Below are 49,020 nucleotides of genomic sequence, written 5' to 3' on the forward strand. Positions count from 1 at the left end.
AAAAAGGGGTCAGAACCCTTTTTCTGCGTAAAAGCAGGGGTCAGGTTCCCTAAAAAGGGGTCAGAACCCTTTTTCTGCGTAAAAGCAGGGGTCAGGTTCCCGGTAAAAGGGCTCTGACCCCTTTTTGGTTGATAACTGAAGGCGGCACCAGCTCATGGCACTCAGCAGCATTCCCGATATCCTCGACGACATCCGCGCGGGCAAGATGGTCATCCTCATGGACGACGAGGACCGCGAGAACGAGGGCGACCTGATCATCGCCGCCGAGGCGGTGACGCCGGAAGTGATCACCTTCTTCTCCAGCGAGGCCTGCGGCCTGATCTGCATGCCCATCACCGAGGAGCGGGCCCGGCGCCTGCAATTGCCGCTGATGGTGCGCGACAACCGTTCGCAGCACGAGACCAACTTCACCGTGTCCATCGACGCCGCCGAGCGCAAGGGCCCGGGGATCAGTTCGGTACAGCGCGCTCATACCGTGCGCCAGGCGGTGGCGCCCAACGCCGGCCCCGCGGACATTGTGCAACCGGGCCACATCTTCCCGCTGGTGGCCAAGGCCGGCGGCGTGCTGCGCCGCGCCGGCCACACCGAGGCCGGGGTAGACCTGGCGCGCATGGCCGGTTACGAGCCCGCGGCGCTGATCGTGGAAATCATGAACGAAGACGGCACCATGGCCCGCCGTCCGCAGCTGGAAGAGTTCGCGCAAAAACACAACCTGCGCATGGGCACCATCGCCGACCTGATCGAGTACCGCGCCCTGCACGAGCAATCGGTGGAGCTGTGCGACAGCAAGGCCGTGTCCACGGAGTTCGGCGAGTTCCAACTCCACACCTTCCTCGACCTGGTGGACGACACCGTGCACTACGCCATGACCCTCGGCGATATCGATGAAGGCCGGGACTGCCTGGTACGGGTCCAGACCATCAACACCCTGCGGGACACCCTCGCCACCCGCATCGATGGCGATCCCGGCTGGTCCTATCGCGGGGCAATGCAGAAGGTCGCGGAAGAAGGCGTCGGCGCGGTGATCCTGATTGGCCAGCCCAGCAGCGCCGAGCAGCAACTCGCCGAGGTACGCCAGTTCCCCGAACCGCCAAGCATCACCGGCGGCACCCACGCCGACGGCACCCAGAACTACCGGGTGATCGGCACCGGCGCCCAGATTCTCAAGCGTCTCGGCGTGGGCAAAATGCGCCTGATGTCGTCACCGGTACACTTCAACGCCCTGTCCGGTTTCAACCTGGAAGTCACTGAATTTATCCAGCCCTAGTGGACCTGGAAAAACCTCGCAAGGCTTTCCCAGGCCCTCTTTGCGGCGCATGCCCGCAAAGAGGGCCGCTAAAAATCCATCGCCACGTAACCAATGATGCAGGTTGTTGTTCAACAACCTGCTAGAACTCCTTGCGCCGCAAACCGCATCGCAGTCGCCGCCACCGACAGCCATATTGTGATGTAAAGCCCGCAATACGACAAAAATCCAAATGGTTTATTTACGCCATTTCCGCACCGTGCTAGTGTCCCATGCTCACTTAGATTGTGAGGATCCCACCTTGCGCAAGCTCCTTGTCCTTGCCGCGACTTTAGCCTCTGGATTTGCGATAGCCCAAAGCCTGCCAGTGTTCGGCCTGGCAACGTTTGGGCATGCCACATTCGGCGCGGCGGTACCCGCGACAGCGGTTCCGGCGATGCCGCTATGGGCGCTGTCCCTTATGGCCACCGCCCTCTGGGGCTGCGCCTACGCAGTGAAGCCAACAACCAAAAAAACCAACTAGCCAAGAGACATTCTCATGCGATATGTAATTCCGCTATCGATGGCGATCAGCTTTGCCGCGAGTGCCGCCTCCAATGTGCCCCACACCTTTCAGGACGGGGATGTCATATCCGCCGATAAATTCAACGACAACTTCCAGGCTCTGAAGAATGCAATAGACGCGGTACCGCAAGGCGCTACGGGTCCAGCTGGTCCAACTGGCCCAACGGGACCACAAGGGCCGGCTGGAGCAGATGGCCTGGACGGTGCGCAGGGCGCTCCGGGTCCAACGGGTGCACAGGGTCCGGCGGGCGCGCCGGGTGCACCGGGTGCGCAGGGTCCGGCGGGCGCTCAAGGCCCAGCCGGCGCACAGGGTCCAGCGGGCGCGCAAGGCCCTGCAGGCGCACAGGGACCAACAGGCCCAACGGGCCCTGCTGGTGAGTCTACCTCTTCTTTTGGGGCCGGCACCGCGGGTTCGATAGTCATTAGCAGTGACACCAACTGGAACAGCGTCGCGCCGACCAACGGAGACTACCAGTTCGAAAACCTGACCATTGATCCCGGCGTGCTTCTAACCGTACCCAGCGGAACAGTGATCCGGTGTTCCGGGACATTTACCAATAACGGCACAATCCTGGTGCTGGAAGGCATGCCGGGCGAACGATGGGCGGGTAATCCCGACCCTTTTCCGTCCCTTGCCGGTAACGCGATGACACCCGCCCAAAAAGGCGGGGGGCTGGCTTTCCCGGCTTCGCGGCTGCGCCATGTCCTCGACCCCGGGCCATTTGGTGGCGGCAATGGCGCGCAAGGAAATGGCAGCCCGAACAATGATGGAGGCGCCGGCGGCGGCTCTCTCGTCATTCGCGCCGGGGGCTCTTTCGTCAATGCCGGCACCATTTTGGCCCCGGGCGGCAATGGCTCCCCGGGGGATGGCAGCGGCAGTGACGATGGCGGCGGCGGTGGCGGTGGCGGCTTCCTCATTTTCGCATCGGAGACAGGTATCACCAATACAGGCACCATCGACGTTTCGGGTGGGGACGGCGCCGACGGCGACCCGGGCGAATGCGGCGGCGGTGGCGGCGGTGGCGGCGTCATCCACTTGCTCTCGCCCAATGCCAATGCCGTGGGCGGAACAGCCCTGCTCTCGGGAGGGGCGCCGGGAACGACCGTCTGCACCAACAGCGGCGCCCCCGCCGGCGGTGCGATGGGTGGCAACGGTGGCGCGGCGTCCGACGACTCGCTTGCAGCGAGCGCGGGCTCGAATGGCCTGGTGTTAAGAACCCAGACGTCTTCTCCCGGCAGCCTTTTTTAATCGGCAACTCACCAAGCGCGGCGCTCCCCGACTGTCCTGGCGGGGCGCGCCGCGCATCGTCTCCGTCGAAGCTCACAGCGAAACCCGCGGCACGACCTGCAGGCCCATCACCAAGGCGCGAGGCCGCCACCTGCATCTGCCGCGAATGGCGCAACAACCGTTCGCAGCATAAAACCAACTTCACCGTGTCCATTGACGTGACCAATGTTCACCAGTGCACTTCAATGCGCTGTAGGACTTCAATTTCAAGGTAACGGAGTTCGTCCGGCCCCGGCGGGACGAACTCACACTTCCCTACTCCTCGATCGACTGCCGCCGCAATTCCTGGGCGTCCCGGTCCGCCTCGCAGAAGGGCATGTCGATCCAGCCCGATTGGGAGTACAGCGCCGTGGCGTCGGCGTAGTGGTCGGAGGCCGGATCGGTGGACTGGGAGTAAGTGAGTACCGCGTAGGCGTCGGGGCAATCGCTCTCGTCCCAGGTCACCGCCTGGATATAGCTGTTGCCGGTGAAGATGTCCGAGTAGCCCTCCCCCTCGACCAGCGGCGAATAGATGGCGCTGAACATAAAGCCGCCGGAGCCGCCGTGGATGCCGTAGCGCTCGCCGTTTTTCTCGTCGTACTGCACCTCGCCCCAGGGGCGATCCAGGGGGATACCGGCATCGGCCAGGCGCGTGGTGGCCATGACCAGTGAATGCAACACGGCATCCACCACCTCCGCCTCGGCGATATTGAGCTCCCGCGGGGTATTCACCGGGTCGGCCGGGTTGAAGGGCACCGCCCACCGGTTGGGCGTGCCGCCAAAGTCACGCCAGAACTCGTAAAAGATGTGCCCGCCGACGCTATCCACCTGGTAGCGCCGGTCCCAGGCCGCGAGCACGTCACAGGCCTCCGCGGCCAGCGCAACACCCTCGCCCCCGGCCTCGCCGTAGGCCGACCAGTCCTCCACGCCCTGGCACAGGGCCACCACGTCGTCGGCGATCAACTGCGCGGTGTAGTTGGTGGCCTGGTACAGCAGCGTGCGCAGGTTGTCGATATTGAAACCCGGCTCGCCCAGGTCGTCGGTGCCCGCCAGGCGCCGCTCGGCCTGGTCGAAGGTCTGGCGGGTGCGCAGGCTCTGCTCCACTTCCTCGGTGCCGATCAGCGGCGAGAAGCCGGTCAACAGCCTGTCCGGGTTGGCCAGCCAATAGCTGTCGTTGGCGTTGGCGCCGTACTCGCGGGTCTCCAGCTTGGGCAGGCTGTCGTAGCCGAAAATACCCTCGGCGGTGTCCGGGTCGGAACCCCACTCGCAGGTGGCGTCGCTGCCGTCCAGGGTGGGGTAGCCGAAATCGGTAAGCAGGGTCTGCAGGGTGCCGCGAATGCAATTGTTGTACTGGTTGACGCTCACATGGGGCACCACCGAGATATCGCCGTAGAAAGCGTCGCCGAAGCGGTCGGCGGCGATGGTGTTCACCCAGGGAATGCCGAGTGAGCGCAGCGCCTGCTTGAACTCGCCGAGGTCGGCGGCCATGCCCATGTCCACCCACTGGCCGATGCCGCGCAGGTTGTCGAGGTTGGCGTCGCGGTAGGTCAGCAGGGTGCCGACGGCGTTGGGCCAGCCGGCCAGTACCGGCGACACGGTCCCCAGATCGATAATGGGGCCGAAGTGAGACAGATAGAAAGTGTGTTCCACGGTCTCCACGCTGCCGTCGTCGCGCGGGCGCTCGGCGGACACGGTGCGGGACTCGATCTCGCGGAACTCGCCGTCGTAGAGGTACTCCATGGCGTTGTCCGGATTCAGCTCCAGCTCATAGAACGTAAAGCGGTCGCCGGTGCTCACGGTGTGGCTCCAGGCCACGCTCCGGTTGAAGCCGATGGTGATGATGGGCAAGCCCGCCAGGGTGGCTCCCATCACGTCGTAGTCATCGCCCATGGTCTGGTGCGACATGAACCAGCGCAGGTTGCCCTGCCAGGGAAAGTGCGGGTTGCCGAGCAGCAGCCCGGAATTGCCCTGGGCCCCCTGCTCGCCCACCGCGTAGGCGTTGCTGCCCATGACCTCGGAGGTCGGCATGTTGAGGCCGCGCACCACCGTGTCCCTGTCCATCGCCGCGAGCAATTCCTCGGGGGGCGCCGGGTTCTCCAGGTTGAGCGCCATGCTCTCGGGGGCCCGCACCGCGGTCGAGAAATTCGCCAGCGGCCCGGAGCTGCCGCGCAACACGGCCTTGTGCATCAGCCGCGCCACGTCCGCGGCCTCGATGTCGCGCACCCACTCGGCGCCGCGACAGCCCTCCTCGCCCTCGGCCAGGTTGTCGACCCCGGTCTCGGCGAGGTAGCGGTTCATCCCGGCGGCGTAGCCCTGCGCGATCTCGATGGCGTAGTCCGGCGCGGTGTCGAAGAAGATCCGCTGGATGCGCTCGTCGTCGTTGTACAGCTTGTACACGAAGTCCTCGTTGAGATTGCCCTCGTCACCCAGGTAGCGCGCCGACTCGCCCGCCGCGCGCACGAACTCCTTCATCGCCACGCAATAGTTTTCCTGGGCGTAGGCATAGCCGTAGCCGTAGCCCAAACCGCCCCAGTCGTCGGCGGTGATGTGCGGAATGCCGTATTCCGTCCACACAATGTCCGCCTGGTAGCTGGGCGTCGGTTCGGGTGTCGGCGGCGGCTCTGGCGGGGTCACGCTGCCGCCCTTGTCGGAGGAGTCCGAACAGGCGAGTAACAGGGAGGAGCACAACAGCAGGCTGCAGAGGCGCGGGGCCGCGCCCGGATTGAACTGGGCCATGGTAGATCCTTATGCTTATGATTATATGCGCGCGGTATCCTGCGCGTTGACGTCGACTACAACGACAGTGCACGAAGCATGGCACGCCGCCGCGGGGGAGTCCAGCGAGGGGCTTTCAGGCTGTTTTCAGTTTCCCTTGGCAGGGCCGAAGCGCGGTTCGCGCTTCTCCAGCAGGGCGGTGACCGCCTCGATGTTATCCGCCGATCCCGCCTGGCGGTACATGGCCTCCCGCTCGACGACAAACGCGGCCTCGATGGCGGCGCGGTGGGGCAGGCGCAGGCAGCGCTTGATCTCGCGCAGGGCGCTCACCGGCCAGCGGGCAATCGCCTCGGCCCGCGCCAGCGCCCTATCCAGCAACTGTTCATCGGGCACCCGCTCCAGGGCGACCCCCAGCTCCACCGCGCGCGCGGCGTCGATCCAGTCCGCGGTGTAAAACAGTTCCGCGGCCCGCTGGGCGCCGATATTGGCCTGCAGCATGTAACTGCTCGCCCACTCGGGCGGCAGGGCCAGGGCGGCAAAGGGCAGGCGCAGGCGCAGACTGTCGCCGGCGTAGACCATGTCGGCGTGAAACAGCACGGTGGCGCCGCCGCCCACCGCGACACCGTGTGCCGCGGCCAGCAGCGGTTTGTCGAAGTCCGCCACCGCGCGGGCAGCGGACTCGAAGGGATGCTCTTCGTCGCCATGGGTATCGGTAAAACTCGACAGGTCCACCCCGGCACTGAAGTTATCCCCCGCCCCGGTCAGCAGCACACAGCGCACCCCGTCATCCTCGGCGGCCTCGCGGAAGGCCTCGCGAATAGCGACCCACAGCGGGTTGTCGATGGCGTTTTTCTTCTCGGGGCGATTGAGGGTCAGTTGCAACACGCCCCCGTGGTTTTCGCGCAACAGGCGGTCGGTCATTTCATATTCCGTCGTGAAAAGTCACCACCTCGTCCAGCACTGCGCGCGTGGTGCGACAGCGGTTGGCGGCATCGTCCGGGTCGGGGTAGCCAAAAGAGATGCCGAACAACAGCTTGTTGGCGTCGTCGATACCGAGCTGTTCGCGCACCGGCCCAGCCATAAAGCTGAGGGCGGTCTGGGGGCAGCTGCCCAGGCCATGTGCGGTCAGCGACAGCATCAGAGTCTGGGCGAACATGCCCACGTCCGCCGCTTCCCGCAGCCCAAAGGGTTCCGGCAGGAACACAAAGGCCACGTGGGGCGCGTCGAAAAAGGTAAAGTTGCGCATGAACACCTGCTGCCGCCGCGCCTTGTCTTCCCGCGCAATGTCATGGGCGTCGTACAACGCCTTGGCGGCGCCGTACTGGCGTTCCTTGTAGATACCGTCGTACTGACCGTCGTAGGGAAAGTCCATGGAAAACTCGCCGGCGGCAAACCTCGCCGGCAGGGTTTCCCGCAGGGCCGCGAGCGCGGCCCCTGAAGCGACGTGCACCACCCAGGGCTGGGTATTGCAGTTGCTGGGCGCGCGGGCGGCGTCGGTGAATACCGCGTGCAGGATTTCGCGCGGCACGGGGTCGGGCAGGAAGGCGCGCAGGGAACGGCGCTCGGCCGCCACCGCGCTGAAGGCGCGGGCCAGGTCAGTCATATCGGGCTCTCTGTAACAGGTGGCTTTGGTGTACACAGCGGCACATTATGCGCGGCGCGCCGCGGCGGTGCCAGCGAACGGCCACCGCCGCTAGCGGCCACTGAAGTGGGCGGGGCGCTTTTCCTTGAACGCGCGCATCCCCTCCCTGGCGTCCTCCGAGGCGAACACCGGGCCGGCCAGTTCATCGGAGGCGAGCATCGCCGCGTCCTCGGGCATGCACTCCTGGTGCTCGCGCAGGGAGCGGGTTACCGCCCGCACCGCCAGCGGGCCGTTGTCGCAGATGCGGCGGGCCACGTCGCGGGCGGCGGCCAGGGCCTCGCCGGGTGGCACCACCCGGTTGATCAGGCCGTAGTCGAGGGCGCGCCGGGCGCTCATGTGCTCGCCGCACAGCAGCATCTCGGCGGCGATACAGTAGGGAATCTGCCGCCGCAGGCGCACCGTCGACCCGCCCATCGGGTACAGGCCGCGGGCCACCTCGGTAACCCCGAACACCGCGTTCTCGGCGGCGATGCGGATATCGGTGCCCTGCAGGATCTCGGTGCCGCCGGCCAGGGCGAAGCCCTCCACCGCGAGCACAATCGGCTTGCAGGGGCGATCGTCGCGCAGCAGGGCCTGCCAGTGCAGGTTGGGCACCTCGGCCATCACCTGCAGGAATTCGTCGTTGGCCCGCTGCCCGTCGGGCCCCGCCTTGAGGTCCATGCCCGCACAAAAAGTATCGCCGTTGGCGCTGAGGATCGCGCAGTACAGCTCCTCGTCCTCGTCCAGCCGCCGCCAGGCGCGGTACATGCCCAGCAACATGGCCGGGGTAAAGGCGTTCTTGGCTTCCGGCCGGTTCAGGGTGACAAACAGCACGTGTCCCTCCTGCTCGACAATGCAGTTGTCAGTGCTGATATCCAGTGCCTTCATCGCGCGCTTCCTCGTCGTTGTATCCTGCAATTACTCACGAAGCCCGGTGCTCCCCGGACAGCGCCAGCTCCAGCGCTCGCGGATAGAGCGGCTTGCCGCTGGGCGCCCGCGGCACCTCGCTTACCAGGTGCAGTTCGCGGGGCACTTTGTAGCCGGCGATGTGCTCCCGCGCCACCGCTTGCAGCGAGGCCAGGTTCAGCGCGGCGCCGGAACGGGCGGCAACCACCGCGGTCACCTTGCTGCCGAGGCGCTCGTCCGGGGTGGCAACCACCAGGCAGTCAAACACCGCCGGGTGGGACTTGAGCGCCTGTTCCACCTCTTCCGGGTAGATTTTCTCGCCGCCGGAGTTGATGCAATTGGAGCCGCGGCCGTAAACAGTGATGCTGTCGTCCTCCTCCAGCCGCGCCTCGTCGCCCAGCAACAGCCAGGTTTGGCCGTCGACATCGATAAAGGTCTTCGCGGTTTTTTCCGGATCGTTGTAGTAGCCCACGGGGATATACCCGCTGCGCGAGAAGACCCCCGTCTCCCCCGGGCGCGCGTGCCGCCACTGTCCACCCTCCTCCACCAGCACCGACATAAAGTCGCTGCGCTGGACATTGCCCAGCCCCTGGCCGCGCTTGCCGCCGCCATCGAGGCCCATGCTGCCGCTCTCGGAGGAACCGAAGGAATTGGTGATGAAGGCATTGGGGAAATAGGCCTTGAAGGCATCCTGCTTGCTCTCGGAAAACACCGCCCCACCCGAGCCGATATTGAAGATCGGGCTGAGGTCCCAACGCCCCGGGTTGGCGTCCAGGGATTCGAGCAGGGGTATTGCCATGGCGTCCCCGACGATAGTCACCGAGTTGACCTTCTCCTTCTCGGCGATGTCCCAGACCTCCTCGCCGACCAGGGAGTGAGCCGGATTCAGCACCACGGTGTTGCCCGCCAGCAACTGGATACAGGCGTACCACCAGCAGGCGCCATGCATGAGAGGCGCCAGCGCCATGCCCACAATCGAGAAATCACCCACCCGGGATGCAATCTGCTCCGGCTCGGTGATGGCACCGTCGGGGTGATACCAGCCACCGCCGCCCATGGCGGCGAAAAACACCGATTTGTGCGGCCACATGACGCCCTTGGGCATGCCGGTGGTGCCGCCGGTGTAGAGGATGAACAGGTCCTCGTCGGCGCGCTCGGGAAAGTCCCGGGCCTCGCTCTGGTTCGCCAGCGCCGACTCATAGGCCTGGCTGCCGATCGTGTTCGGGTCGGCGCCGCTGTCGTCGTCAACATACACCAGGGTCTTCAGCAGCGGGGAGGCTTCGATAACCTCGGCGATGTGCGGCGCGAATTCGCGGTGGTAAATGCAGGCCACCATGTCGGCATTGTTGAAGATGTACTCCAGTTCCTCGCGCACGTAACGGTAGTTGACGTTGATCGGCACGGCGCGGAGCTTGAAACAGGCCAGCATACCCTCGAGGTACTCGTTGCAGTTGAACAGGTAGAGGCCGACGTGGTCGCCCGCCCCCACTCCCCTGGCCGCCAGGTAGTGGGCCAGTTGATTGGCGCGGCGTTCCAGCTGGATGTAGGTGGCGCGCTGGTCGCCACAGACCAGCGCGTCGCGGGTGGGAACCTTGTCCGCGACCATTTCGTACAGGTCGGCGATGTTGAAATGCCTGCTCATAGTTCGATCCTTGGCTCACTGCTACATACTGGCCGGCGGGCCCGCCCCGTCCAGACGGGCGCCGTGTCGGAAAACGACGATTCAGGGCTTGTCGGCGCCCACGATCCACATGGCGAAGAACTGCGCGCCGCCGCCATAGGCGTGGCCCATGGCGAGCTTCGCCCCCGCCACCTGGTGCGCGCCGGCATCGCCGCGCACCTGGCGCGCGGCCTCGGCGAAGCGAATCATGCCCGAGGCGCCGATGGGGTTGGAGGACAGCACGCCGCCGGAGGGATTCCAGGGAATATCGCCGCCCTCGTCGAGGGAGGTGGCGCCGTCCATGGTCAGCCGCCAGCCCTGCCCCTCCTCGGCGAAGCCCAGGTTTTCCAGCCACATGGGCTCGTACCAGCTGAAGGGCACGTAGATTTCGGCACAGTTCAGCTGGCGACGGGGGTCGCTAATCCCCGCCTGCCGGTACACGTCCGCCGCGCAGTCGCGCCCGGCCCGCGGATTGACCTCGTCCCGCCCGGCGTACAGGGTGGGCTCCGAGCGCATGGCGCCGCCGCGTATCCAGGCCGGGGGCTTGGCGCTGCTGTCCACCGCGTCCTCCGCGGCGATCACCATGGCGCAGGCGCCGTCCGAGGAGGGACAGGCCTCGAGCAGGCGGATCGGGTCCCACAACATCATCGACTCCTCCACCTCGGCCATGGTGATATCCGGCTTGTGCAGGTGGGCCAGTGGATTGCGGGCGCCGTGCAGGCGGTCCTTGACCGCCACCTTGATACCCACGTCGTAGGGCGCCTTCGAACGGCGCATGTACTCGCGGATGATCGGCGCGAAGTAACCCCCGGCCCCGGCGTTGAGGTGCACCGAGAAGGGCTGTGGCGTGGACAGGGCCCACATGGCGTTGGATTCCGACTGTTTCTCGAAGGTCACCGTGAGCACCCGGCGGAAAGTCCCGCTCTGCACGTGGGACGCCGCCACCAGGGCGGTGGAGCCCCCCACCGAGCCCGCGGTGTGCACCCGCAGCATGGGCTTGCCGTTGGCGCCCAGGGCATCGCTCAGGTAGCACTCGGGCATCACCACGCCCTCGAACATGTCCGGCGCCTTGCCGATCACCACCGCGTCGATGTCGTCGAAACCCAGCCCCGCGTCTTCCAGCGCCGCCACCGCGGCCTCGCGCAGCAGGCCGGCGATGGAAACATCGCCCCGTTTGGTTTTGTACTTGGTCTGCCCGGTACCGATTACCGCTGCCAGTTGTGCCATTACGCTGCCTCCAGAACCGCGACCAGGTTGTGTTGCAGGCAGGGCCCGCTGGTGGCGTGGGCCACCCCCCGCCCCGCCTCGCCCTCGACGATGCGCCGGAACACCTCGCCCACCCGGGACAGCCCGGAGGCCATCATCAGGTTGCCCGCCAACACGCCGCCACTGGGATTGATCGCGGTGGACTCACCCAGCGCGAGGGCGCGGCTGAGTATGATTTCCTGGTGACTGAAGGGCGCGTACAACTCGGCCACGTCCACCGCGCCATCGGCCACCCCGGCGGCCGCCGCGGCCCGGCGCGTCGACACCGAATCGCAGAGGTCGCGCAAACCCAGGTTGTGGCTCTCGATGCGGTGGTCGATGCCGGTGATCCGCGCGTAGGGCTTGCCCCACCGCTCGGCCTGCTCCACGGTGGCGATGATCATCGCCGCCGCGCCGTCGGACACCGGGCAGCAGTCGTGGCGCCGCAGCGGCGACACGTAGGTTTCCTCCGCCAGCAATTCCTCCACCGAGACCTCGCCGGCCAGCTGCGCCCGCGGGTTGCCCAGGGCGTTGCGGCGCGAGCGGGCCACCACCGCGGCCATGTCCGCCTCGGTGATCGCCCCCTTGTCCAGCATCAGGCGGGCCTGCAGCGCGGCCAGCGACACGGTGTCCACCCACAGCGGCGCCAGGTAGTAGGGGTCGAGTTGCTGGGACAGCACGATCGGCAGCTCCCCCGGGGAGGACTTGGCAAAACCGTAGATCAGCGCCGAGTCTGCGTGCCCCATGCGGATCTTGAGGATCGATTCATACAGGGCCCAGGCGGCATCCATCTCCACATGGGACTCGCGGATCGGCGGCACCGCGCCCAGGGCATCCACCCCCGCGACAAAGGCAAAGGCCGCGCCCTGGAGGTAATCGCAGCTGCCGGAACAGACGAAATCGACATCCTGGGCGTTGTGCAGGCCCACCTGGTCGAACACCTGCCGCAGCACCGGCATGATCAGCTCCACCTCATTGCTGGCGCCGGCGCTGGCCAGGCAATCCGACTGGTGGTAGGCGACGACGGCGATATCCCTCATGCGCCCGCCCCCCAGCCGCTCACCGGCAGCTTGCCGATCTGCGCCACCGGCACATCGGGCTCGTCGATCGGCTTGAAATACTGGATATTGTCCATGCTGTAATCCCACTCGCTGGCGTCTTTCCACACCGCCCGCACCCGCTGGCCGATGTGCACCTCGTCGTTCACACAGTCGCTCAACAGGTGAATGAAGGAGATATTGGCGCCGTCGGGCACCAGGTTGGCCACGATGTAGGGGGGCTCGATGGGGTTGCCCGGAATGGGGATGTAGACAATGGTGAAGGACTGCACCGTGGCCTTGTCGGACAGCACCACCTCTTCCTCGGTGGCGATACCGCAGGCCGGGCAGGCGCCGCGCGGCGGGATATAGACCTGGCTGCAGCCGGGGCAGCGCTGCCCGGTCAGCTGCCCGGCCTTCAATCGCTGCAGGAAACGCGCCGGGGCGCGCCCGGCGGTAAATTGGTACTGCAGGTAGATCGGCGCCTCGATGCCGGTAACCGCGTCGTCGCTCATGAAGCGCCTCCCTCGACCAGTTCAAAACAACGAATGTCGCTGATGTGACCCCGGGGTTCGTCGACCCAGCTCGCCCGCACCCGCGCGCCGGTGACCAGGTCCTGCTCGCTGTCGGCGGCGATGCAGTGAACCATCGGCACGTCGGCGCCGTCGAGGCGGATCATGCCCCAGGCGAAGGGGCGCTCGAAGGGATGCGCCGCGCGGGGTTCGGACACCCAGCACCAGCTCACCAACTCGCCCTCCTGGCCGACTTCGACGAAGTCCTCCAACGCCGCGGCGGTGTCGGGATCGTATTCCATGGGCGGCACGATGACCCGCCCGTCGCTGGCGCGCACGCCCTCGATGCGCCGCTCCCGCAGGCCGGTGAGAAAGCGGCCGACCACCGGGCCGGTGGAGCGCGTGTAGGTAAAGCCCAGTTCGAAGTCCTGGGTGAGTGGATCCGCTGGCGACATGGCCGCCCTCCCCTGCGCGTTGTTAAGACATTATGCAGGCAGTATCGTGCAGCGACCGCGGGCCCTCAATGACGCAAAGCGACAGGGGAGGCTGACTTTTCAGATCACCGGCATGGCCGGATGCCATCGCTCAGGGCTGCGGGGGGATGCACCAGTCCACCGGGGTCTCACCGCGGTTTTGGAGGTAATCGTTGGCGGCGCGGAAGTGGCCGCAACCGAAAAAGCCCCGGTGGGCGCTCAATGGGGATGGATGGGGCGCCTTGAGCACACAGTGCCGGGCGGTGTCGATCATCGCGCCCTTGCGCTGGGCGTAGCTGCCCCAGAGCAGAAACACCACGCCCTCGCGCTCGCGGTTCACCAATTCGACGACGCGATCGGTGAACTGCTCCCAGCCCTTGCCCTGGTGGGACGCGGCGCGGGCGCACTCCACCGACAGCACGCTGTTGAGCAACAGTACCCCCTGGTCGGCCCAGCGCGTCAGGTAGCCGTGGTCGGGGATGGGGCAGCCGAGTTCGGCGTGAATTTCCTTGTAGATGTTTTTCAGCGAGGGCGGCACCGCCACCCCCGGGCGGACCGAAAAGCACAGCCCGTGGGCCTGGCCCTCGCCGTGGTAGGGGTCCTGCCCCAGGATCACCACCTTGACCCTATCCAGCGGGGTGTGGTCGAAGGCGCTGAAGATCTCGTCCCCCGGGGGGAAAACGCGCTTGCCGGCGCGCTTTTCCCGGCGCAGGAAGTCGCCCAGTTGGCGCATGTAGGGCTGCTCGAACTCGCTCCCCAGATGCGCCAGCCAGGAGGCTTCGAGCTGCACCGCGCGTTGCGAATCCACCATCAGTTGCACGCCGCCAGCGGTATGACCTGCTCGAGAGGGGCCGGCCTACCGGGGTCCGGCCTACCGGGGGCCGGCCTACCGGAGTCCGGTGCCTCGGCTGCCAGGCTGCCGGCCTCCCCCGCCAGGCGCTTGTCGCGCTGCCACTTGCCGGCGCTCTCGTTGTCCACCGCCAACAGGTCGCCGGCGTTGCGCGCCGCCTCGCGACGCTCCGCGCTGACCTCGCCGTAGAGCGTGTTGCGCTGCCGCGGCCGGCGCCCGACGGCGCGAATGCGGGCCTCCATCACCGGCGGCGACCACTCCTGGCCGTGGCTGGAGCCCGCGGCCCGGGTAATGCTCTCGTTCATCAAGGTGCCGCCGAGATCGTTGGCCCCCGCACCCAGGCAGGCGGCGACGCCGTCGGCGCCCATCTTCACCCAGGAGGTCTGGATATTGTCGATCAAACCGTTGAACACCAGGCGGGCCACCGCGTGCATCAGCACCGCCTCGCGGAAACTGGGGCCCCGGCGCGCCTGGCCCCGCAGGTACATCGGCGCCTCCATGTGCACGAAAGGCAGCGGTACGAATTCGGTAAAGCCCCCGCCGCGCTCCTGCAGGCGGCGAATTTCCAGCAGGTGGCGGGCCCAGTGACGCGGGCGGTCGATATGGCCGTACATCACGGTGGCGGTGGTCTTGAAACCCACCCGGTGAGCGGCGGCCATGACCTCGAGCCACTGGGCCGTATCGAGCTTGTCCGGGCACAGCACCGCGCGCACCTCGTCGTGCAGGACTTCCGCCGCGGTGCCCGGCAGGGTGTGCAGGCCGGCGGCCCGCAACTGGCGCAGGAAGGCCTCCGGGGACAGCCCCAGGGTGGCGGCGCCCTGCCACACTTCCAGCGGCGAAAACGCGTGGATGTGCATGTCCGGGGTGGCCGCGCGCACCGTGTGCAGGATGTCGAGGTAGGTCTGGCCGCTGTAGTCGGGGTGAATGCCGCCCTGCATGCACACCTCGGTGGCGCCGCGCTCCCAGGCCTCGCGGCAGCGGCGGGCGATTTCCTCGCCGCTGATGTCGTAGGGGCGGCCGCGCAGGTCCTCGTGCTGCTTGCCCTTGGAAAAGGCGCAGAACTGGCACTTGAAGTAGCACACGTTGGTGTAGTTGATATTGCGGTTGACCACATAGCTCACGGTGTCGCCGCAGCGCTGTTCGCGCAGCCGGTCGGCGGCGCGCACCACCTGGCCGAACTCGTCGCCACGGGCCTCGAACAGGCGCGCGATATCCGCTTCCGCCAGGGGCTCGCCCGCGTCACAGGCGGACAGAATGCGCCCCAGGTCCGCGGACACGGGCCCCAACTCGCGCTGCCTGTCCAGCAGGCGCGCGTCCTCGGCGGGTACCGGCGCTTCCTCCCCCGGGGCCCAATTGTCGCGGCGGGCAAACCCACCGCTGTCGGACTGGCGCAGCACCGGCCCGCGCAGGGCCGGGTCCAGCCAGCGCGGCGCCTCGCAGGCGTAGGCCGGGTAGATGGTCAGGCGCTGCTCCAGGTACTTGCCCGCGGCGCGGGTCTCGGCGGCGAGGCGGTCGAGGTGCGGCCAGGGGGCCTCGGGATTGACGTAGTCCGGGGTCAGCGGCGACACCCCGCCCCAGTCATTGATACCCGCCGCCACCAGTTGCGGCAGCACCCCCGGGCTGAGGTTCGGCGGCGCCTGGATGTTCATCTGCGGCCCGAACAGCAGGCGCGCCGCGGCGATGGTCCACAGCAGGTCCTCGAGGTCGGGTTCCGGGGCGGCCGCCATCAGCGTGCCCGGCTTGGCACGGAAGTTCTGCACGATGACTTCCTGCAGGTGGCCGTGGCGCAGGTGCAGCCGTCGCAGGGCCAGCAGGGACTCGATGCGCTCGCGCCGGGTCTCGCCGATGCCGATCAGGATACCCGAGGTAAAGGGCACCGCCGCCCGGCCCGCCAGCTCCAGGGTCTCCAGGCGCCGCGCCGGCTGTTTGTCCGGCGAACCGTAGTGGGGCATGCCCTTTTCACACAGGCGTTCGGAAGCCGACTCCAGCATGATGCCCATCGAGGCGCTGACCTCGCGCAGGGCGGCAATCTCGTCGGCGTCCATGCAGCCGGCGTTGATGTGGGGCAGCAGGCTGGTTTCGCGCAGGATGGCCGCGGCCACCGCCCGCACGTACTCCAGGGTGGTGCTAAAACCCATGTCGGCCAGGGCCTCGCGCGCGGCGCTGTAGCGCAGCTCGGGTTTTTCCCCGAGGGTGAGCAGGGCTTCCTGGCAGCCCATGGCCTCGGCCCGGCGACACTGCTCCAGCACCTCGTCGATCGCCATATAGGGGCTGTCGACTTTCTTCGGGGTGCGAGCGAAGGTGCAGTAGTGGCAGACATCGCGGCACAGGTGGGTCAGGGGCAGGAACAGCTTGCGCGAGTAAGTGATGACGTTGCGGTGCCCCCGGTCCCGCAATTCGCCGGCCAGGGCCGCCATCGCCGCGGTATCGTCGCAGTCGGCCAGCGCCAGGGCGCGCTCTTCAGAGGGCGCTCGCCCCTCCCGCCAGGCCTCGCCCACGGCCACCAGCACATCGCGCCCCCCCGGGGCGGCCCCCCGCAAGCGCGCGTTAGTCATGACACTGCCCCATGATTGTTTCCAGCCCCCATGTTGTTGTCGCTCTCCAGCCCGGCGAGTGCCAGCCGCAGCCGCGGCGCCAATCCGGGTTGCCCCAACACCGCCCGGGTCGCCGCGCCCAGGGCGCCCTCGCAACCGTCGTTTGCCGGGGTCATCAACAGTTCCGCCACATCCGCGGGGGTATCCACGTCCCGGGCAATGCCCGATCGTTGCAAAACCCGCACCGCCTGGCCAGTCCGCCGCGCTGCGGCGACATGCCTGGCACAACTATCGACACCAAAGTGAAAGTCGGGCGTCCCTTCGGCCCCGAACAGCAGCAGGTTGGTGCCCCGCCCCGCCCGGTCGGTCCCCACCAGCAGCCCGCCGGCGGCAGCCTGTTGCGCCAGCGCCGCGTCCAGGTCGGCGGCGGACAGCCAGGGCAGGTCGGCGTGCAGGATCATGACCCGCTCTCCGGTGGCGGCCATTGCCGTGGCGGCCTCCCCCGGGGCGGCCACCCGCGCACAGGCCGCGGCCAGCACCGCATTGAGGCCGCGGCAGCCCAGGGAGCGCTCGGCACAGTGTTCGGCGCCGTAGCGCCGTGCCAGCAGGGTTGCGGCGGGATCGTCGGACAACAGGGTGATGTGCTGTATGCCCGGATGCTCCGCCAGCACCGCCAGCACATCCTCCGCCATGGCCTGCATCAGCGCGCGCCGCTCGGAGGGCGCCAGAATTCCCGCCAGCCGGGTTTTGGCGGCGACCAGGTCCTTCAGCGGCAGCAGGGCCCGGGTCACCATCTCAAAGCCCCGCGCGCGCCAGTACAAAGCGCGCCAGTCGGCGTTTGTCGTCCAGGCTCTCCATCAGCGTGCCGGTCACCGCCACCGCCATCCCCAGTTCAGCAATGCTGTCCGCCAATGCCGCGTCGGCGCTGTCGATCACGAACGTGTCCACCAGGCCCGGGTAGCGCGCGGCGTAGTGGCGCGCCACCGCGCCGGCGTCAACCGGCATGCCCAGCTCGGCCAGCATCTTTGCCGCCGGCCCCTTGATCGCGCGCCCGCCGACGATGGGCGATACGGCGATCACCGGCACCGACAATTGCGCTATCCGCTGCCACAGACCCGGCAATTGCAGCACCGGATCGACGCTGACAAAGGGGTTGGAGGGGCAGATGACCACCGCCGCGATCTCGCCCGCGGCGAGACGCTCGAGCAAGGCCGGGTTGGGCGCCGCGCCCTCGATACCCTCGAAACTGAATCCGCTCACCGCCGGTTCGCAGGCCCGGCGCACAAAGTAGTGCTGGAACGGCAGGTCGCCCTCGGCGGTATGCACCACGGTGCTCACCGGGTCGTCCGACATGGGCAGCACCTCGGGCTCGAGGCCCATCGCCCGGCCGAGCAGGCGGGTGACCGCGGTGAGCGAGTCGCCGGCGGCCAGGCGGCCGCTGCGCAGCAGGTGCGTGGCGAGGTCCCGGTCGCCGAGCTGGAACCAGGTCTCGGCCCCCAGGTTCTCGAGGGCTTCGCGCACCTGCCAGGTCTCGCCCTCCAGGCCCCAGCCCCGCTCGCGGCTGCTGCGGCCGGACAGGGTGTAGAGCAGGGTGTCGATATCCGGGCTGATGTGCAGCCCCAGGTGTTTGAAATCGTCCGCGGTATTGACCAGCAGTGACAGCTCCCGCGGCCCCAGTTCCCGCGCCAGCCCCAGGGCGAGCTTGGCGCCGCCCACCCCGCCGGTCAGGGCCAGTACCCGCGCGCCGCCGGCCATCAGCGGAACATGTCCATGGCGCGGTCCCGCAGCAGGGCCCGCGCCCCGCCGAGACCGGGCCGCAACCGGGCGCCGCGGGCCAGCACCACCGGGCTGGCTTCGTCGGCCTGGCCCTGCACCAGCGACGCGGCCGCGGCCAGCTCGTCGGCCACCGCCGCCTCCGTCACTTCGAGCACGTTGCCGAACAGGTCGCGCTCGCCAATTTGATTGTACAGCGGCTCCAGGCCGGCACTGCCGATGGCCATGCCCACGGTACCGTTGCGCCAGGCCCGGCCCACGCTGTCGTTGACGATCACCATCGGCGCACAACCGGGACTGTCGGTGAGCGCCTTGCGCAAGGCCTCGGCGGAGCGGTCGGCATCCTCCGGCAGCAGCAACAGGCGCGGGCTCTCCGAGTTCTGTTCGATATTGGACTTGTCGATCCCGGCGTTGGCCATGACATAGCCGTTGCGGTGTTCGACGATGATCACCCCGGGACGCACCCGCAGCACCTCACGCGCCTCGCGCAGGATACATTCCACCTGGCGCGGGTCCTTCCCGGCCTGCCCGGCCAGGGTCAAGGCCCGCTCACTGGGCTCGATGTCGCCGAGATCGACATAGCGGTTCTCGGCCTTGGAGACCACTTTCTGGGCCACCACCAGCACATCGCCCTCGATGAGTTCCAGCTGGTTATGCCGCAGGCTGTCCCGAATCAGCGCGGCCAGGTCGTCCCCCGGCTGCACCAGCGGGAAGTCCTGCAGCGCGATGAGCTGCAGGCCGCGGTTCATTCATCCCCGTCCAGGCCGGTAATGCGGATACCCGCGTGGCACTGGTACTGTTTATTGATGGTGATAAGCACGGAAGTCAGGGCCTCCGCGGCGGCGGCGTTGTTGATCATGCCGGCGTGGAAACCGCGCATACCCGCCGCCTCCACCAGCTTGATCACCTCCGCGCGGGCGTCTTTCTTGTTGCCGCAAACCAGTACGTCGCAGTTGAGCCCGTGCCCTTCCTGCAGGTGGTGGGCGGCCACGTTCTGGAAGGCGGAAACCACGGCGACCTCCTCGCCCAGCAAGTCCTGCGCGATCTGCCCGGCACTGCCCTCGGCGGGCAGCTGCACCCGCGCCACCCGCGGCGGCACCAGCGGCACCGTGACATCGACCAGGATCTTGCCCTGCAGCGCGGGCTTCACCAGCTCCAGCGTGGCGGTCTGGTGGGCGAAGGGCACGGTGAGCGTCACGATGTCCGCGGCCTCGGCCGCGGCCAGGTTCTCCATGGCTTCCACCGCCACTTCCGCCACCCCGCGCTCGGCCATCACTTCGCGCAGGTCGGCGACCGCCGCCTCGGCCTTGTCCGCGGTGCGCGAGCCGATAATGACCCGATAGCCGGCCTGGGCCCAGCGCCGCGCGAGGCCGGTACCGAGGTCGCCCGTGCCGCCGAGAATGGCCAGAACCGGTAGGTTTTCCGCTGTCATAATATGTTCCTGTAGGCTGGGGGGACTGGAAGGAAGTTCAGATTGTGCAACCGCGACAGCCTGGGTTACGGACTTCCGGCGCAGTGCCCGCGTGCACGCCTTGCCAGCGCCCTGAATTCGGTTAGGATGCGCAGTGCCAAGGCATCTTATGGAAATCACCCGCCAATCACAAGACGCCTCCAACGCTTGTTATAAGGAGTTAAACTGCGATGAAGCCAAGCCTGGATTTCAGTGGCAAGGTGGCCCTCGTCACCGGTGGTGGCAAGGGCGTGGGGCTGGGTATTACCCGTCGCTTTCTTGCCGCCGGCGCGGAGGTCATGATCTGCGGCCGCAGCGAACCGGACAGCCTGCCCGAGGTCGGCGGCCGCCGCGCCGCCTTCACCGCCTGCGACGTCCGCGATTTCGAACAGGTGGAAGCCTGTGTCGCCGCCACGGTCGACCGCTTCGGGCGGCTGGACGTACTGGTCAACAACGCCGGCGGCGCCCCCTTCGCCGAGGCCGCCACGGCCTCGCCGCGCTTTTCCGAGGCCATTGTGCGCCTGAATCTTATCGCCCCGCTCAACTTCTGCCAGGTGGCCAACCGGCAGATGCAGCAACAGGAGAGCGGCGGCAGCATCATCAATATCGCCAGCGTCAGCACCATCCGACCCTCCCCCGGCACCGCCGCCTACGGCGCGGCCAAGGCCGGGCTGGTCAACCTGGGCACCTCGCTGGCGGTGGAGTGGGCGCCCAAGGTCCGTGTCAACTCGGTGATCGCCGGCCTGGTGCGCACCGAGCAAGCGCACCTGCACTACGGCGACGAGGCCGGCATTGCGGCGGTGGGCGCAACCATCCCCCTGGGCCGGATGGCGGTACCGGAGGATATTGGCGACGCCTGCCTGTTCCTGGCCTCGCCGATGGCCTCCTATATCAGTGGCGCCAGCATCGCGGTGCACGGAGGCGGCGAAAAGCCCGCCTTCCTCGACGCCGCCAACAGCCAGGCGCCTCAGTGAAACCCGGCCGCGGGCTGACCCTGCTGCTGGCCTGCGCGCTGGCCGCGGGTTGCCGCGTCGGCATCGACGGCCCCGCGGCGAAAACCGGGGGCCAGCCGGTGGCGCAGTGGACCGCCTACGGCGGCGAGGGTGCGCGGCAGCACTCACCCCTGGCCGACATCACTCCCGCCAATGTCGACCGGCTGGAAGTCGCCTGGGTACACCGCTCCGGCGACATCGCCGACGGCAGTGGCGAGTGGGCTTTCACTTCCCTCCAGGTCACCCCGCTGATGGCCGGGGGCAAGCTCTACTATTGCACGCCCTTCGGCCGGGTCTTTGCCCTGGACGCGGAAAGCGGGGCCGAGCTGTGGCAATTCGACCCCGGCGTCGAGAACAAACGCAGCGGCATGTACCCCGCGGTGTGCCGCGGCGTGGCCTACTGGGAAAGCCCCGAAGCCGGGACGGCCTGCGCGAAGCGCATCCTCTACGGCACCCGCGACGCCGAGCTGATCGCCCTGGACGCGGACAGCGGGCGGCCCTGCGAGGATTTTGGTGCGGCCGGCCCAGGTGCGGCCGGCTCAGGTGCGGCCGGCCCAGGTGCGACCGGCCCGGGCGCGACCGGAAGAGTATCGCTGAAAGCCCAGATCGCCGGCGCCAGACCCGGGGAGTACTACCCCACCTCGCCCCCCTACATCCAGGGCAATATCGCGGTGGTGGGCGCCTCGATACCGGACAACGAGCGCCGGGACGTGCCCAGCGGCGTGGTGCGCGCCTACGATGTGCGCAGCGGCGAACTGGTCTGGGACTGGGAGCCGGTGAGCGAGGACTATCGCCAACGCCACCGGAGCGAACGCGGCGACCAGCGCTACCACCTGGGCACGCCCAACGTGTGGGCGCCGATTGCCGGCGACCCGGAACGCGGCCTGGTCTTCGTACCCACGGGCAATCCCTCGCCGGACATCTACGGCGGCGACCGCGACGGCATCGACCACTTCGGTTCGTCGATCGTCGCGCTCGACGCCGCCACCGGCGAGCTGCGCTGGCATTTCCAGACCGTGCACCACGATGTCTGGGACTACGACGTGGCGTCCCAGCCGACCCTGTTCCAGCTCCCCGGCGTGGGCGCGGGCCGGCCGGGCGTGGCCCAGGCCACCAAAATGGGCCACATATTCCTGCTGGACCGGGAATCCGGCGCGCCCCTGTACCCGGTTGAGGAGCGCCCGGTGCCACAACGCGGCGTACCTGGCGAACAGCTCTCCCCCACCCAGCCCTTCCCGACCCACCCCCGCCCCCTTCACCTGCCGGGGCGGCTGTCGGCCGCCGACATGGACGGCTTCCTGTGGTTCGACCGGCGGGCCTGCGTGGAGGCATTGGCAAAGTATCGCAACGAGGGCATGTTTACCCCACCCAGCCTGCAAGGCAGCGTGCTCTACCCCACCACCACCGGCGGCATCAACTGGGGCGGCATCAGCATCGACCCCGACCTGGGCATCCTGCTGGTCAACCAGATGCACCTGGCATCGGTGGTGCAACTGATTCCCCGCGCGGAGTACGACGCGGGCAACTTCGGCCCGGGCTACCCGCTGGAATACTACCCGATGGCGGGCTCCCCCTACGGCGTCAAGCGCTTCCCGCTGCTCTCGCCCCTCGGCACGCCCTGCAATCCGCGCCCCTGGGGCAGCCTGGCGGCGGTCGACCTGCGCAGCGGCGAGGTCCTCTGGCGCCGCCCCCTGGGCACCACTCGCGGGCAAGCGCCGTGGCCCTTTTGGTTTGCGGCGGGCAGCCCCAATACCGGCGGCCCCCTGACCACCGCCGGCGGCGTCACTTTTATCGGCGCCACCACCGACGGCTACTTTCACGCCTTCGACAGCCGCAGCGGCAAACTGTTGTGGCGCCACCACCTTCCGTTCACCGCCAACGCCACACCCCTGAGCTATCGCGCCCGCGAGGGCGGCAGGCAATTCGTGGTGGTCGCCGCCGGCGGTCACGGCTGGTCGGAACCGGGCGACGCCATCGTCGCCTTTACCCTGCCTGGGGAATAGTCGCGCGGTTGTTCGCCCCCCATATCACGCTATACTGCGCCCAGGGCTGGCCCCCCGTGTCGCGCGCGGCGCCAGGGGCCCCCGCTGGCCAGATAATCAGGTAACGCATGTCCGAAGCTACCCCCATAAAGACCGCCCACAACGCCGTGCTAGAACTGCCCAACGCCATCAGGCTCTCCGGCCGCGTACAGCCGGAGGGGCCGGGCAAACTGGTGCTGCGCGGGGTGCGCCTGGCGGGCGGCCAGGGCAATTCCAAACTGAGCCTGCAGCTCGGCACCGGCGCGCAACTGCGGTTTGAGAACCTGAGCGACGACGGCGGCCCGATCAGCGATATCGCGGTGACGATCGCCGGCATCGAGGGCAACGACCTTCGGCTCGCGCTGGCGGATGGCGACGCTGGGGACATCGCCGTCCGCTGCCAGCGCGCGCTGAATGCGGCGCCGCAATCCGCCACCGCCGCGCCACGCCCGTCACGGGTACCCGCGCAGAATCGCGCCCTGCTGCGGGAATTCGAGCGCCGCTGCATGCGGGAGCTGACCAGCCGTTTCGAGTATTTCCTCGAACACCTGGCCAACGAGCTGTTCGAACTGTCGGTCAGGAACAGTCGCCAGGGCTCGTCGCCCGGCGACCTCTACGACACCGTTAAATCGCTCAAGCTGCACCACGGCAAAATCGCCAGCGCCTTTCTCGACCTGATCGCCCAGCGCTTTCGCGACCTGACCCCGGCGCGTCAACCGGCCTACCAGTGGGAAAAACAGGACGTCGCCCCGGAGTCGCTGGACCTGGTGGATCTGGACGAATTCGAGGATTTCCTGGCGGTTGACCGCATGATCAACCTGGGCAAGAACCAGCACGAGGAAGTACTCGAATACCTCACGGTGCGGCTGGCAACGGCGATCGACGCCGACCCGCTGAAATTGCGCCTGCCCATTCATGTCACCGAGCTGTGCAACTCGCTGCAGGAATCGCTGCAGGGCCGCGGCATCAGTCACAATGCCCTGCCGCGAATCTTCGACTACTTCGTGCGCCACTTCCTGATGGAGCTGGATGCCTTCTACCAGCCGCTCAACCAGGTGCTGGTGGACGCCGGGCTCTACCCGGGACTGGAGGAGGAAATCCGCGTCAAGGGGTCCCTGCTGGAGCGGCGGGCCGCCTCGCAAACGCCCTGGCGGCCGTCCCGGCCACGCCAGGAATCCCCGCAGCCCGGCACCCCGGAAAACAGCCCGGCGCGGGGCGCATCGCAGCACGACGCCATGCAGGAGGTGGTGGACAATGTGGTCGATCGCATCAGCGCCTCGCTTAGCCCGGAGGTGCTGTACCAGTCGGTGATCGACGCCCTCAATTTCAAGCGCGAATCCGAGGGCGCGCCCGTCGCCGATGGCAGGACCGGCCCCCTGGCCGAAGCGGCGAATGTGGTCGACGCCCTGGCCGGCCTGCAGCGCGATGTCGACCTGCGCCACGAAATTGGCGAGGCCGGCTCGCTGCGGGAATACCTGTCCGCCAACGCCGAACGCATCAGTGGCTTGCAGGGAACCGCCGGACTCAGCCCCGACAGCATGAACCAGCTCGACCTGGTGGACAACCTGTTCTCCACCATCAAGTCGCAACTTGATGTCAGCCAGCAGATGCGCCCGGCGCTGGGCGAACTGCAGGTTCCGCTGGCCAAGCTGGCCCTGCTGGAGCCGCGCTTTTTCCTCGATGAGTCACACGCCGCGCGCGGCGTGGTCGACAAGCTGTCGCAGCTGGCCGCTTCCGGCAATTTCCCCAACCGCATGCTGGAGCAGCGCGTGGGGGAAATCATCGACAACATTGTCGAGAGCTACGACCGCGACAGCGGCGTTTTCGACAGCGCCCTGGAACAGATCGACAAGCTGGTGACACAACAGGCCAGCGCCCACGCCCGCAACGTGGAGCGGGTGGTCAAGACCCAGGAAGGCCAAGAGCGCCTGCGCCAGTCCAAGCAGCAGGTGGACGCCGCGATCCGCAAGCGCCTTGACTCGCCGCGGGTGCCCAGGGTTCTGCTTGAGCTGATCGACAAGGGCTGGCGCGACCTCCTGGTGCTCACCCACGTCAAGGAGGGGCCGGACAGCAGCAGTTGGCACGAACACCTGCGCACCCTCGACCTGCTGGTGGAATGGCTGGCCGAGCAGCGCGGCGAGTCCGCCGAGGACCTGACCATGCAGCGTGGGCTCGAGTCCGGGCCCTTTATCGAGATGCTGGAACAGCTGATCTCTTCGGAGCTGCCCACCAACACGGAGATGGCCGCGGTATTCGAGGAGTTGCGCGATGTGCTGGCGGGCGAGAAGCCCGTCGACACTGTCGAGCTCGACGATGGCGCCTACGCCGAGCAAGAGGGCTCGCGGCAATTCCGCCAGCGCCTGGGCAAGACCCAGCGACTACGGCGCTGGGTGGATCGGGTGGAACAACTAGAGTCCGGCACCTGGCTGACCTACCGCAACCGGCAGGGCGAGCGGCGCCGCATGCAACTGGCCTGGGTCAGCCCCGAGCGCGACCGCTATATCTTCGTCAACGACCGCGGCCAGAAAACCGCCGACATGAACTCGGTACAGCTGGCTCGGCAATTAAGCCGGGGGGCAAAACCCCCCTCCCCCGCGGAGAAGCTGTCGCTGGTCGACCAGAGCATGTACGGCACGCTGGAAGACGTGCAAAAGTCTCTCAGTTTTTCCCGCAACCACGACCAGCTCACCAAGCTGATCAACCGCGGCACCTTTATCGAGCAGGTAGGCCGGGCCCTGCGGCATGCCAACAGAAAGGCATCCCAACACGCCGTGCTGCATTTGAATATCGACAAGTTCAACCTGGTCAACGATGTCTACGACCACGTCACCGGCGACCAGGTACTGACCGAGTTCGCCAAACTGCTGTCCCAACTGCACGGCAGCAAGATTTCCTCCGCCCGGCTGGGAGAGGATGACTTCGGCATCCTGCTGGTGGACCAGCCACTGGAACGCGCGCTTGAAACCGCGGAAAAAATTCGTGCCGACATCGAGAACAGCAGCGCGGATATAGACGGCGAAATGGTGAGCTTCACGGTATCCATCGGCGTGGCGCCGATCATGGAATACAGCCCCGACGTCGACACCGTGATCGAGAATGCGGCAAAGGCCATGCACCTGGCCAAGGAAAATGGCCGCAACCGCGTGGAGCAATTCGAGGAATCCAGCGCCGCCGTCCAGCGTCACCGCGCCGAGTACACGCGTTCGCGCCAGGACCTGGAGAAAGCCCTGGCCACCGAGCGCTTCGTGCTGCGCGCCCAGCCCATTGTGCAGACCGCGGTGAATGGCTCTCAACCAACCAGCCGTCACTTCGAATTACTGCTCGGAATGCGTGAAAAAGACGGCTCCACCGGGTCGCCGGAAAAGTTCATTGCCGCCGCCGAACGCCACGGCTTCATGGTCTCCGTCGACCGCTGGGTGATCAAGGAGGCCTTCCGCTGGATCAGCCGGCTCATGGACGCGCAGAAGGTGGTGCCCAGCCTGTCGATCAACCTGTCCGGCACCAGCATTACCGACGACGGCTTCATGGATTACCTGTTCGAGCAGATTTCCGAGTTCGGCGTCGGCACCAACCGACTCTGTTTCGAGATCACCGAAACCGGGACCATCACCAACCTGGTCAAGGCGGCGGACTTCGTGCGCGCGTTCCGCAATATCGGCTGCAAGTTTTCCCTGGACGACTTCGGCACCGGACTGGCCAGTCACAACTACCTGCGGGAGCTGCCGGTGGACTACGTCAAGATTGACGGCACGTTCATCACCGGCATCGACGACAACCGCAACGATTTCACCATGGCCCGCTCCATCAACGACCTGGCGCATTTCCTCGGCCAGGAAACCATCGCCGAGTCAGTGGAGAACGACCGCATTATCGCCCGCCTGGAAGAGATCGGCGTGGATTACCTCCAGGGCTGGGGCATCGGTCACCCCCGGCCACTGGAGGAGATCACCCGGGAACTCTCGAGCATCGACAAGTAAGCCCCGGGGCCGGAGCCAGCAGATGCCGCAGCTGAACGACACCGACTACGACCGCCTGTTGGGCCTGATTTACGAGGGCCCCCTCGAGCCGCGACCCTGGCAGAGCGCCCTGCCGCGCCTGCGCGAGCTGTTCGACGCCCAGGTGGCCTCGCTGGTGCTGCGCCCGCCGGCCAAGGACGACCGCGGCGTCATCCTCAACAGCCTGCGCGACGAGGGCGATGGCGCCACCGGACTGGCGGACCCCAACGACTGGGAGGTCACGGCCTACCGCGAGCAATTTTTCGCCCTGGACCCCTTTATCAACCTGCCGCTGGGCAAGGTGGTGACGCTACAGGACATCCTCGACGACCGGGAACTCGAGGCCTCCGACTACTACCGGCACTACCTGCAGCCAGTGAACGTGTTTCGCATCCTGGGCGTGGACACCGCCGAACCCGGGGGCATGGTGGCCCGCCTGCGCTTTTCCCGCGGCCGGCAGGACGCCAGCTTCGGCCCGGGCGACCGCGCCCTGCTGCAGCGCCTCGCCCCCCACCTGCAGCGGGCCACGCAGATCTACGCTCGACTGAGCCGCACCACCTCCGAGCGGGACCTCTACGCCGGCGCCGTGGACCAGCTGACGGTGGCGACCATCATTCTCGATGAACAGGGTCGGGTGCTGAACACCAACGCCCTGGCCAAGGCCCTGCTCGAGGAGCGCAGCGGCCTCGGCCTGCGGGACCAGCACCTGCACATGGGCGGACGCGACCAGAACCGCGAGTTGCAGGACGCCCTGTCCACGATTATCCGCGCCCAGCAGCGCGGCGAGGCGACCGTGGTGAGGGCGCTGCGCATCCCGCGCCAGGGCGACCGCTCCGACCTGGGCCTGGTTATCCGGCCGATCCCCGCGGCGGAATGGGGCGAGGGCCAGGCCACCCCCTGTGCCGCCGTCTTTATCTCCGACCCCGACCTCCGGGAAACCGCCTCCCAGCAAACCCTCGGCGACCTGTTTGGCCTCACCCCGGCCGAGGCCAACCTGGCCATCCTGCTGTCGCGCGGGCTCAGCCTTTCGGAAGTGTCCGAGGCCCAGAATATTTCCCAGCACACCGCCCGCGCCCAGCTCAAGTCGATTTTCGCCAAGACCGGCGTTTCGCGGCAGGCGGAGCTGGTGCGCCTGGTCCTGAAGAGCGTCGCCTCCCTCGGTTGAACCGCCGCGGTTTTCACCGCTGTATAGCCAAGCTTTGACACAGATCAGCATCGGCGCGCGCCAAAACGGGTAGCATGGCCTCCCTCGCTGGACACACTGCTTGTAATTGAATGGTTAACAAATTCAGCTACAATTGCCACACAGGTTGCGGGGCCTTTGCGCCCGCATCCCGCCGCCAGCGGTGGCCGGCCGGGGAAGCAGTCCGGGAGTACTGCATCCACGTCACAAAAACCGCCGTTTGTAACGGGTGGCGCAGCATTAGCGGCCCCTGACCATTGCCCTTGGGAGACAGCAATAATATGATCCAGCACACCTTCGGCCTGCTTGTGAAGCCCAGTGACCAGTGGCGCAAGATTGCGGCACTGCCTACCCCGTCCTTCAATACCCTGGTACTCTATCCCTGTATAATGGCCATTCTGCCCGCAGTGGCCTGGTACTTCGGCACCAGCCGGGTGGGCTGGACCGTGGGGGACGACGGACAGGCGATCAAGCTGACCGTGGAGAGCGCCCGCCAGATCAGCATCCTGTTCTACCTGGGCATGATCGCCTGCGTCGCGGTAATCGGCTATTTCATTCACTGGATGGCCCACACCTACGGCGCGGAGTCGAGCATCACCCGGGGCATCGTGGTGGCGGGCCTGACCGCGACCCCGCTGTTCATCGCCGGCCTGGTGGGCGTCTATCCCCTGCTGTGGCTCGACCTGCTGATCGGGGTCGCCGCGGTGAGCTGGTCGGTGTACCTGTTGTACCTGGGCATTCCGATCATTATGAACATTCCCGAGGAAAGAGGATTCCTGTTTTCCAGCGCGGTCATCGCGATCGCGCTGGTGATCCTGATCTGCCTGATGGTGGGGTCGGTTTTCCTCTGGGACCTCGGCGCGGCGCCGGCGTTCACCGACTAGGGCGCGGCCGGGACACCAACGACTTTTATATTCTGCACGACTCTGGATGCATACGATGAGCGAACTAAACTCGGCACTGGACCATCCCACCTACAACTACAAGGTGGTAAGGCAGTTTGCGATTATGACCGTGGCCTGGGGCATCGTCGGCATGCTGGTGGGCGTGCTGATCGCCGCCCAGTTGGTGTGGCCGGCGCTGAACTTTGACCTGCCCTGGACCAGCTTCGGCCGGCTGCGGCCACTGCACACCAACGCCGTGATCTTCGCCTTCGGCGGCAGCGCGCTGTTTGCCACCTCCTATTACGTGGTGCAGCGCACCTGCCAGGCACGGCTGATATCCGACAAGCTGGCGGCCTTCACCTTCTGGGGCTGGCAGGCGGTGATAGTGCTGGCCGCGATCACCCTGCCGCTGGGTATCACCACCTCCAAGGAATACGCCGAGCTCGAGTGGCCGATCGACGTGTTGATCGCCGTGGTCTGGGTGAGCTACGCGGTGGTGTTCTTCGGCACCATCGCCAAACGCGCCGTCAGCCACATCTATGTGGCCAACTGGTTCTACGGCGGCTTCATTATCACCGTGGCGGTGCTGCATATCCTCAACAGCCTGGCGATGCCGGTGGATCTCACCAAGTCCTACCCGGTCTACGCCGGCACCGTCGACGCCATGGTGCAGTGGTGGTACGGGCACAACGCGGTGGGCTTCTTCCTCACCGCCGGCTTCCTGGGCATGATGTACTACTTCGTGCCCAAGCAGGCCGAGCGGCCGGTCTACTCCTACCGCCTGAGTATCGTGCACTTCTGGGCGCTGATCGCGGTCTACATCTGGGCCGGCCCCCACCACCTGCACTACACCGCCCTGCCCGACTGGGCACAGAGCCTGGGCATGGTGATGTCGATCATCCTGCTCGCGCCCTCCTGGGGCGGCATGATCAACGGCATGATGACACTGTCCGGCGCCTGGCATAAACTGCGCACCGACCCCATCCTGCGCTTCCTGGTGGTCAGCCTGTCTTTCTACGGCATGTCCACCTTCGAGGGGCCGATGATGTCGATCAAGACAGTGAACGCCCTGTCGCACTACACCGACTGGACCATCGGCCACGTACACTCCGGCGCCCTGGGCTGGGTGGCGATGATCTCGATCGGCAGTGTCTACCACCTGATCCCGATCCTGTTTGGCAAGGAGCGCATGTACAGCGTGGACCTGATCAACGTCCACTTCTGGATGTCCACCATCGGCACCGTGCTGTACATCGCCTCCATGTGGGTCAACGGCATCCTGCAGGGCCTGATGTGGCGCGCCTACAACCAGGACGGCACCCTGACCTACACCTTCGCCGAATCGGTGGAGGCCAGCCACGCGGGCTACCTGGTGCGCCTGATCGGCGGCGCCATTTTCTTCGGAGGCATGCTAATCATGGCCTACAACGTCTACATGACCGCGCGCCGGGAAAATCCGGCGGATGACGCGGTTCCCGTTACTAGCGGCGCGGCCTGAGGAGCGAACACAGATGGCCCTGAGCAAACACGACAAAATCGAACGCAACGTCAGCCTGATGATTGTACTGACCATCGTCGCCATCAGCTTCGGTACGCTGGTGGAGCTGGTGCCACTCATTTTCGGCAAACAGGTCAAGGAGCCGGTCGAGGGACTCAAGCCCCTCCCGGCGCTGGCGCTGGAAGGTCGCGACATCTATATCCGCGAGGGCTGCAACAACTGCCACTCACAGATGATTCGCCCTCTGCGGGCCGAGACCGAGCGCTACGGACACTATTCGGTGGCCGGGGAATTCGTCTACGACCACCCCTTCCTGTGGGGTTCCAAGCGCACCGGGCCGGACCTGGCCCGGGTGGGCGGCCGCTATAGCGACGACTGGCACCGAGCCCACCTGTTCAATCCCCGCGACGTGGTGCCGGAATCGAACATGCCGGCCTACCCCTGGCTGTTCGAAAACACGCTCGACGGCGAGAAGACCGGCGACAAGATGACCTCCCTGCGCGCGGTCGGCGTGCCCTACACCGACGACGATATCGCTGGCGCCGCCGACGCGGTGGCGGGCAAGGCCGAGGTGGACGCCCTTGTGGCCTACCTACAGCAGCTGGGCACACTCCTGCAAATGAGGCGCTGAGCATGGATATCAATGACCTGAGAGGCCTCAGCACCCTGCTGCTGATGGTCTCATTTATCGGCCTGTGCTTCTGGGCCTACAGCGGCAAGCGCCGCGCCACCTTCGACGAGGCGGCTCACCTGCCCTTCGACGACGAGGAGCTGAACCAACGCACCATGCGGGAGGAAGTCAGGAATGACTAGTTTCTGGAGCGCCTGGGTGATTGTGCTGACCTCAATCACCATTATCGCCATCACCTGGTTGCTGCTGGGCAACCGCAAAACCGGCGCCAAAAAGGAAGACACCCCCACCGGCCATTCCTACGACGGCATTCAGGAGTACGACAACCCGCTCCCGGCCTGGTGGTTCTACATGTTCCTCATCACCATCGTCTGGAGCATCGGCTACCTCATCGTCTACCCGGGGATGGGTAACTTCGCCGGCCTGCTCGGCTGGACCTCCACCGGGCAGCACGCCGAACGGGTGGCGGAGGCCGAGACGCGCTACCGGGCGATGTACGATCGCTACCTGGCCATGCCCATCGAGGAAATCGCCGACGACCCGGTGGTGCGCCGCATGGGCATGCGCATGTTCGGCAACAACTGCGCACAGTGCCACGGCGCGGATGCCCGCGGCGGCTACGGCTTCCCCAACCTCACCGACAACGACTGGATCTACGGCGGCGAACCGGCCACCATCGAGACGACCATTGTCAACGGACGCAAGGCGGCCATGCCTCCCTGGGGCAACGCCCTGGGCGACAAGGGCGTGGAGGAAGTGACCGCCTACGTGTTGCAGCTGAACAACCGCGAGCCGGACGCGGAGCTGGCGGCGGCGGGCGAACAACATTTCAAGACCTACTGCGTGGCCTGCCACGGTCCCGAGGGCAAGGGCAACCCGGCAATGGGCGCGCCCAATCTCACCAACGGCATCTGGCTTTACGGCGGCAGCCGGGGCGAGATCGCCCACTCGGTGCGCGCCGGCCGCAACGGCGTCATGCCCGCCTTCAAGGACACCCTCGGACCCGAGAAGATCCACATCCTGACCGCCTGGGTGTACGGCCTGCGTAACACCGCCAGCGCGCAACCCTGAAAAAACTGATCCGGCGCCTCCCTCCCCGGAGGCGCCTCCTCCCTGCCGTAGTAATGGGATGCCAACATGAGAGACCCCGACCTGATCGACGTCCAGGAGGCCGCTCCCGCCGAAGTGGCGGAAATGGACCTCTACCAGCGACGTGAAAAGATTTATACCCGCAAGATCGAGGGTTTTTACCAGCGTATCCGGCTGTACACCGGCTGGCCTCTTCTGCTGGGCTACTTCCTCCTGCCCTGGCTGAAGTGGGGTGACCGTCCGGCGGTACTGTTCGACCTTCCTGCACGTAAATTCCATATCCTGGGGCTGACCTTCTGGCCGCAGGATTTCCCGCTGCTGGCCTTCCTGCTGATCATCGCCGCCTTCGCCCTGTTCGCGGTCACCGTGTTCGCCGGCCGCGTGTGGTGCGGCTACACCTGCCCGCAAACCGTGTGGACCAGTATCTTCATGTGGATCGAGCAGAAGGCCGAGGGCAGCCGCAACCAGCGCATGAAGCTGGACAAGGCTCCCTGGTCGGCGGAAAAGGCGCTGCGCAAAGCCGCCAAGCACGGCGGCTGGCTGTTTGTCGCCTTCGCCACCGGCATGACCTTCGTCGGCTACTTCTACCCGATACGCGAACTGGCGACGGAGCTGTTCACCCTGTCCGCCGGCCCCTGGCAGGCTTCGTGGACGGTATTTTTTACCTGCGCCACGTATATCAACGCCGGCTGGATGCGCGAACAGGTGTGTACCCACATGTGCCCCTACGCCCGCTTCCAATCGGTAATGTTCGACCGCGATACCCTGATTGTGTCCTACGACCCGGGCCGGGGCGAACCCCGCGGCTCGCGCAAGCGCGACGCCGATCACCGCGCTCTCGGCCTGGGGGACTGCATCGATTGCGAGCTCTGCGTGCAGGTCTGCCCCACCGGCATCGACATCCGCGACGGCCTCCAGTACGAATGCATCGGTTGCGCCCTGTGCGTGGACGCCTGTGACTCGGTGATGGACAAGATGGAATACCCCCGGGGGCTAATCCGCTACACCAGCGAACACCAGCTGGAGGGCGGCACCACCCACTGGCTGCGCCCGCGCATGATCGGCTACGCCCTGGTGCTGTGCACCATGGTGGGCGTATTCGCCTATACCCTGTTCAGCCGCATCCCGGTGGAGCTGAACGCGATCCGCGACCGCAACCAGCTGTATACCACCACCGCCCGCGGCGACATCGACAACGTCTATACGCTGCACCTGGCGAACATGGCCGAGCGGGTCCACGCCTACCGGATCAGCGTCAGCGGGCTCGACGGCGTCGAGGTCATCGGCAATACCCAGTACACCCTCGACGCGGGCCAGGTCCGCGAGCTGTCCTTGCGCCTGCGCATGCCGCCCGGCGCACTGAACAAGCCCAGCACGCCCATTGAATTTCACGCCGAGGCCACGGACAATCCGCGGCAGAGGGCCAGTGCCGAATCCCGCTTTATGATGCCCATTGAATGATCGACATGCATGCAAGTGAAGGACCCCGTCCCTGGTATCGCCAGTTCTGGCCCTGGTTCCTGATGGCGCTGCCGGCCTGCGCGGTGGTCGCCAGCCTGTGGACCGTCTATATCGCCCACCGCGACGCCGACGACCTCGTGGTCGACGACTACTACAAGGACGGGCTGGCGATTAACCGCCAGCTTGAGAAGCGCGACTACGCCGAGCGGGCCGGCATTGCCGCCCGGGTGCGGGTCGACGGCGACGATATCCTGGTCACGGTCAGCGGACCGGTGCGCGCGCAACAGCTCGCGCTCTACCTCTCCCACCCCATCGAATCGGACCGCGACATCAGGGTCACCCTGCAGCGCGCGAGCCGCGACAGCTTCCGCGCGCGCCTGCCCGCCCCGCCCGCCCCGCGCTGGCATTGGGTACTCGACGCCGGGCCCGACAGCCGCTGGCGCCTGGACGGCTCCCTGAGCGACGCCAACTTCAGCGATGTCCGCCGGCCCTGACATCGCCGCCGCGGCGCCGCTGGACGCGGCGCCCACGAGCGCCGACCGCCACTGCTTCCACTGCGGGAACGCGGTGCCACGCGGCGCTGACTTCGGCATCGTGATCGGCGGCGTGCGACGCGCCATGTGCTGTCCGGGCTGCCGGGCGGTGGCGGGCATGATCAGCGAAAGCGGGATGGCGGCGTTTTACGAGCACCGCACCGGCTACAGCGAGCGCCCGACCGAAGCCCCCGCGGCGGACGAGCAACTGCGGGTTTACGACGACCCGGCGGTCGCCGCGACCTTTACCGACACCGACGAACAGGGGCTGCGCCACGCGCGCCTGCTGCTGGGCGGCGTCAGCTGCGCGGCCTGTACCTGGCTGATCGAACACACCCTGCAGCGAATCGACGGGGTGGCCAGCGCCAACGTCAACCTGCAACACAGCCGCCTGGATATCGCACTCGATCCCGACCGCGTGGCGCTATCGTCGATCTTCGCGCGGCTCGAGGCGCTGGGCTACCGGGCGCAGCCCTTCGTGGCCCAGGCCCGGCGCGAACTGCTGGACCGCGACTACCGGCGCAACCTGCGGCGCCTGGCGGTGGCCGGCCTGGGCATGATGCAGGTGGGCATGTTCGCCATTGCCCTGCACGCCGGCGACCTGCAGGGCATCGCCGCCGAGCACCAGTCGCTGATGCGCTGGGTCAGCCTGGTCATCGCCAGTTTTGTGGTGCTGTTCTCGGCCCGCACCTTTTTCGAGAACGCCTGGCGGCACCTGCGCGCCGGCGCGCTGGTGATGGATTTGCCGGTGGCGCTGGCCATCGGTCTCGCCTGGCTGGCCAGCGGCTGGGCGACGTTCAGCGGCGGCGGCCAGGTGTATTTCGACTCAGTGGTCATGTTCACTTTCTTCCTGCTACTGGGCCGCTTCCTGGAACAGCGCGTGCGGCGACGGTTCCAGCTGAACTGGTACGACGTGGAAAGCGACCTGCCCACGGCGGTGCGCTACCGCCGCGGCGACGGCTGGGTCAGCGGCCCGCGGATCGGCCTGCAAAGTGGCGACGTGGTACTGGTACCGGCCGGCACCACCTTGCCGGTGGACGGCACGGTGCTCCGCGGCCGCAGTTCGGTGCGCGAGGACACCTTCAACGGCGAGCAGCAACCCCGGATGGTCGGCCCCGGCGACGGCGTGTTCGCCGGCACCCTCAATCTCGAGGGCGGCCTTGAGGTCAGCGCCAGCGGCCCTTTCAGCGCCACCCGGCTGGCGGCACTGCAGCAATCCGTGGGACGCGCCAGCGGCGAGAAACCACGGCTGTGGCGGCTGGCCGACCGGGTATCCGGGTGGTTCGTACTGGGGGTATTGCTGACCACCGCGCTCACCGCGCTGGCCTGGAGCCAGATCGCACCAGAGAAAGCCCTGTGGATCAGCCTGTCGGTGCTGGTGATCAGCTGTCCCTGCGCCCTCGCGCTGGCCACCCCGACCGCGCTGACCAGCGCCGCGTCGGCCCTGCGCCGACGGGGCGTGCTGGTGCACGGCGAGAACGCGCTGGAGGCCCTGGGCCGCGCCGACCATGTGGTGTTCGACAAAACCGGCTCCCTCACCCGCGGCCAGCTCGCGCTGGCGCGGATCGCGCCACTGGCCGATGAGCGCCCCGAGAGTCTCGCCGCGGCGGGCGCCGCCCTGCAGCGCGCCTCCCGCCACCCGGTGGCGCGGGTATTCGACGAGGTCGCCGCCGCCGGCGGTTTCGACGAACTCACCTACCACATCGGCGCCGGGGTCAGCGGCCGCCAACAGGGCCGGCAGTGGCGCATGGGCAGCGCGGCCTTTTGCCGCGAGCTGGCGCCGACCCTGCCGCCCGCCCCACCGCAATCCCTGTATTGGGTGGCGCTGGTTCGCGAGGCCCAGCCGCTGGCCTGGTTTGGATTCACCGACCCGGTAAGAGAGGACGCCGCGCCGCTGCTGGCCGAACTGCAAGCCGGCGGCCTGGGCAGCAGCATCCTGTCCGGCGATACGCCGGCACGGGTGGCCGAGCTCGGCGCGCAACTGGGTATTCCCGAGGCGCTCGGTGGGTTGTCCCCGGAGCAGAAACTGGAGCAACTGGAGGCCCTGCAGGCCCGCGGCAAGGTGGTCGCGGCGGTGGGCGACGGCCTCAACGACGGCCCGCTGCTGGCCCGGGCGGACGCCTCCTTCGCCGTGGCCGAGGCCACCGACCTGGCCCGCGCGCAGGCGGACTTCGTCATCGAACACGGCGACCTGGGCGCGATGGGGCTGGCCTGGCGCACCGCCCGGCTCTGCCGCCGTATCGTGTGGCAGAACATGGCCTGGGCACTGGCCTACAATATCTGCGCGATCCCGCTGGCGGCCCTCGGCTACGTGCCGCCCTGGGCAGCCGCCATCGGCATGTCCGCCAGCTCGCTGCTGGTGGTGCTAAACTCGCTCCGACTCACTCGTTCAAGCGCGACATAGATGGCCAGTCTCTACCTGTTAATTCCCATTGCCCTGGTGTTTTGCGCCGTGGCCATCCGCCTGTTGCTGTGGGCAATCGACAATGGGCAGTACGACGACCTGGACAAAGAGGCCTGGCGTGCGCTGATGGACGAAGAGCCCGGCGACACCAAGGGTGACAACCGCGAACCTGACGAGCCCCACCGCTGATGGACCCGACACTGTTTGCCGCCTTCTCGGTGGGTCTGGCCGGTGCCGGGCATTGCCTGGGTATGTGCGGGGGAATTGCCGCGGCGCTCGGCCTGGGCGCCAGCGGCAAGGGCACGGTGATCGCCTACCACGGCGGGCGCCTGCTCAGCTACACCGCGCTCGGCGCGGCGGCGGGACTGGCCACCGGCATTGTCGACACCGCCGCCTGGACCCTGTTCCTGCGCTACCTCGCCGGCACCCTGCTGCTGGCCATGGGCCTGTACATCGCCGACTGGTGGCGCGGCCTGGCGTGGCTGGAGCGACTCGGTGCGCGCCTGTGGCGCCCGGTACAGGGGCTCGCGAGCCGCTGGCTGCCGCCGCGCAGGCCGCGCGACGCCGTACTGCTGGGACTGTGTTGGGGCCTGATGCCCTGCGGCCTGATCTACAGCGCCCTGGCCCTGGCGGCCACACGCCAGGATCCCCTGGCATCGGGCCTGATGATGTTCAGCTTCGGCCTGGGCACCCTGCCCGCCATGCTGGCCGGCAGCCTCGGCGCCAGGCAGCTGCAATCACTCCTGCGCCGGCGGGGAATGAAACTGCTGATCGCGGCACTGCTCATGGCCGCCGGGGCCTGGACGCTGTACATCACCGCCAGCCACAGCGGCCACCTGCTCGCGGCATCGGCGGGCGGGCACGCCCACCACTAGCAGGGTGTTGCACATGCCCGGCAGGGCTTTTGCAACAGCCCGCCAGATCAGGGCCGGGTAAGCACGACACAATCGCGGTATTGGCTATCGCCGATGCTCAGCATGCCCTTGTCGCCCTTGCCGAAGAATTCCACTTCGCCGTCGCTGTACCGGGCGCCCGAGGCGCTGCGCACCTGGGGCAACACCCGCTGGCCGTCGCGCAACCACAGCGTCATTTCCTCCGGCCGGTAGAAGGCGGTAAAAGTGTAACCCTCGCACTCATAGGTATATTTCGGGTTCGCGGGCGTGTCCGGGACCGCCCCTGACCCGGCGGCCGCGCTGGATACCGGGGCGGTGTCGCCACCGGCACAGGCCGCCAGCGTCAGGGCGAGGCCGGCCGGGGCAATTCGGGAAACAATCATCGGGCACTCCTGTTGCCGCATTCAAGGGCCACAGTATCGCGCGCCGCGCCACCCGCCGCCACCACTTAGCCGCGCGGGTCCGAGGCGGCGTATCGGCGGCGGCCCACCAGGCCCTCCAGCAGGCCGCCAAACTGCAGTACCAGCAGGCCGGAGACTATACCGGGAAGGCCCTCGTACAGGGCGTTGTGTAGTTCGGCGTAGCGCCACAGCAAAGCCACCGCAAGCCCGGTGAGAACCGCGACGACGGACAAACCAGTACCCGGCCGCCGGCCCAGGCACTGGAAGATCAACAGGGGCGCGAAGGCGCTGGCCAGGCCCGACCAGGCCAGGATCACCAGGCTGAAAACGCTCTGCTGGTTGAGCAGTGCCCAGCCCAGGGCCGCCAGGCAGACGCCGAGAGTGGCGAGCTTGATGGTGCGCGTGTCCTTGATCCGCCGCGGCGCCAGGTCGTGGGTCAGCGCCGCGGAGCAGCTCAACACCAGGGAATCCGCGGTGGACATGGTGGCCGCGAAAACCCCCGCCAGCACCAGCCCCACCAGCACCGGGGGCAGCAACTCCAGGGCCATGGTGGGCAGCGCCAGCTCGGCGTCGAAACTCGCGGTTTCCGCCAGGAAAATCCGCGACAGCATGCCAACACCGGTCGCCAGGCAGTAGAAGGCGGTGAACCAGAGGTAGTACCAGACGCGGGCCCGGACCATCAGCCCGCTGTCACTGAGGGTCATGAAGCGCACCATGACGTGGGGCTGGCCGATCACCGAGAACCCGGCGAACAGCCAGCCGAGGGCGAACAACACCGCGCCGGCGACGCCGGGGAGCACCATGTCCGCGGGCACCAGGTCCATGAAGCCGTCCACGGCCCGCATCTGCGCCAGGGCGCTGTCCATGCCGCCGAGGCTGTCCACCGCCACCAGCAACAGCAGCGCCATGGCCACGATCATCACGATGGACTGGGCGGCATCGGTCCAGATGGAGGCGCGAATCCCCCCGGCGAAGCAATACAATGTCACCAGCACCGTCCCCATCACCGCGCCGGCCCAGATCGGCCAGCCCAGCAACACGTGCAGGGCCTTGCTGCCCGCCACCAGCTGGGCGCTGGCATAGGCGAGCAGGAATACCAGGGACAGCAGGCCGATCAAGCGCTGCAGGCCCGGCTGGCCGCCCCCGTGCCAGGCGCTCAACACGCCGGCGTAACTCACCTCGCCGCTGCGCTCGGTGGCCTCGCGCAGGCGCGCGTGCACGAAGGTGGAGGCGAGGAAATCCCCGACAATCCAGCCGACCATCATCCAGATCGTGGCCAGCCCGGTGACATAGGTGTAACCGATGACGCCGATGAACATATAACCGCTATTGTTGGTGGCCACCGCCGACAACCCCACCAGCCAGGGCTTGATGCTGCCGCTGGCGATATAGTAATCGGCGCTGGTGCCGCGGCTGACCCGGCTCGAGGAAATACCGATCAGGGTGAATACGGCCAGGAAGGCGACGAAGGACAGGACCATCAACAACTTCCCAGGTGCAGCACGTGGCCGGCCACGGGCGCCGGCAGGCGCAGTGACAGGCTGTGCAACTGATAGGGCCAGCGCCGGCCGAGTTGCCGTGCCAGCTCGAAGAAGCTGTCGCGGCCACTGTCGGCCAGTATCACCTGGCGGCCCGGCCGGGAGCGGCCCGGCCGAACGCGGCCCGACCCCGCAAGAAAGCGCTCTACCAGCGCCAGCAGGTCGCGGCCGTTGTCGGGCCGGTAGCAGATGTCGGCACCCACCAGGGTGTCCACGCTGTCCAGGTCGGCGTTGCACAACTGCTCGAAACTGCTTTGCCGGAACCCCACTTCGGTCCCGTTGACTTCGCTCAACAGCTCCAGGTACTGGCGCACGCTGTCATCGGCGTCGGTGGCGGTGACCCGCATCCCGAACTGTTTTTGCAGGAATTGCGACGGCAAGCCCCAGCCGCAACCCAGTTCCAGGGCGTGATGGCTCCGCCGGAAGGACTGCCGCGACAAATAGTCGATCAGCAGGTAACTGGAGCGCCAGATGCGCGAGCCGAAATCCCGCGGCTCGACCCCGCTATCACGCAGCTGGCGCACTCGCGCGTGATTGGGCTTGAGGGCAACGACGTCCCGCACCAGAAAACTCTGGTGCGGGCCCTTCATCACCGCCAGCGGCTCCGCCATTGCCGGGCGCTCAGGCCGATGCCAGGCGCACGGCGCGACCGTGGTCGTGGGGCTCCACCAGGCCGGCGTGCAGACTGCGGATCGCGCTCTCGTAATCCTCGTCGTTGACCACGAACTGCATGTCCACCTGGCGCATGGACTGGTGGATCGCCAGTACGCTGATATCGTGCTGGCTCAGGGCGTTGACGGTCTTGGCCAGTATGCCCGGCACCTGCATGTCGCTGCCAATGGCGGAGACAATGGCCACCTTTTGCTGGCGGATCTCCGCCTCCGGGAACAGCTCCTCCAGCGCATTGCAGATACGCTTCACCGTCTTCAGGTTGGTGGACAGGTAGTTGGTCACCGTGTTGGCGTTGATGTCCTTGGCCACGTTGTGGGCCTTGAAGCGCTGGATGGTCTTGATGATGTCAATGTCGTATTGACTGACCTTGCCCGCCATATCCTGGTCGAACACTTCCAGCGCGTACACGCCGCGGCAGCCGGCGATGATTTCCACACAGGCGGTATCGCTGACGTAGTCCCGGGTGATCAAGGTACCGGTGTGCTCCGGCTCGAAGGTGTTCTTCACCCGCAGGGGAATGCCGTTCTGGCGCAGGCCCTTGGCGGCCTTGGGGTGAATAGCCTCCATCCCCAGGTTGGCCAGCTGGTCGGCCACGTCGTAGTTGGTGCGGCCAATCGGCACCGCGTTGCCCTCGCCCACCAGGCCGGGGTCGGCGGTGCTGAGGTGAAATTCCTTGTGAATGATGGCCTCGCGCGCATCGGTCAGCACGGCCAGGCGACTGAAGGTCATCTCGCTGTAACCGCGGTCAAAACTGCTGATCAGGCCATCCTCGCTGTGGGCGTAGCCGGTGACGATGGGCATCTGCCTGCCGAGGTCGATATCGGAAAAGGCGCGCAGGATGCGCTCGTCGAGGGAGATATGCTCGGCGGATTTCCAGCCGGTCAGATCGACGAAGACCGCATTGACGCCATCGCGCTGCAACAGGCGCGCGGTGTTCCAGGCGCTGTGGGCCTCGCCCACGCTGGCCAGCATTTCGCGCACCGTGGCGAGGTGATCCTCCACCGAGAAGTGGCCGTGACGACACAGGCTTTGCAGGTCTTCCAGGCACTGGCGCGCGTTGTCGAGGCGCTCGCCGATGAAGTCGTTGGCCGCGCGCAACTGGTCGGCGTCGTCGAACAGGGTGGCGTTCTTGTCGTACATAATGGCGCGCACGCCCTCGAGCGCCGCGGCCCAGCCCTCGTCCTTGAACCCCTCGGAGAACAAACCGTAGACGCCGGGCGAACCATCTTTCTTGTCTTCCAGCAGCTTGTTGGTAATGCCGCCGTAGGCCGATACCACGAACACCCGCTGGTACATGGTGTCCTCACCGGCCTGGGCAAAGACGATATGGTCCCGCACGGCACTGTAGTCACTCATTGACGTGCCGCCGATTTTCTCCACGCTGTGAAACTTCATGTTTTCTCCTGGTCCTGTTGAGTTTGGGTCCACTGTATTGCGCGTTGCCGGGGCTGAACGCCCCGGCAACGGCGCGTCACGGACCACTCAGTCAGTGACCGAATCGGCATCCAGCTCGTAGGCGCCTTCCTTGTTGTGCACTTCCGTGCCGTGGAGGGGCGGGTTGAATACGCAGGCCATTTTCATTTCCTTGAAGGCCCGCAGAATGTGCTTGTCGTGCTTGTCGAGGATATACAGTGTACCGGCCTTGATCGGGTATTTCTTGCCGTCGGCCACGGTTTCCACCTCGCCTTCGCCGGACATGCAATACACCGATTCCAGGTGGTTCTGGTAGTGCATGCCGAAGTCGGCGCCCTCGTAGATAGTGGTGATGTGGAAGGAAAACCCCATATTGTCGTCTTTCAGCAGCATGCGCACGCTGTCCCAGTTACCGTCGGGAGAGACGATTTTGCGCCCCGAGTTGGCGGCGTCTTCAAGGTTCCTGACTATCATGTCCTGCAATCTCCTTCATCGCTTGGTGCCCGGGGCGCCCTGCGCCCGGGTTGGGTATGGATTGATCCTGGGCCGTGCGCTCAGCTGGCGCGCTTCATGCTCTCGTGCTCCTCGTCGCCGGCTTCGATCTGGTAGTCGTCGTCGAAGTAGTCCACGGTTTCGGGGATGTGGTCCTCCTTGGCGCACACTTCCGCGATGGCCTGCTCCACAATGTCGATACCCCGCTTGAGGTTCACGTCGCTGATCACCAGCGGGCACAGGAACTTGACCACCTGGTCGTCGGCGCCGCTGGTTTCGATGATCAGGCCCTTCTGGAAGGCCGCGCGGGTAATCTTGCCCGCGATCTCGCCATTGACGCAATTGATGCCCCGGAACATGCCGCGGCCGCAGCTGGAAAAATTGCCCTCGCCGTATTTCTCGACGATCTGCTCCAGGCGCTTGGCCACGTAGTCGCCCTTGGCGCGCACGCCCTGGGCGAAGTTGTCGTCCGACCAAAATTCATTGATGGCCGCGGTGGCGGTGACGAAGGCGAAATTGTTGCCGCGGAAAGTGCCGTTGTGCTCGCCCGGCTTCCACTGGTCCAGCTCGGGGCGAATCAGCACCACGGCGAAGGGCAGCCCGTACCCGCCGAGGGATTTCGACAGGGTCACGATATCCGGCTTGATGCCCGCCTCCTCGAAGCTGAAGAAGGTGCCGGTACGGCCGCAGCCGGCCTGGATGTCGTCGACGATCAGCAGCACGTTGTGCTTGCGGCACACGGTTTCCAGGTTGCGCAGCCAGTCGATGCTGGCCGCGTTGATGCCGCCCTCCCCCTGCACCGTTTCCACGATCACCGCGGCGGGGTGGTCGATGCCGCTGCTGGAATCGCAGAGCACCTTGTCCAGGTAGGCGGTGGTGTCGATATCCTCGCCGAGATAGCCGTCGTAGGGCATGCGGCTGCTGCCGGCCATGCTGACACCGGCCGCGCCCCGGTGGTGGGAGTTACCGGTGGTGGCCAGCGAGCCCAGGCTCACGCCGTGGAAACCGTTGGTAAAGGAAATCACATTCTCGCGGCCGGTGACGCTGCGCGCCAGCTTCAGCGCGGCTTCCACCGCGTTGGTGCCGGTGGGGCCGGTAAACTGCATCATGTATTCCATGCCGCGGGGCTTGAGGATCTTCTCGTTGAAGGTCTCGAGGAACTCCGCCTTGGCGCGGGTGTGCAGGTCCAGGCCGTGGGTGATGCCGTCGGCGTGGATATACTCCAGCAACTTCTCCTTGAACACGGCGTTGTTGTGGCCGTAGTTGAGGGTGCCGGCGCCGGCCAGGAAATCGATGTACTCGTTGCCGTCCTCGTCGTACAGGAACTCGCCCTTGGCGCGATGGAACACGCGCGGGAAGGTACGGGCATAGCTTTGAACTTCGGATTCGACTTCTTCAAAAATTTTCATTGCAGTTCCTCTGCTTGGATGACTGTAAATGCGTGTGCTGGCGGCGCCCGGTCAGCTCGCCGCCCTGACCTCCGCGCCGGCCGCGAACGGGCCAATGCGAACCAGCATTTCCGAGGCGTGCTCGCCACCGAAATGCGCCTGTTCGTCGAACATCACACTGCTGCCCAGCTCGGCGTCGCGCCGCTTCGCGAAGCGGCCGAACAGCGCCCAGGACGCGGCGTTGTCCTCGGTGATCGTGGTTTCCATAAAGCGCACGGAGCGGCACTGCTCGCGGTCGACGATGGCCGCCAGCATCTTGCCCGCCAGCCCCTGGCCCCGGGCCTGCTCGCCCACCGCCACCTGCCAGATGAAAAGGGTGTCCTCGCGCCCGGGCACGATGTAGCCGGACACGAAGCCCACCAGCTCGCCATCCATCAGCGCGGCCACCGAGGTCTCGGCGAAATGCGCGCACTGCAGCAGGTTGCAGTACATGGAATTCGTGTCCAGCGGCGGGCAGCGCCCGATCAGCTTGTGAACCGCATTGCCGTCCTCCTTGGTGGGAACCCGCAATGTGATGTCGGCACTCATGCTTTCACTCCAAAATTTTTCGGCTCAAATATTTAGGGTTCGATATTATATAGAGGTCGAAACGGTTTTTTAACCCCTGATTTCGAATTATATGTTCACTTTTTCGCCAGATTCAGCGAGAATGGCTGTGGTTTGGGCGTATTTTATATTTAGTACGCTATATATTTCACTGCTGTGACAAGGGCCATGCAAAGCAAAAGCGATAGACTTCAGCGGAAAGACTACAGCCGCGACCCCCTGGACGACGTAGGTCACAACGACCTCGCGGGGTATAATCTCGGTTTAATTTTCTCTGGACAGGAAACCCTCTTGGGCCGCATCGAAGAAGTACTGGTCGCGCTGCGGCGCGTAATTCGCGCCACCGACCTGCATTCCAAGCACCTCGCCAAGACCACTGGCCTGACCGCGCCGCAGATCCTGCTGCTGCAGACCATCCGCGACCGCGGCGAGGTGACCATCGGCGAACTGGCCACCGACGTCAGTCTCAGCCAGGCTACCGTGACCTCCATCCTCGACCGGCTCGAGAAACGCGAGCTGATCTACCGCGAGCGCTCCAAGACCGACAAGCGCAAGGTGCACGCCCACCTGACCGACAACGCCATGGAAGTGCTCAAGAGCGCCCCCATTCCCCTGCAGGCCCAGTTCACCCGCCAGTTCGGCGACCTGCAGGAGTGGGAGCAAACCATGATCATTTCCTCGCTGCAGCGCATCGCGCAGATGATGGACGCGCAGCACATCGACGCCTCCCCGGTGCTGGATATCGGCATGCTGGACCGGCAGAACGCCGGCCTGGAGCGCAACGAAGCGCTGCGCGAGGGGCGCGAGGACACCCGCCAGACCTAGTCGACCCTACGCAGCCGACGGTCGAACCGCCCCACAAAACACCCGCGGCCGGTTGAGCCCGGCCCCACATGTATCCCCCCCTGTAGGGTCGAATTCATTCGACCAAAAAGGTCGATGCCCCCCCTATCCGGCCCCCCCTATCCGGCCGCCCCCGCTCCACTTTTCATACAATCTATTTGAACAAGCGGCCTGCCGCGCAAAGGCGGCCGACTAAATTCGACCCTACAGCGGCGGGGCATCCAGCAGCGGCATGGCGATCATCCGCAGCGCCAGCAGGGTCACCAGCAGGCGAAACCAGAACAGGAAATTGGCCTGGGGCAGCAGGCCCCGCAGGCGCGTGCCCACCCAGGAGCCGGCGATGCTGGCCGCGACCATCCCCAGCAGCAGCTGCCACCACTGCCACAGGCTGAAGCCCAGCAGGCCGAAGGCCGCGGCGCGCAGCAGGTGGTTGAGGCTCATGTAGACGGCGGTATTGACCACCAGCCAGTCCCGCTGCGTGTTGTAGCGGGCCAGCACCGCCGCGCCCAGCGGGCCGGTGGCGCCGGCGACCATGCCCAGGCCGGTCTGGTAGAAACCCAGCAGGACCAGGGTCCATTGCCCGCGGCCGCGCGGCGCGGGCAATGGCAGCCAGGTGATCAGCAGGATCAGCGCCCCGATCAGCGCCGGCAGCCAATCCAGGTTCAGTTGCGCGTACACCGCCGCTCCCAGCCAGGTGCCGCCGATGCCTCCCAGGGCGATGGCCGGCACCAGGCGCCAGTCGATCGCGCGCCAGCCGAAGGCCGCCCGGGAAAAGTTGCTCGCCAACTGGGTGAGCGCGTGCAGGGGAATGATCGCGCCGGCCGGCACCAGCCCCGGCATCAGCGCGATCAGCAGCACGCCGCCGCCCATGCCGATGGCCCCGGCCAGGCAGGACGTCAGGAAACTGATCGGCAACAGCAGGAATTCGCTCACGAATCGCACTCTTGTCCCGCCTCGTCGGCCTCCACCACCCAGGTCTCCCGCGCCGCCTGCGACTGCCAGTGCCGGAAGTCGGGGTCGCGGCGCAGGGTATCGCCGTAGCCCGCCAGCAGGCCCGGCGGCAGCGCCACCCCGTATCCGCCAAAACGCACCACCACCGGGGCGAAAAAGGCGTCGGCGATACTGAATTCGCCCAGCAGCCAGGGGCCGGCGTCGGCGTGCGCCTCCCGCGCGCCCTGCCACAGGGCCAGCATGCGCCGGATATCCCCGCGCAGCCCCTCGGTCTGCGGCACGGCGCGATTGCGGGCGCGAAAATTCATCGGCATGGCCGCGCGCAGGTGGCCGAAACCGCTGTGCATCTCGGCGACCATGGCGCGCCCCAGGGCGCGACTGCCGGGGTCGGCGGGCCACAATCCGCCAGCCGCGAACTGCTCGTTAACGTATTCGCAGATGGCCAGGGAATCCCAGATACAGCGCCCGTCGTGCCACAGGGCCGGCACCGTGCGCGAGGGTGAGAGATCCCCGATGCGCGCCGCGAACTCCGGCGTATCCAGCGGCAGCAACTCTTCCTCGAAGGCCACGCCGCTCTTGCGCAGGCAGAGCCAGGCGCGCAGCGACCAGGAGGAGTAGTTGCGATTGGCGATGATGAGTCTGGGGCTGGACATGGTAAATCCTTTGGATTCGGGAGACCCGAATTTACCTGACCCGCCGGCGCGACTACAATACGCAGCTTCGAAGACCCTGGCACAGGCCCCCACCCATGACGAGTTACGATTACGATGTATTGGTAATCGGCAGCGGCCCCTCGGGCGAGAGCGCCGCCCTGAACGCCGCCAAGCACAACAAACGCGCCGCGGTGATCGAGGATCGCCCGATGGTGGGCGGCGGCTGCACCCACCGCGGCACCATTCCCTCCAAGGCCCTGCGCCACGCGGTCAAGCAACTGAAGCGCTTCAACACCGGGCGCCTGTTTCGCGAGATCGGCCACAGTCGCCAGATCCCCTACCCCACCGCCCTGTCGGTGGCCAGCGGGGTGATCGAGAAGCAGGTGGAGATGCGCGCCAAATTCTATGGCCGCAACGGTATCGACCTGCACACCGGCCGGGCCTGTTTCGTGGACGAACACACCCTGGCGGTGCGCCAAAGCGACGGCATCATCGAAAAAGTCACCGGGCGGGACATCGTCATCGCCACAGGCTCGCGCCCCTACCAGCCGGCGGACGTGGACTTCAGCCACCCCCGGGTCTACGACAGCGACACCATCCTCGACCTCAAGCACACCCCGCGCAAGATCCTGATCTACGGCGCCGGGGTGATCGGCTGCGAATACGCTTCCATCTTCAGCGGCCTGGGCGTCAAGGTGGAGCTGATCAACAGCTTCGACTACCTGCTGGCCTTCCTCGACGATGAAATCTCCGTGGCCCTCAACTACCACCTGCGCGACCTGGGCGTGATGGTGCGCCACCGCGAGGAATACGAGCGCGTGGAAGCCACCGAAAACGGCGTCATCCTGCACCTGAAGTCCGGCAAGCACCTGCGCGGCGACGCCCTGCTGTGGAGCAATGGCCGCACCGGCAACACCGACAGCCTGAACCTCGCGGCGGTGGGCCTGGAGGCGGACCAGCGCGGCCAGCTACAGGTCAACAAGCAATACCAGACCTCCACCCCCAACATCTACGCGGTGGGCGACGTGATCGGCTGGCCCAGCCTGGCCAGCGCCGCCTACGACCAGGGCCGCTCCGCGGCGGCGGTGTCCCGCGGCAAGGAAACCGTGCGCTACGTCGACGACGTACCCACCGGCATCTACACCATTCCCGAGATCAGCTCGGTGGGCAAGACCGAAAAAGAGCTCACCGACGCGCGCATCCCCTACGAAGTGGGCAGGGCCTTCTTCAAGGACACCGCGCGGGGGCAAATCTCCGGCGAGGACGTGGGCATGCTGAAGATCCTGTTCTGCCCCGACAGCCTCGCCATTCTCGGCATCCACTGCTTCGGCGCCGAGGCCACCGAGATCATCCACATCGGCCAGGCCATCATGAAGCAGGAAGGCGCGGGCAACACCCTGCGCTACTTCATCACCACCACTTTCAACTACCCCACCATGGCGGAGGCCTACCGCATCGCGGCGCTGAACGGGCTCAACCGCCTCAGCGGGTACTGACAGGGCGCGGGGCGGCAACGGGTGAAGGGCTCACTCGATGCCATTGTCCTCGCCGGTGAAGGGGGCGCGGCCCGCCCCATCGGCGAGGGCCCCAAGGCCCTGCTGCCGCTCGGCGGCAAACCGCTGCTGCAACACGTGCTGGAAGCCCTCGACGCCGTACCGCGGGTGCGGCGGATCGTGGTGGTCGGCGCCAGGGCTGAACTGGAGACATGCCTGGCCCCCCTCACCCTCGCCCACCCCGTGGACATCCTCGAGCAGGGCGCGACCGCCTACCGGAACTTCTGGTCAGCCTTTTGCCACCTGCAGCGCAACCAGGCCGAGGACCCCGACCGCCCGGTGCTGGTCCTGGCCGCCGATACCCCCTTGATCACCTCCGGGGAGCTGGAGGAGTTCCTGGACCGCTGCGACCTCGAACGCCTGGACTACTGCATCGGCATGACGGAGGAGCGCTACCTAACCCGCTACTACCCCAGCGATACCGCCCCCGGCATCCACATGCGCTACCTCCACCTGGCAGACGGCAGCCTGCGCCTCAACAACCTGCACCTGGTCAAACCCCTGCGGGTCGACAACCGCGGCTATATCCAGGACATCTACGAATTCCGCTACCAGCGCGACCTGGTGAACATACTGCGCGCCGCGCGGGACCTGCTGCGCCAGCCAGGCATCGGCTGGCGGGCGCTCTACCTCTACCTGCTACTGCAACTGGCGGAAGCCGGCCACGCCCTGGGCTGGCGCGGCGCGTGGAATTTCTTCCGCCGACGGGTGAGCCGCGCCGAGGTTTCGGCCATCGCCTCCAGCGTACTGAAAACCCGCGCCGGCATCGTGGAAACCACCATCGGCGGCACCGCCATCGACGTCGACAACGCCCGGGACTACGCCACCCTCCAACAGCGCTGGGAGGAGTTCCACCGCGCCCTGCCCTGCCGCGAATAAATGGACCAGAGCTGAAAGGCACTAACATCACCGTTGTAGGGCCGAATTTATTCGGCCATTGAAGCCGTGAGCACCTTTTTGGTCGATGAGATGGTCTCCTCCCCTCTCCAACGGCGTCGCGATGCGCCAAGATAGAGATGTACATCCTATCTGCACGGGATGAGGAGGAGACCATGAACAAGACTACGGTAATT

The 49,020-nt window shown here is 66.6% G+C and carries 44 protein-coding genes (1 of these 44 running past the window's edge); 20 read left to right on the top strand and 24 right to left on the bottom strand.

What is annotated here, in order from left to right; all coding sequences use genetic code 11:
- The 3 genes from JYP50_RS15510 to JYP50_RS22020 all read left to right on the top strand — a co-directional run.
- Positions 1-2, top strand: partial view of an acetyl-CoA C-acyltransferase gene (locus JYP50_RS15510; RefSeq protein WP_206561458.1) — a 2-nt sliver only. The gene continues 1,180 nt to the left of window position 1, outside the view; only 2 of the gene's 1,182 nt are visible here; its start codon lies off the left edge, out of view; only part of the stop codon is in view: it crosses the left edge, with 2 bases visible at positions 1-2.
- Between the two features lie 152 nt (positions 3-154).
- Positions 155-1,267 (top strand): 3,4-dihydroxy-2-butanone-4-phosphate synthase, encoded by a 1,113-nt coding sequence (gene ribB / locus JYP50_RS15515; RefSeq protein WP_206561459.1) that lies wholly within the window; start codon positions 155-157, stop codon positions 1,265-1,267.
- 1,117 nt (positions 1,268-2,384) lie between these two features.
- Positions 2,385-3,059 (top strand): hypothetical protein, encoded by a 675-nt coding sequence (locus tag JYP50_RS22020; RefSeq protein WP_277602498.1) that lies wholly within the window; start codon positions 2,385-2,387, stop codon positions 3,057-3,059.
- Between the two features lie 294 nt (positions 3,060-3,353).
- On the opposite strand, the gene JYP50_RS15525 is transcribed toward JYP50_RS22020, so the two are convergent.
- From JYP50_RS15525 to npdG, 15 genes are all read right to left on the bottom strand, one after another.
- Positions 3,354-5,813 (bottom strand): penicillin acylase family protein, encoded by a 2,460-nt coding sequence (locus JYP50_RS15525; RefSeq protein WP_206561461.1) that lies wholly within the window; start codon positions 5,811-5,813, stop codon positions 3,354-3,356.
- 126 nt (positions 5,814-5,939) lie between these two features.
- Entirely contained in the window at positions 5,940-6,713 is a 774-nt protein-coding gene (locus tag JYP50_RS15530; RefSeq protein WP_206561462.1) for an enoyl-CoA hydratase/isomerase family protein, read from the bottom strand.
- A 1-nt stretch (position 6,714) separates the two neighbouring features.
- Positions 6,715-7,395, bottom strand: coding sequence for a nitroreductase (locus JYP50_RS15535; RefSeq protein WP_206561463.1), 681 nt, complete (start codon positions 7,393-7,395; stop codon positions 6,715-6,717).
- Between the two features lie 90 nt (positions 7,396-7,485).
- The gene (locus tag JYP50_RS15540) at positions 7,486-8,301 is read right to left on the bottom strand and encodes a crotonase/enoyl-CoA hydratase family protein (protein ID WP_206561464.1); all 816 of its coding nucleotides are present in this window, start codon (positions 8,299-8,301) and stop codon (positions 7,486-7,488) included.
- A gap of 34 nt (positions 8,302-8,335) precedes the next feature.
- Complete coding sequence (locus tag JYP50_RS15545) at positions 8,336-9,961, bottom strand: acyl-CoA synthetase (protein ID WP_206561465.1); 1,626 nt, start codon at positions 9,959-9,961, stop codon at positions 8,336-8,338.
- An 81-nt stretch (positions 9,962-10,042) separates the two neighbouring features.
- The gene (locus JYP50_RS15550) at positions 10,043-11,206 is read right to left on the bottom strand and encodes a thiolase domain-containing protein (protein WP_206561466.1); all 1,164 of its coding nucleotides are present in this window, start codon (positions 11,204-11,206) and stop codon (positions 10,043-10,045) included.
- Positions 11,206-12,264, bottom strand: coding sequence for a lipid-transfer protein (locus tag JYP50_RS15555; RefSeq protein WP_206561467.1), 1,059 nt, complete (start codon positions 12,262-12,264; stop codon positions 11,206-11,208). Before JYP50_RS15555 ends, JYP50_RS15550 begins: the two co-directional genes overlap by 1 nt.
- Positions 12,261-12,776 (bottom strand): Zn-ribbon domain-containing OB-fold protein, encoded by a 516-nt coding sequence (locus JYP50_RS15560; RefSeq protein WP_206561468.1) that lies wholly within the window; start codon positions 12,774-12,776, stop codon positions 12,261-12,263. The genes JYP50_RS15555 and JYP50_RS15560 overlap by 4 nt, the downstream gene beginning before the upstream one ends.
- On the bottom strand, positions 12,773-13,228 hold the full coding sequence (locus tag JYP50_RS15565) for a Zn-ribbon domain-containing OB-fold protein (RefSeq protein ID WP_206561469.1): 456 nt from the start codon (positions 13,226-13,228) through the stop codon (positions 12,773-12,775). The genes JYP50_RS15560 and JYP50_RS15565 overlap by 4 nt, the downstream gene beginning before the upstream one ends.
- 130 nt (positions 13,229-13,358) lie before the next feature.
- Positions 13,359-14,057 (bottom strand): uracil-DNA glycosylase, encoded by a 699-nt coding sequence (gene ung, locus JYP50_RS15570; RefSeq protein WP_206561470.1) that lies wholly within the window; start codon positions 14,055-14,057, stop codon positions 13,359-13,361.
- Positions 14,057-16,651, bottom strand: coding sequence for a 5-amino-6-(D-ribitylamino)uracil--L-tyrosine 4-hydroxyphenyl transferase CofH (gene cofH, locus JYP50_RS15575; protein ID WP_206561471.1), 2,595 nt, complete (start codon positions 16,649-16,651; stop codon positions 14,057-14,059). Before cofH ends, ung begins: the two co-directional genes overlap by 1 nt.
- Positions 16,648-17,424 carry a 2-phospho-L-lactate guanylyltransferase gene (gene cofC / locus JYP50_RS15580; RefSeq protein ID WP_206561472.1) on the bottom strand — a complete coding sequence of 259 codons (777 nt, stop codon included), beginning with the start codon at positions 17,422-17,424 and terminating at the stop codon, positions 16,648-16,650. The genes cofH and cofC overlap by 4 nt, the downstream gene beginning before the upstream one ends.
- A gap of 1 nt (position 17,425) precedes the next feature.
- The gene (cofD, locus tag JYP50_RS15585) at positions 17,426-18,385 is read right to left on the bottom strand and encodes a 2-phospho-L-lactate transferase (RefSeq protein ID WP_206561473.1); all 960 of its coding nucleotides are present in this window, start codon (positions 18,383-18,385) and stop codon (positions 17,426-17,428) included.
- Positions 18,385-19,152, bottom strand: a complete 768-nt coding sequence (cofE, locus tag JYP50_RS15590; RefSeq protein ID WP_206561474.1) for a coenzyme F420-0:L-glutamate ligase — start codon at positions 19,150-19,152, stop codon at positions 18,385-18,387. The genes cofD and cofE overlap by 1 nt, the downstream gene beginning before the upstream one ends.
- Entirely contained in the window at positions 19,149-19,835 is a 687-nt protein-coding gene (gene npdG / locus JYP50_RS15595; RefSeq protein ID WP_206561475.1) for an NADPH-dependent F420 reductase, read from the bottom strand. Before npdG ends, cofE begins: the two co-directional genes overlap by 4 nt.
- 209 nt (positions 19,836-20,044) lie before the next feature.
- On the opposite strand from npdG, the gene JYP50_RS15600 reads away from it, so the two are divergent.
- The 14 genes from JYP50_RS15600 to JYP50_RS15665 all read left to right on the top strand — a co-directional run bounded on the left by JYP50_RS15600 (position 20,045) and on the right by JYP50_RS15665 (position 37,419).
- The gene (locus tag JYP50_RS15600) at positions 20,045-20,827 is read left to right on the top strand and encodes an SDR family oxidoreductase (protein ID WP_206561476.1); all 783 of its coding nucleotides are present in this window, start codon (positions 20,045-20,047) and stop codon (positions 20,825-20,827) included.
- Positions 20,824-22,848 carry a PQQ-binding-like beta-propeller repeat protein gene (locus tag JYP50_RS15605; RefSeq protein WP_206561477.1) on the top strand — a complete coding sequence of 675 codons (2,025 nt, stop codon included), beginning with the start codon at positions 20,824-20,826 and terminating at the stop codon, positions 22,846-22,848. Before JYP50_RS15600 ends, JYP50_RS15605 begins: the two co-directional genes overlap by 4 nt.
- A 107-nt stretch (positions 22,849-22,955) precedes the next feature.
- On the top strand, positions 22,956-26,843 hold the full coding sequence (locus JYP50_RS15610; protein ID WP_206561478.1) for a DUF1631 family protein: 3,888 nt from the start codon (positions 22,956-22,958) through the stop codon (positions 26,841-26,843).
- 22 nt (positions 26,844-26,865) lie between these two features.
- On the top strand, positions 26,866-28,026 hold the full coding sequence (locus JYP50_RS15615) for a helix-turn-helix transcriptional regulator (RefSeq protein WP_206561479.1): 1,161 nt from the start codon (positions 26,866-26,868) through the stop codon (positions 28,024-28,026).
- 299 nt (positions 28,027-28,325) lie between these two features.
- Positions 28,326-28,928, top strand: coding sequence for a Yip1 family protein (locus JYP50_RS15620; RefSeq protein ID WP_206561480.1), 603 nt, complete (start codon positions 28,326-28,328; stop codon positions 28,926-28,928).
- Between the two features lie 55 nt (positions 28,929-28,983).
- A complete protein-coding gene (ccoN, locus tag JYP50_RS15625; protein WP_206561481.1) occupies positions 28,984-30,426 on the top strand; it encodes a cytochrome-c oxidase, cbb3-type subunit I in 1,443 nt (480 codons plus the stop codon).
- 13 nt (positions 30,427-30,439) lie between these two features.
- A complete protein-coding gene (gene ccoO, locus JYP50_RS15630) occupies positions 30,440-31,057 on the top strand; it encodes a cytochrome-c oxidase, cbb3-type subunit II (protein WP_206561482.1) in 618 nt (205 codons plus the stop codon).
- 2 nt (positions 31,058-31,059) lie between these two features.
- Positions 31,060-31,239, top strand: a complete 180-nt coding sequence (locus tag JYP50_RS15635) for a cbb3-type cytochrome oxidase subunit 3 (RefSeq protein ID WP_206561483.1) — start codon at positions 31,060-31,062, stop codon at positions 31,237-31,239.
- On the top strand, positions 31,232-32,128 hold the full coding sequence (gene ccoP, locus JYP50_RS15640; RefSeq protein WP_206561484.1) for a cytochrome-c oxidase, cbb3-type subunit III: 897 nt from the start codon (positions 31,232-31,234) through the stop codon (positions 32,126-32,128). Before JYP50_RS15635 ends, ccoP begins: the two co-directional genes overlap by 8 nt.
- 66 nt (positions 32,129-32,194) lie before the next feature.
- Positions 32,195-33,607, top strand: a complete 1,413-nt coding sequence (gene ccoG / locus JYP50_RS15645; RefSeq protein ID WP_206561485.1) for a cytochrome c oxidase accessory protein CcoG — start codon at positions 32,195-32,197, stop codon at positions 33,605-33,607.
- A 5-nt stretch (positions 33,608-33,612) separates the two neighbouring features.
- Positions 33,613-34,101, top strand: coding sequence for a FixH family protein (locus tag JYP50_RS15650; protein ID WP_206561486.1), 489 nt, complete (start codon positions 33,613-33,615; stop codon positions 34,099-34,101).
- The gene (locus JYP50_RS15655) at positions 34,085-36,544 is read left to right on the top strand and encodes a heavy metal translocating P-type ATPase (protein WP_241263193.1); all 2,460 of its coding nucleotides are present in this window, start codon (positions 34,085-34,087) and stop codon (positions 36,542-36,544) included. The genes JYP50_RS15650 and JYP50_RS15655 overlap by 17 nt, the downstream gene beginning before the upstream one ends.
- Positions 36,545-36,733, top strand: a complete 189-nt coding sequence (ccoS, locus tag JYP50_RS15660; protein ID WP_206561487.1) for a cbb3-type cytochrome oxidase assembly protein CcoS — start codon at positions 36,545-36,547, stop codon at positions 36,731-36,733. It abuts the gene before it with no gap.
- On the top strand, positions 36,733-37,419 hold the full coding sequence (locus JYP50_RS15665) for a sulfite exporter TauE/SafE family protein (protein ID WP_241263194.1): 687 nt from the start codon (positions 36,733-36,735) through the stop codon (positions 37,417-37,419). The genes ccoS and JYP50_RS15665 overlap by 1 nt, the downstream gene beginning before the upstream one ends.
- Before the next feature lie 47 nt (positions 37,420-37,466).
- Here the strand turns inward: JYP50_RS15665 and JYP50_RS15670 are convergent, their stop codons facing one another.
- From JYP50_RS15670 to ectA, 7 genes are all read right to left on the bottom strand, one after another.
- Positions 37,467-37,820 carry an MliC family protein gene (locus JYP50_RS15670; RefSeq protein ID WP_206561488.1) on the bottom strand — a complete coding sequence of 118 codons (354 nt, stop codon included), beginning with the start codon at positions 37,818-37,820 and terminating at the stop codon, positions 37,467-37,469.
- A gap of 65 nt (positions 37,821-37,885) precedes the next feature.
- A complete protein-coding gene (locus JYP50_RS15675; protein WP_206561489.1) occupies positions 37,886-39,319 on the bottom strand; it encodes a sodium/proline symporter in 1,434 nt (477 codons plus the stop codon).
- Positions 39,319-39,987: a class I SAM-dependent methyltransferase gene (locus JYP50_RS15680; RefSeq protein ID WP_206561490.1), complete on the bottom strand. Its 669-nt coding sequence runs from the start codon at positions 39,985-39,987 to the stop codon at positions 39,319-39,321. The genes JYP50_RS15675 and JYP50_RS15680 overlap by 1 nt, the downstream gene beginning before the upstream one ends.
- A 10-nt stretch (positions 39,988-39,997) precedes the next feature.
- On the bottom strand, positions 39,998-41,443 hold the full coding sequence (locus JYP50_RS15685) for an aspartate kinase (protein WP_206561491.1): 1,446 nt from the start codon (positions 41,441-41,443) through the stop codon (positions 39,998-40,000).
- 87 nt (positions 41,444-41,530) lie between these two features.
- Positions 41,531-41,935 (bottom strand): ectoine synthase, encoded by a 405-nt coding sequence (locus JYP50_RS15690; RefSeq protein ID WP_206561492.1) that lies wholly within the window; start codon positions 41,933-41,935, stop codon positions 41,531-41,533.
- Positions 41,936-42,015: 80 nt separating this feature from the next.
- Positions 42,016-43,362: a diaminobutyrate--2-oxoglutarate transaminase gene (ectB, locus tag JYP50_RS15695; RefSeq protein WP_206561493.1), complete on the bottom strand. Its 1,347-nt coding sequence runs from the start codon at positions 43,360-43,362 to the stop codon at positions 42,016-42,018.
- 51 nt (positions 43,363-43,413) lie between these two features.
- Entirely contained in the window at positions 43,414-43,929 is a 516-nt protein-coding gene (gene ectA / locus JYP50_RS15700; protein ID WP_206561494.1) for a diaminobutyrate acetyltransferase, read from the bottom strand.
- A 309-nt stretch (positions 43,930-44,238) separates the two neighbouring features.
- Between ectA and JYP50_RS15705 the strand changes: the two genes are divergently transcribed.
- Positions 44,239-44,772: a MarR family winged helix-turn-helix transcriptional regulator gene (locus JYP50_RS15705; RefSeq protein ID WP_241263195.1), complete on the top strand. Its 534-nt coding sequence runs from the start codon at positions 44,239-44,241 to the stop codon at positions 44,770-44,772.
- 222 nt (positions 44,773-44,994) lie between these two features.
- Here the strand turns inward: JYP50_RS15705 and JYP50_RS15710 are convergent, their stop codons facing one another.
- Together JYP50_RS15710 and JYP50_RS15715 are read right to left on the bottom strand one after the other, a co-directional pair.
- Entirely contained in the window at positions 44,995-45,723 is a 729-nt protein-coding gene (locus JYP50_RS15710; RefSeq protein ID WP_206561496.1) for a TSUP family transporter, read from the bottom strand.
- Positions 45,720-46,394 (bottom strand): glutathione S-transferase family protein, encoded by a 675-nt coding sequence (locus tag JYP50_RS15715; protein WP_206561497.1) that lies wholly within the window; start codon positions 46,392-46,394, stop codon positions 45,720-45,722. Before JYP50_RS15715 ends, JYP50_RS15710 begins: the two co-directional genes overlap by 4 nt.
- Before the next feature lie 95 nt (positions 46,395-46,489).
- On the opposite strand from JYP50_RS15715, the gene sthA reads away from it, so the two are divergent.
- Entirely contained in the window at positions 46,490-47,890 is a 1,401-nt protein-coding gene (gene sthA / locus JYP50_RS15720; RefSeq protein WP_206561498.1) for a Si-specific NAD(P)(+) transhydrogenase, read from the top strand.
- A 21-nt stretch (positions 47,891-47,911) separates the two neighbouring features.
- Positions 47,912-48,826 carry an NTP transferase domain-containing protein gene (locus tag JYP50_RS15725; RefSeq protein ID WP_206561499.1) on the top strand — a complete coding sequence of 305 codons (915 nt, stop codon included), beginning with the start codon at positions 47,912-47,914 and terminating at the stop codon, positions 48,824-48,826.
- Positions 48,827-49,020: the final 194 nt, after the last annotated feature.

This window comes from Parahaliea mediterranea, assembly GCF_017255185.1.
Classification (GTDB): Bacteria; Pseudomonadota; Gammaproteobacteria; order Pseudomonadales; family Halieaceae; genus JAFKCZ01.

Bases quoted from the DNA above. Each gene is read 5' to 3' on its own strand.
- ribB (WP_206561459.1), top strand. From the start codon at position 155: ATGGCACTCAGCAGCATTCCCGATATCCTCGACGACATCCGCGCGGGC.
- JYP50_RS15525 (WP_206561461.1), bottom strand. From the start codon at position 5,813: ATGGCCCAGTTCAATCCGGGCGCGGCCCCGCGCCTCTGCAGCCTGCTG.
- JYP50_RS15530 (WP_206561462.1), bottom strand. From the start codon at position 6,713: ATGACCGACCGCCTGTTGCGCGAAAACCACGGGGGCGTGTTGCAACTG.
- JYP50_RS15535 (WP_206561463.1), bottom strand. From the start codon at position 7,395: ATGACTGACCTGGCCCGCGCCTTCAGCGCGGTGGCGGCCGAGCGCCGT.
- JYP50_RS15540 (WP_206561464.1), bottom strand. From the start codon at position 8,301: ATGAAGGCACTGGATATCAGCACTGACAACTGCATTGTCGAGCAGGAG.
- JYP50_RS15545 (WP_206561465.1), bottom strand. From the start codon at position 9,961: ATGAGCAGGCATTTCAACATCGCCGACCTGTACGAAATGGTCGCGGAC.
- JYP50_RS15550 (WP_206561466.1), bottom strand. From the start codon at position 11,206: ATGGCACAACTGGCAGCGGTAATCGGTACCGGGCAGACCAAGTACAAA.
- JYP50_RS15555 (WP_206561467.1), bottom strand. From the start codon at position 12,264: ATGAGGGATATCGCCGTCGTCGCCTACCACCAGTCGGATTGCCTGGCC.
- JYP50_RS15560 (WP_206561468.1), bottom strand. From the start codon at position 12,776: ATGAGCGACGACGCGGTTACCGGCATCGAGGCGCCGATCTACCTGCAG.
- JYP50_RS15565 (WP_206561469.1), bottom strand. From the start codon at position 13,228: ATGTCGCCAGCGGATCCACTCACCCAGGACTTCGAACTGGGCTTTACC.
- ung (WP_206561470.1), bottom strand. From the start codon at position 14,057: ATGGTGGATTCGCAACGCGCGGTGCAGCTCGAAGCCTCCTGGCTGGCG.
- cofH (WP_206561471.1), bottom strand. From the start codon at position 16,651: ATGACTAACGCGCGCTTGCGGGGGGCCGCCCCGGGGGGGCGCGATGTG.
- cofC (WP_206561472.1), bottom strand. From the start codon at position 17,424: ATGGTGACCCGGGCCCTGCTGCCGCTGAAGGACCTGGTCGCCGCCAAA.
- cofD (WP_206561473.1), bottom strand. From the start codon at position 18,385: ATGGCCGGCGGCGCGCGGGTACTGGCCCTGACCGGCGGGGTGGGCGGC.
- cofE (WP_206561474.1), bottom strand. From the start codon at position 19,152: ATGAACCGCGGCCTGCAGCTCATCGCGCTGCAGGACTTCCCGCTGGTG.
- npdG (WP_206561475.1), bottom strand. From the start codon at position 19,835: ATGACAGCGGAAAACCTACCGGTTCTGGCCATTCTCGGCGGCACGGGC.
- JYP50_RS15600 (WP_206561476.1), top strand. From the start codon at position 20,045: ATGAAGCCAAGCCTGGATTTCAGTGGCAAGGTGGCCCTCGTCACCGGT.
- JYP50_RS15610 (WP_206561478.1), top strand. From the start codon at position 22,956: ATGTCCGAAGCTACCCCCATAAAGACCGCCCACAACGCCGTGCTAGAA.
- JYP50_RS15615 (WP_206561479.1), top strand. From the start codon at position 26,866: ATGCCGCAGCTGAACGACACCGACTACGACCGCCTGTTGGGCCTGATT.
- JYP50_RS15620 (WP_206561480.1), top strand. From the start codon at position 28,326: ATGATCCAGCACACCTTCGGCCTGCTTGTGAAGCCCAGTGACCAGTGG.
- ccoN (WP_206561481.1), top strand. From the start codon at position 28,984: ATGAGCGAACTAAACTCGGCACTGGACCATCCCACCTACAACTACAAG.
- ccoO (WP_206561482.1), top strand. From the start codon at position 30,440: ATGGCCCTGAGCAAACACGACAAAATCGAACGCAACGTCAGCCTGATG.
- JYP50_RS15635 (WP_206561483.1), top strand. From the start codon at position 31,060: ATGGATATCAATGACCTGAGAGGCCTCAGCACCCTGCTGCTGATGGTC.
- ccoP (WP_206561484.1), top strand. From the start codon at position 31,232: ATGACTAGTTTCTGGAGCGCCTGGGTGATTGTGCTGACCTCAATCACC.
- ccoG (WP_206561485.1), top strand. From the start codon at position 32,195: ATGAGAGACCCCGACCTGATCGACGTCCAGGAGGCCGCTCCCGCCGAA.
- JYP50_RS15650 (WP_206561486.1), top strand. From the start codon at position 33,613: ATGCATGCAAGTGAAGGACCCCGTCCCTGGTATCGCCAGTTCTGGCCC.
- JYP50_RS15655 (WP_241263193.1), top strand. From the start codon at position 34,085: ATGTCCGCCGGCCCTGACATCGCCGCCGCGGCGCCGCTGGACGCGGCG.
- ccoS (WP_206561487.1), top strand. From the start codon at position 36,545: ATGGCCAGTCTCTACCTGTTAATTCCCATTGCCCTGGTGTTTTGCGCC.
- JYP50_RS15665 (WP_241263194.1), top strand. From the start codon at position 36,733: ATGGACCCGACACTGTTTGCCGCCTTCTCGGTGGGTCTGGCCGGTGCC.
- JYP50_RS15670 (WP_206561488.1), bottom strand. From the start codon at position 37,820: ATGATTGTTTCCCGAATTGCCCCGGCCGGCCTCGCCCTGACGCTGGCG.
- JYP50_RS15675 (WP_206561489.1), bottom strand. From the start codon at position 39,319: ATGGTCCTGTCCTTCGTCGCCTTCCTGGCCGTATTCACCCTGATCGGT.
- JYP50_RS15680 (WP_206561490.1), bottom strand. From the start codon at position 39,987: ATGGCGGAGCCGCTGGCGGTGATGAAGGGCCCGCACCAGAGTTTTCTG.
- JYP50_RS15685 (WP_206561491.1), bottom strand. From the start codon at position 41,443: ATGAAGTTTCACAGCGTGGAGAAAATCGGCGGCACGTCAATGAGTGAC.
- JYP50_RS15690 (WP_206561492.1), bottom strand. From the start codon at position 41,935: ATGATAGTCAGGAACCTTGAAGACGCCGCCAACTCGGGGCGCAAAATC.
- ectB (WP_206561493.1), bottom strand. From the start codon at position 43,362: ATGAAAATTTTTGAAGAAGTCGAATCCGAAGTTCAAAGCTATGCCCGT.
- ectA (WP_206561494.1), bottom strand. From the start codon at position 43,929: ATGAGTGCCGACATCACATTGCGGGTTCCCACCAAGGAGGACGGCAAT.
- JYP50_RS15715 (WP_206561497.1), bottom strand. From the start codon at position 46,394: ATGTCCAGCCCCAGACTCATCATCGCCAATCGCAACTACTCCTCCTGG.
- sthA (WP_206561498.1), top strand. From the start codon at position 46,490: ATGACGAGTTACGATTACGATGTATTGGTAATCGGCAGCGGCCCCTCG.